This window comes from Streptomyces sp. NPDC048291, from assembly GCF_043201715.1.
In the GTDB taxonomy this organism is placed as follows: domain Bacteria; phylum Actinomycetota; class Actinomycetes; order Streptomycetales; family Streptomycetaceae; genus Streptomyces.
The window spans coordinates 1-56,559 of record NZ_JBICZC010000009.1; the positions used below are offsets into that span (position 1 = coordinate 1).

The window sequence follows — 56,559 nt, forward strand, 5'->3', positions numbered from 1 at the left end:
AGCGTGAGGGAAACGCCCGGTTACATTCCGAACCCGGAAGCTAAGCCTTACAGCGCCGATGGTACTGCAGGGGGGACCCTGTGGGAGAGTAGGACGCCGCCGAACAATCTTTGGAGGACCCCTGGTCCCAGCGTTCAGCTGGGACCAGGGGTCCTTTTGTTTTTACAATGCTTGCGGTACCGAAGACAGGAGTCACCATGTCCACCAACTCTCCCGACGACCGACCGGAGCGCGACCAGCGGCGACGGGACAGTGGTGACCGCAACGACCGTGGGAATCGTGGCGGTTACGGCCGTCGTGATGACAACCGCACTGGTGGCGGCGGCGGTTACGGACGTCGTGACGACAACCGCGGTGGCGGCGGCTATGGCCGTCGGGACGACCGCCGTGATGACAACCGCGGCGGTAGTGGAGGCGGTTACGCCCGTCGTGATGACCGTCGTGACGACAACCGCGGTGGTGGCGGTGGTGGCGGTGGTGGCGGTGGCTACGGCCGGCGTGATGACAATCGTGGTTCTCGTCCGGGGTTCCAGCGTGACGATCGGGGCGGCGATCGGGGTGGCGACCGGGGTGGTTACGGGCGTCGTGACGACCGTGATCGTGGTCCCCGTCGTGATGACCGTGGGGATCGTCCCGCGTTCCGTCGCGACGACCGCCGTGACGACCGCAGGGACGATCGGCGTGATGACCGTGGTGACCGTCCTGCTTTCCGGCGTGATGACCGTGACGACCGCGGCGGCTACGGGCGCCGTGATGACCGTCGTGACGACAACCGCGGTGGCGGCGGTGGTGGCGGTGGCTACGCCCGGCGTGATGACAATCGTGGTTCTCGTCCGGGGTTCCAGCGTGACGATCGGGGTGGCGACCGGGGTGGTTACGGGCGTCGTGACGACCGTGATCGTGGTCCCCGTCGTGATGACCGTGGGGATCGTCCCGCGTTCCGCCGCGACGACCGCAGGGACGACCGCCGTGACGACCGCAGGGACGATCGGCGTGACGACCGTGGTGACCGTCCTGCTTTCCGGCGTGACGACCGCGACGACCGCGGCGGCTACGGGCGCCGTGATGACCGTCGTGACGACAACCGCGGTGGCGGCGCTGGTGGCGGTGGCTACGCCCGGCGCGACGACAACCGCGGCGCCGACCGCGGCGGCGACCGTGACACCCGAGGTGGCTACCGGGGCCGGGACGACCGGCGTGATGACCGCGCGCGCGGTCCCCGTCGCGATGACACCCGTGGCGGTGGCGGTTACGCCCGGCGCGACGACAACCGCGGCGGGGGGTACCGCGGCCGTGACGACCGCAGGGATGACCGGCGCGACGACCGACGTGACGACCGGCGCGGCGGTGGCCGCTTCCGCGACGAGCGGGACCGTGACCGTGAGCCGATCAAGCGCCTGCCGATCCCGGAGGACGTCACCGGCGACGAGATCGACAAGGACGTACGGCAGGAGCTGCTGAGCCTGCCCAAGGGGCTCGCGGAGGACGTCGCCAAGAACCTGGTGATGGTCGCCCGCCTCATCGACGAGGACCCCGAGGGTGCCTACGGCTACTCCAAGGTGGCCCTGAGGCTGGCGTCCCGGGTCGCCGCCGTACGCGAGGCGGCCGGCTTCGCCGCGTACGCGAACCAGAAGTACGCCGAGGCGCTCGCCGAGTTCCGGGCCGCGCGGCGCATGACCGGAAACGTCGACCTGTGGCCGGTGATGGCCGACTGCGAGCGTGGGCTCGGTCGGCCGGAGAAGGCGCTGGACATGGCCGGCGCCCCCGACGTGCACAAGCTCGACAAGGCCGGCCAGGTCGAGATGCGGCTCGTCGCCGCCGGTGCCCGGCGTGACATGGGGCAGCTGGACGCGGCCATCGTGACGCTGCAGAGCCCCGAGCTGGCCTCCAGCTCCGTACAGCCGTGGACCGCGCGGCTGCGGTACGCCTACGCGGACGCGCTGCTCGCCGCCGGGCGTGCCGACGAGGCGCGGGAGTGGTTCGCCAAGGCCGTCGAGGCCGACCGGGACGGCAGCACGGACGCCTCCGACCGGCTGGCCGAGCTGGACGGGGTCGAGTTCGTCGACGCTCTCGACGAGGAGGACTCCGAGGAGGCTCCCGAGGAGACCGCGACCGAGACGGTGACGGTGACGGCGACGGACATCGAGCCCGACGCAGAGCCCGACGCAGAGCCCGAGGGAGAGCCCGAGGCGGCGGCCACGGACGAGCCCGACGTCGAAGCCGACGCCGAGCCCAAGGCCGAGCCCGACGCCGACGGCGAGCGGGACTGAGCTCGGAGACAGGGTGTTCGAGTGACGGACAGAGGGCAGGCCCCGACCGGGGTCTGCCCTTTCTGCGTTCTCGGGGTTCTCGGCGTTCTCTGTGTCTCCGGCAGGCTGTCAGACGTCGAGCGCCCGCAGCACCAGCCCCGATGCCGGCTTCGGGCCGAACGACGTCGACTTGCGGGGCATCGTCACACCCTGGCGGGCCAGGTCGCGGACGACCTCCTCGCGGACCGGGTGCAGGAGCACGGCCGTACCGCCGTCGCGTTCGGCCTTGGCGACCGTCGCCGCCGTGTCGTGGATGTACGCGATGTGCGCGGGGGAGTCCTCGGGGATGCGCCAGACGTGGTCCAGGAGCGTGGCGTGCAGGACGGTGGCGTCCAGGGTGCGCCAGGCGGCCGGGCGCTCGTCGGGGATCGTCCGGGCCAGGAGGTCAGGGTCCGGGCGGTCGATGAGATGGAAGACGCCGTCGCCGGCCAGCAGGAACGCGTTGCCGGCGCAGGCCGCGTCGGCCAGCGCCTCCTGGGCCGCCGGCAGGGGGACGTCGAGCCGTCGTACCCGGAACAGGCCCTTGACGTGCTCCAGGGCCTCCGCCACCGGCAGGCCGTGCAGCAGGCGGTGGATGGCGCGGACGCGCAGCGGGTAGCGGGCGGTGTCGACGAGGAGGACCAGGCCGTAGTCCCAGGGGCTGGGAGAGGGATGCTCCGCGCGTAGACGCAGGTAGGTCGCCCAGCGGTGGTGACCGTCGGCGATCAGGGCCTGGCGGTGGGCCAGGTCGGCCTGGACGAGGGAGACCTCCGCGGGGTCGGTGATCGACCAGAGGCGGTGGTGGAAGCCGTCCTCCGTGGTGGTGGCGAGGAGCGGGGTGCGGTCGGCCACCGTGTCGATGACCTCCGCGGCCGCGCCGTTGCCCCGGTAGGTGAGCAGGAGGGGTTCGAGGTTCGCCGAGGTGGCCCGCATCAGGGCCGCGCGGTCGGCGACCACCGGGGGCATGACCTCCTCGTGCGGCAGGACCACGCCCTCGGACGGTTCCGAGACCCGTAGGGCGCCGATGACACCGCGCTGGAGCAGGCCGTTTCCGTCGTGCTGTTCGTAGACGTACAGGCCCGGTACGGGATCCGTGGCGAGGATGCCCTCGGCCTGCCAGCGGTGCAGGGTGTCGGCCGCCTGTTCGGTACCGGCGCTGGGGGTACCGGCCTGGGGGAGGATGAGGCGGACGATGTTGTGCGGGTCGGCGGACTGGAGATGGTGCACGCCGTCGGGGCGTACGACGACGTCGTACGGCGGGGAGGTGACGGCGGCCAAACTGCCGACCCGGTCCGGGTCGTAGCGAAGGCCTCGGAACGGGGTGAGTTCCAGGCCTCGGCGCTCCGTTGCTTCCGAGTGACCTGCAGTGTTCATCCCGGCATCGTACGTGTGTCAGTGGCGTGCGGGATGATCGACGGTGAAACGCGGACGGACGAAGAGTGACGAGGAGTGACGAGGAGCGATGGGGATGAGCCAGGGCGTCAGGACTGGTCCCGAGGGCAGTGGACAGGCCCTGAGCACGGCGTACGACACGGCGCTGCTGGATCTGGACGGGGTGGTGTACGCGGGCGGCAGTGCGATCGCGCACGCTGTGGAGTCGCTGGAGGTCGCCCGCGCGGGCGGCATGCGTCTGGCGTACGTCACCAACAACGCGCTGCGGACGCCGGACGCGGTGGCCGACCATCTCAGCGAGCTGGGCATCCCGACGGGGCCCGACGAGGTCATCACCTCGGCGCAGGCGGTCGCGCGGCTGATCAGCGAGCAGGTGCCGGCCGGGGCGCGGGTGCTGGTGATCGGCGGGGAGGGGCTGCGGGTCGCGCTGCGGGAGCGGGGTCTCGAGCCGGTGGAGTCCGCCGACGACGATCCGGCGGCCGTGGTGCAGGGGTACGGCGGCCCGGATCTGACCTGGGGGCGGTTCGCCGAGGCGTCGTACGCCGTCGCGCGCGGGGTGCCCTGGTTCGCGTCCAACACCGATCTGACGATCCCGAGCGGGCGCGGGATCGCGCCGGGCAACGGCGCGGCGGTGGCGGTGGTGCGGATCGCGACGGGTGCCGAGCCGCAGGTGGCGGGCAAGCCGCTGCCGCCGATGCACCGGGAGACGATCCTGCGGACGGGCGCGGAGCGGCCGTTGGTGGTCGGGGACCGGCTGGACACCGACATCGAGGGCGCGTTCAACGGCGGGGTGGACTCGCTGCTCGTGCTGACCGGGGTCACCGACGGACGGCAGCTGCTCGCCGCGCCGCCGCAGCACCGGCCGACCTATGTCGACGCCGATCTGCGCGGGCTGCTCACCGGGCAGCCGGAGGTCACGGCGGACGGCGGCGGCTTCCGGTGCGGTGGCTGGACGGCGACGGCGGGTGCCGACCGGCTGGAGCTGGCGGGCGACGGCGGGGCGCTCGACGGGCTGCGGGCGCTGTGCGCGGCGGCCTGGACGGCGGCCGGGGAGGGCGCCTGTGAGCTGGACGGAGGCAAGTCGCTGGCGCGGCTGGGGCTCTGAGGCCCCCGCACCGGACGGGGACCTGTCCGCATGGGCGCCGGGGCTCACGGGGACACGGCATCGAGACGCAATGCGAGGGTAGGCTAACCTAACCTCGTGTTGGTCGACAGTCCCCCCGAACAGCGCGCGGGCGCAGCCCCCGCGCCCCCGACCCGTCGGGCGATCCGGGCCTTCGGGCTCCTCGTCTCCGTCGTGATCCTGTTGCTCGTCGCCTTGGCGAGCATCGCGATCGGGGCGAAACAACTGCCCCTGGACCAGGTCTGGCACGGCCTGTTCCACGACACGGGTACGTACGGCGACGTCGTCGTCGACACGCGGCTGTCGCGGACCGTCCTCGGCCTGCTGGCCGGTGCCGCCCTCGGCCTGTCCGGGGCGGTGCTCCAGGCGCTCACCCGCAACCCGCTCGCCGATCCCGGACTGCTCGGCATCAACGCGGGCGCGTCGGCCGCGGTGGTCACCGCCATCACCTACTTCGGCGTCAGCACCCTCAGCGGCTATGTGTGGTTCGCGTTCCTCGGGGCGGCCGTGGTGGGCGGACTGGTGTGGTTCCTGGGCGGCAGCCGGGGTGCCACGCCGGTCCGGCTGGCACTCGCCGGCACGGCGATCAGCGCCGCGCTCTACGGCTACCTCCAGGCCGTGATGATCACGGACGACGCGGCGCTGAACAAGCTGCGCTTCTGGACGGTGGGTTCGCTGGCCTCGGCGAACAACTCGACGATCCTTCAGGTGCTGCCGTTCCTCGCGGCCGGCAGCCTGCTCGCCCTGGGCCTGGCCCGGCCGCTGAACGCGGTGGCGATGGGCGACGACACCGCCCGTGCCCTCGGCGCCAACCTGGGCCGCACCCGGGCCCTCGCCATGCTCGCCGCCACCGTCCTGTGCGGCGCGGCCACCGCCGCCTGCGGCCCCATCGCCTTCGTCGGCCTGATGGTCCCGCACGTCGTGCGCTCGTTCACCGGCCCCGACCTGCGCTGGATCCTGCCGTACGCGACAGTCCTGTCGCCCGTGCTGCTGCTCGGCGCCGACGTCGTCGGGCGGGTCGTCGCGCGCCCCGCGGAGCTCCAGGTCGGCATCGTCACCGCGGTCATCGGCGGTCCGGTCTTCATTCTTCTCGTACGACGGCGGAGGACGGCCCAGCTGTGAGGAACACGCGTACTCTGCGCACCCCCGGCGGGCTCTCCGTGCGGGCGGACCTGCGCGCGCTGGCCGTCGTGGCCGCGCTGCTGCTGGCCGCGTCCGCGGCGAGCGTCGTGCTGATCGGCACCGGCGACTTCCCGATCTCCTTCGGTGACGTGGTGAAGACCCTGTTCGGGAACGGCACCGCCGGACAGGAGTTCATCGTCAACGACCTGCGGCTGCCCAGGGTCCTGGTCGGTCTGCTGGTCGGTGCCTCGCTGGGCCTCGGCGGCGCGCTGTTCCAGGCGATCTCCCGCAACCCGCTGGGCAGCCCGGACGTCCTGGGCCTCTCCCAGGGCGCCACGTCCGGTGCGCTCGTCGTGATCGTGCTGATGTCCGGGAGCGCCACCCAGGTCACCGTCGGCGCCCTGATCGGCGGCCTGCTGACCGGTCTCGCCATCTATCTGCTCGCCTGGAAGCAGGGCGTGCACGGTTATCGGCTGGTCCTGGTCGGTATCGGCGTCTCCGCGATCGTCACCGCCGTCAACGGCTATCTGCTCACCAAGGCCGACCTGGTGGACGCGGCCCGCGCGGTCGTCTGGATGACCGGCTCCCTCGACGGCCGTGACTGGAGCCAGGTCTGGCCGCTGCTCGCGCTGTGCGCCGTGCTCGTCCCGCTGGTCCTCGCCAACGCGCGGGGCCTGCGGATGATGGAGATGGGCGACGACGTGTCGAACGCCCTCGGGGTACGGGTCGAGCGGGTCCGGATGCTGCTGATGGTGGCCGCCGTCCTGCTGACCGCGGCCGCCACCGCCGCCGCGGGCCCCGTCAGCTTCGTGGCGCTCACCGCGCCCCAGCTGGCCCGTCGCCTCACCCGTTCGCCCGGCCCCAACCTGCTGCCCTCCCTCTGCATGGGCGCCACCCTCCTGGTCACCGCCGACTGGGCCTCGCAGCGCGCCTTCGGCTCCGACCAGCTGCCCGTGGGCGTGGTCACCGGCGTCCTCGGCGGTGTCTATCTGCTGTGGCTGCTCGTCACCGAGCGGAAGGCGGGCCGGATATGAGCGCGATCCCTGCCGGCGAGACGAACAACCCTAGGAGCACCGTGAACCGCCTGTCCGCCGAGAACGTCACCCTCGCCTACGACCAGCGCGTCATCGCCGAGCAGCTGTCGGTGGAGATCCCCGACAGCTCCTTCACGGTGATCGTCGGCCCCAACGCCTGCGGCAAGTCGACGCTCCTGCGCGCGCTCTCCCGGATGCTCAGGCCGAGCCGGGGCCGGGTGCTGCTCGACGGCCAGGTCATCCAGTCGATGCCCGCGAAGAAGGTCGCCCGCACCCTCGGCCTGCTCCCGCAGTCCTCCGTCGCACCCGACGGCATCACCGTCGGCGACCTGGTCGGCCGCGGCCGGTACCCGCACCAGGGCATCCTGCGCCAGTGGTCCGCCGAGGACGAGAGGGTCGTCCAGGAGTCCATGGCGCAGACCGGGGTCGCCGAGCTCGCCGACCGGTACGTCGACGAACTCTCCGGAGGCCAGCGCCAGCGCGTCTGGATCGCCATGGCGCTCGCCCAGCAGACCCCGCTGCTGCTCCTCGACGAGCCGACCACCTACCTGGACATCCAGCACCAGATCGACGTCCTCGACCTGTGCGCCGAACTCCACGAGGAGCAGGGCCGGACGCTGGTCGCCGTGCTGCACGACCTCAACCACGCGGCCCGCTACGCCACCCACCTCATCGCGCTCAGGGACGGCCGGGTCGTCGCCGAGGGCGCCCCGAACGACATCGTCACCGCCGAGCTGGTCGAGGAGGTGTTCGGGCTGCGCTGTCAGATCATCGACGACCCGGAGACGGGGACCCCGCTGGTGGTGCCGGCGGCCCGCAAGGCGCGGGTCACAGCAGCTTCCTGAGCCGGAACAGGTCCAGCAGGTTCGCCTCCAGCTTCACCCGGCCCGAACCCCAGGCGCCGGCGAAGTTCAGCTCGCCGTCGACCAGGGCCACCAGGTCGTCGCCGGCCATGGCGAGCCCGATCTGCGCCTTCTCGCGCGGCGGCCCGGGGAACGTCTCCTCGACGTCGATCCGGCCGCCGGTGAGCCGGCCGGCGAAGGTGACGTCCAGGTCGGTGATGTGGCAGCTCACCGTGCGGTCCATGGCGGCGGCCGCGCGGACGTCGCCCTCGGCGCCGCCCATGCTGTGCGAGAGCTTGTCGAGTGCGGCGCGGCACTCCTCGATCGTGGCCATCGCGATCGACGGTACCCCAGGGCTTCGATGTAGCGTCGGGGCATGACCGACTCTGCGCCCGAAGGCCTGGTGGCGGCCCCGGTGCCGGGGGCCGAGGAAGTGGCCGCCGTCGAACCCGAGTACGACGCCGCCGCGCCCGCCCCGCTGAACGTCCCTCGCACCCCCACCGGCGACGCCGAGGTCGACGCGCAGCTCGACCGGCTGGCCGACGCCGACCACCTCGCCACGGACGGCCACCTGGAGGTGTACGAGGATGTACACCGGGGGCTGCGCGACGCGCTGACCGCGCTCGACACCCGCCCCGGACCCCCGGGACCTTCGGGCCCCCCGGCACCGGCACCGCCGGGCGCCAGCCGGCCGCCCGCACCGTCGTACCACCAGAGCAGGAGCTGAACCCACCGTGGCAGGAGTCGCACGTCGCCGTCTGGACGCGGAGCTGGTCCGCCGGAAGCTGGCGCGCTCGCGCGAGCACGCCAGCCAGCTGATCGCCGCCGGGCGGGTCACCGTCGGCAAGGCCGTCGCGACCAAGCCGGCCACCCAGGTGGAGACCGCCGCCGCCATCGTCGTCCAGTCCGACGACAGCGATCCCGAGTACGTGTCCCGGGGCGGCCACAAGCTCGCCGGCGCGCTGGCGGCGTTCGTCCCGCAGGGCCTGGTGGTCGAGGGGCGGCGGGCGCTGGACGCCGGTGCGTCCACCGGCGGCTTCACCGATGTGCTGCTGCGCGCGGGGGCCGCGCACGTCGTCGCGGTGGACGTCGGATACGGCCAACTCGCGTGGTCTCTGCAGAGCGATGAACGCGTCACCGTCAAGGACCGTACGAACGTACGCGAGTTGACGCTTGAAGCGATCGATGGGGAGCCTGTGGATCTTGTCGTGGGTGATCTGTCCTTCATCCCGCTCGGGCTGGTGCTGCCGGCCCTTGCGCGGTGTGTGAAGCCGGACGCCGACCTGGTGATGATGGTCAAGCCGCAGTTCGAGGTGGGCAAGGAGAGGCTGGGCAGCGGAGGAGTCGTACGGAGTCCGCAGCTGCGGGCGGAGGCCGTGCGGGGGGTTGCCGAGAAGGCGTGGGAGCTGGGGCTCGGGGTGAACGGTGTCACCGCCAGTCCGCTGCCCGGGCCGTCCGGCAACGTCGAGTACTTTCTGTGGCTGCGGGCCGGCGCACCCGAGTTGGATCCGGCCGACGTTGACCGTGCAGTGGCGGAGGGGCCGCGTTGACACAGAACCGAGCTCGTACTGTTTTCCTGCTGGCCCACACCGGGCGGCCCGCTGCGATCCGCAGCGCGGAGCTCGTGGTGAAGGGGCTGCTGGCGGCCGGCGTCGGCGTACGGGTCCTGGATTTCGAGGCCGCGGACCTGCCGCTGCCCGACGAGGTCGAACTCGTCGAGGAGGCCTCGCCGCACAGCCTCGACGGCTGCGAGCTGCTGATCGTCCTCGGCGGTGACGGGACGCTGCTGCGCGGCGCCGAGTTCGCCCGCGCCTCCGGGGTACCGATGCTCGGCGTCAACCTCGGCAGCGTCGGCTTCCTCGCGGAGGCCGAGCGGGACGACCTGGACAAGGTCGTCGACCGGGTGGTGAGCCGGGCGTACGAGGTCGAGGAGCGGATGACCGTCGACGTCGTCGTGCACCGCAACGGGGACATCGTGCACACCGACTGGGCGCTGAACGAGGCGGCCGTGCAGAAGGCGGGCGCCGAGAAGCTCCTCGAAGTGGTGCTGGAGATCGACGGGCGGCCGGTGACCGGGTTCGGCTGCGACGGCATCGTGCTGTCGACGCCGACCGGGTCGACCGCCTACGCGTTCTCCGCCGGCGGGCCGGTGGTGTGGCCGGAGGTGGAGGCGCTGCTGATGGTGCCGATCTCCGCGCACGCGCTGTTCGCGAAGCCGTTGGTGACGTCGCCGGACTCGGTGCTGGCGGTGGAGGTGCTGCCGCACATCCAGCCGGGCGTGCTGTGGTGCGACGGGCGCCGGACGGTGGAGTTGCCGCCGGGGGCGCGGGTCGAGGTGCGACGCGGGGCGGTGCCGGTGCGGCTGGCGCGCCTGCATCACGCGTCGTTCACGGACCGGCTGGTCGCCAAGTTCGCGTTGCCGGTCTCCGGATGGCGGGGGGCGCCGCACTAGCGGTTCGTGGGGGGCCGGGGAGCTTCGGCGGCTGCGGGTGGTTCGTGGCTTGTCGCGCGGTTCCCCGCGCCCCTGGGTGGGTCCACTCGCCGGGGTGGCGAGACGGCCGGTCGCGCCCGCGCGGCGGCAGCCGCACATCGATACGGCCCCGCGCCCCTTCGGGGGCACCTCCACCCGCCCGGGTGACAGGGTGCCTCGCGCTTCTCCCGCCCTACCTCGTAAGGTCTTCCCCGTGCTGGAAGAAATGCGGATACGGTCACTCGGGGTCATCGACGACGCCGTCGTCGAGTTGTCGCCGGGGTTCACCGCCGTCACCGGTGAGACCGGTGCGGGCAAGACCATGGTGGTCACCAGCCTGGGGCTGCTGCTCGGCGGACGGGCCGATCCCGCGCTCGTGCGGATCGGGTCCGAGAAGGCGGTCGTCGAGGGACGGGTCACCGTGCCCGCCGGAGCCTCGGCGGCCGTACGGGCCGAGGAGGCCGGCGCCGAGCTGGACGACGGCGCGCTGCTGATCAGCCGTACCGTTTCCGCCGAGGGGCGCTCGCGGGCGCACCTGGGCGGGCGGAGCGTGCCCGTGGGGCTGCTCGCCGACCTCGCGGACGACCTGGTGGCCGTGCACGGGCAGACCGACCAGCAGGGGCTGCTGAAGCTGTCCCGGCAGCGGCAGGCCCTCGACCGGTACGCGGGCGACGGGGTCGTCGTGCCGCTCGCCAAGTACGGCGAGGCCTACCGGCGGCTGCGGGCCGTGGCCGTCGAGCTGGAGGAGATCGTCACGCGCGCGCGTGAGCGGGCCCAGGAGGCCGACATGCTGCGCTACGGGCTCGACGAGATCGCGGCGGTGGAGCCGAGGGCGGGCGAGGACGTCGAGCTCGCCGAGGAGGCGGAGCGGCTCGGGCACGCCGAGGCGCTGTCGTCCGCCGCGACCGCCGCGCACTCCGCGCTCGCGGGCAACCCCGAGGACCCCGAGGGCATCGACGCGGCCACCCTCGTCGCCGGCGCCCACCGGGCCCTGGAGGCCGTACGGTCGCACGACCCGGCGCTCGCCGTGCTCGCCGACCGGATCGGCGAGGTCGGGATCCTGCTGGGCGACGTGGCGGGCGAACTGGCCGGGTACGCCGACGACCTGGACGCCGACCCGCTGCGGCTCGCGGCCGTGGAGGAGCGGCGTGCCGCGCTCACCGCGCTCACCCGCAAGTACGGCCAGTACGGCGACGGCATCGACGCCGTGCTGGCCTGGGCCGAGCAGGGCGCCGCGCGGCTCACCGAACTCGACGGCGACGACGGGCGGATCGACGAGCTGACCGCCGAGCGGGACGCCCTGCGGACGGAACTGGGCGGTCTCGCCCAGGCCTTGACCGACGCGCGCACGGAGGCGGCCGAACGCTTCGCCGCCGCCGTCACCGCCGAACTGGGCTCGCTCGCGATGCCCCACGCGCGCGTGTCCTTCGCCATCCGGCAGACCGAGGACCCGGAGGGCGTGGAGGTCGGCGGCCGGGCCGTGGCCTACGGCCCGGCGGGCGCGGACGAGGTCGAACTGCTCCTCGCCCCGCACCCGGGCGCCCCGCCCCGCCCCATCGCCAAGGGCGCGTCCGGCGGTGAGCTGTCCCGCGTGATGCTCGCCGTGGAGGTCGTCTTCGCGGGCACCGACCCGGTCCCGACGTACCTCTTCGACGAGGTCGACGCCGGCGTGGGCGGCAAGGCGGCGGTGGAGATCGGACGACGGCTGGCCAAGCTCGCCAAGTCCGCGCAGGTGGTCGTCGTCACCCATCTTCCCCAGGTCGCCGCCTTCGCCGACCGCCAGCTGCTGGTCGAGAAGACCAACGACGGCACGGTCACCCGGTCCGGCGTGAAGGTCCTGGAGGGCGAGGAGCGGGTGCGGGAGCTGTCCCGCATGCTGGCCGGCCAGGAGGACTCGGAGACGGCGCGCGCCCACGCCGAGGAACTGCTGGCGACGGCACGGGCGGACCGCTGACCCGTCGCTGACCGAGGGGGCGGGCGGCGGGGCGCCACCCGCCCCGCGGCCGTTCCCCCGCCCCGCCGTCGTTCGCCCGGCAGGCCGGAAGCCGTCGGCCGCGCTCCCGCTCCTTCGTCCCCGGCGGCGTTTTCGTCACCCTCCCGGGTGATACGGTCCGGCGCATTGCCCCGGCCCGCCTCGGTATGTGCCTTCTCGGAATACCCGGAACACCGTTGTGTGCTGGCATCCTTGAGGGGGACGCGGTGTCCGGGGGAGGCGCGCGCGGTGATGCCCTCGGCCCCGGTACCTTCTGTACGTTCCCCCGTGACCGCCCCACGCCGAACCAGGAGTCCCGGCCGCGTGAGCCCCGTGAGCAGCAACGCACCGCACGGTCAGTCGCCGCTGCGCACCGTGCAGGTGCTGGGCGGTGGCAACGCCGGCAGCAGTGTGCACGTGCGTTCGCTGGCCGCCGGCCTCGTCGCACGGGGCGTGCGGGTCACGGTGTGCGCCCCCGTCGAGGCCGATCACGCCTACGGCTTCTCGGACGTCGGCGCCGACCACGTGCACGTGCCGCGCAGCAGTGACCCGGGGTCGGTGGCGGCGCTCCGCGCGGCCTGCACGGACGCCGACCTGGTGCACGCCCACGGCCTGCACGCCTCCTTCCGCGCGGCCCTGGCGCTGAGCGGCCGCACCACCCCGCTCGTCGTCACCTGGCACAACCGGGCGCACGCCGAGGGCGCCCGGGCGCATCTGCTGCGGATGCTGGAGCGGCGGGTGGTGCGGGCCGCCGCCGTGGTGCTCGGTACCACCTCCGACCTGGTGGACCGGGCCCGGCGTACCGGCGCCCGGGACGCCCGGCTCGCCGCGGTGGCGCTGCCCGGCCCGCAGCGGCCCGCGGACCAGGACGAGACGGAGCTGCTGCGGCCCAAGGTGCGCGCCGAACTCGGCGCCATGGGAAGGCCGTTGCTCATCGCCGTCGGCTCCCTCGACCGGCACCGCGGCTACGACCACCTGCTGGACGCGGCGCGTGCCTGGTGCCGGCTCGACCCTGTACCGCTCCTCGTCATCGCCGGCGAGGGGCCGCTGCGCCCGGCGTTGCAGCGGCGGATCGAGGACGAGGAGCTGCCGGTGCGGCTGATCGGGCGCCGCGACGACGTCACCGAGCTGCTCGCCGCCGCCGATCTGGCGCTGCTGCCCAGCAGTTGGGAGTCCCGTTCGGTCCTCGCCCAGGAGGCCCTGCACGCGCGCGTGCCGCTCGTCGCGACCGCCGTCGGCGGTGTCCCCGACCTGGTGGGGGACGCGGCCGAGCTGGTGGCGTACGGCGACGCACGGGCCCTCGCCGCAGCCGTCGTACGCCTGCTGGACGATCCCGAGCGCTGTGCGGAGCTGCGCGAGCGGGGTTCCCGGCAGGCGGCGAGCTGGCCCACGGAGGACGAGACCGTGGCCCAAGTGCTCAGCGTGTACGACGAGTTGACGCAGCCCCGGCCGCTGCCGTAGCCCCGTCGGGCGCCCTGGGGCCTAGGGCACGTGCCGGCGGGCCCGCAGCGCCAGGCTCAACGCCATGACCACCTGCGGGTCGTCGAGGTCCGTGCCCAGCAACTCCCCGATGCGGGCGAGGCGGTTGTAGAGGGTCTGCCGGTTGAGGTGGAGTTCCCGGGCCGTCTCCGCCTTGCGGCCCGCGTGCGCCAGGTAGGTCTCCAGCGTCGGCAGCAGCGGTGGCCTGGAACGGCGGTCGTGGTCGCGCAGCGGGCCGATCGCGCGGTCGACGAAGGCCGCCAGGTCGGGATGGTCGCGCAGCCGCCACAGCAGGAGGTCGATGTCGAGGCGGCGGGCGTCGTACCAGGGCCGGTCGGAGAGGCCCTGGGCGGCCGTCGCGGTCTCGGCCGCGTGCCGCAGACCCGCCGAGGCCGCCGCCCAGCCGCCGGCCGCGCCGACCACCACGACCGGGGGAGCGGCTCCGGGGCGCTGCATCCCGGCCCGTTCCACCCCCGCCCTGAGCGCCGCCGCGACCCGGTCCGCGACCGTCGTCCGCTCCGCCTCCGAGCGCAGGCCCAGGAGCAGCGGGACGCGGCCCTCGACCGGTCGTACGCCCAGCAGGACGGGCACGCCCACGGCGGCCAGTTCCTCGCCCACCGCGCGGGCCAGCACGGCCCAGCCGCCGCCGGGGGACAGGGAGTCGCCGACCCGCATGACCACCGGCAGCAGCGGGCTGCCGCCGGGCTTGAAGCCGAGGACCCGGGCCTGGGCCGGGGCGTCCTCGGCGGTGATGCGGCCCTCGGCGAGGTCGGTGAGGAAGTCGCCGCGCCCGCGGGCCGCCAGCTCCTCCTCCTGACGGGCCTGCATCAGGACGACGGCCAGGATGCCGGCGGCGCGTTCGGCGGCGATGCGGTGCACGGGCGCGAGCGGGCCGCGTACGGGCAGCAGGACCAGCCGGGCCCGCACCGATCCCGCCCCGGGCCCGCCGCCCGGCACGTCCACCAGCACCGCCCCGGCCGACGGCCGCGTGTCCTTGCGCTGGCCGCGCAGCCCCTCCCACACCTGGAGCGGATCGGCACCCTCGGGGCCCGCTCCGGCGGCGTACAGGAGCTGGCCGTCCGCGGTCTCCAGGAAGACCGGGTTGCCGGCGAAGTCGGCCAGGATGGCCAGCACCTGGGGCACCCCGCCGCCGCCCAGCAGGGCCTCGGTGCAGCGGCGGTGCACCTCCTCGGCGCGCTGGAGGAGGGTGTAGTGGTGGTTGACGATCTCGGTGTGGATCTCCTCCGTCACCGTCACGAACGGCACCTCGCGGTGCAGCACCACCAGCGGCAGCCCGGTCGCCCGGGCGGTGTCGACGAGGGTGGCGGGCAGCTGGGAGAAACGGGCGCCCAGCTCCACCACCAAGGCGGCGATGCCCCGCTCGGCGAGCGTGCGCACGAACGCCCGCTGCTCGGCGGGGCGGGTGCCCAGGCCGTAGCCGGTGGTCAGCAGCAGTTCGCCGCCCTTCAGCAGCGAGGCGATGTTCGGCACCTCGCCCGCGTGCACCCAGCGCACGGTGCGGCTCAGCCGGTCGGCGCCCGCCAGGATCTCCGGCAGCCCGCTGCGCAGCCCGGGCAGCTCCAGTGCCCGCTGCACGGTGATCCCGGCGCCCTGGGTGTCGGGTCCACTGCTCCTACCGCTGTCCATGGAGCGGACGCTACCTGGGCGAACGCCTCCGCGGCACCTCGCCCGCGGCCGGTGACGTCCGCCCGTCCCCGGCGGCTATCCCCCGTACGCCCCGGAAGCCGTGAGGCGAAGCGCCGTGTCGATCAGCGGCACGTGACTGAACGCCTGCGGGAAGTTCCCCACCTGCCGCTTCAGCCGCGGATCCCACTCCTCCGCCAGCAGGCCGAGGTCGTTGCGGAGCGCGAGCAGCTTCTCGAACAGCTTGCGGGCCTCGTCGACGCGCCCGATCATCGCGAGGTCGTCGGCCATCCAGAACGAGCAGGCCAGGAAGGCACCCTCGTCGCCCGGCAGGCCGTCCACGCCCTCCTCGCCGCCCGAGGTCGGGTAGCGCAGGATGAAGCCGTCCGAGGTGGACAGCTCCCGCTGGATCGCCTCGATGGTGCCGATGACCCGCTTGTCGTCCGGGGGCAGGAAGCCCATCTGGGGGATCAGCAGCAGCGACGCGTCCAGCTCCTGCGAGCCGTAGGACTGCGTGAAGGTGTTGCGCTCCTTGTCGTAGCCGCGCTCGCAGACGTCCCGGTGGATGTCGTCGCGCAGCTCCTTCCAGCGCTCCAGCGGGCCGTCCGCGTCCCCGGACTCGATCAGCTTGATGGTGCGGTCGACGGCGACCCAGGCCATCACCTTGGAGTGCACGAAGTGCCGGCGCGGGCCGCGGACCTCCCAGATGCCCTCGTCCGGCTCGTCCCAGTGGTCCTCCAGGTAGCGGATGAGCTTGAGCTGGAGGAGGGAGGCGTAGTCGTTGCGGGCGAGGCCGGTCATGTGGGCCAGGTGCAGGGCCTCGGTGACCTCGCCGTAGACGTCGAGCTGGAGCTGGTGGGCGGCGCCGTTGCCGACCCGGACCGGCGCCGAGTTCTCGTAGCCGGGCAGCCAGTCCAGCTCGGCCTCGCCCAGCTCCCGCTCGCCCGCGATGCCGTACATGATCTGCAGGTTCTCGGGGTCGCCGGCGACCGCGCGCAGCAGCCACTCGCGCCAGGCGCGGGCCTCCTCGCGGTAGCCGGTGCGCAGCAGGGAGGACAGGGTGATGGCCGCGTCGCGGAGCCAGGTGTAGCGGTAGTCCCAGTTGCGGACGCCGCCGATGTCCTCCGGCAGCGAGGTGGTCGGCGCGGCGACGATGCCGCCCGTGGGGGCGTAGGTGAGGGCCTTGAGGGTGATCAGCGAGCGGACCACGGCCTCGCGGTACGGGCCGTGGTACGTGCAGTGCTCGACCCACTCCCGCCAGAAGTCCTCGGTCGCCTGCAGGGACTGCTCCGGCTCCGGCAGCGCGGGCGGCTGCTTGTGCGAAGGCTCCCAGGAGATCGTGAACGCGATCCGGTCGCCCGGGGCCACCGTGAAGTCCGCGTACGTGGTCAGCGCCTTGCCGTAGGTCTCGGCCTCCGTGTCGAACCACACCGAGTCGGGTCCCGCGACGGCGACCGTACGGCCGTCGTGCTTGTGCACCCAGGGGACGACCCGGCCGTAGGAGAACCGCATGCGCAGCACCGAGCGCATCGGCACCCGGCCGGTGACGCCCTCGACGATGCGGATCAGCTGGGGCGCGCCGTCACGCGGGGGCATGAAGTCGGTGACCCGGACCGTGCCGCGCGGGGTGTCCCACTCGGACTCCAGGATCAGCGAGTCGCCCCGGTAGGTGCGGCGCGCCGCGGTCGGCGGCTCGGAGTCGGCCGCGTGCGCCGGGCCGAGCCGCCAGAAGCCGTGTTCCTCGGTGCCGAGCAGACCGGCGAAGATGGCATGCGAGTCGAAGCGGGGCAGGCACAGCCAGTCGACTGTGCCGTCCCGGCAGACCAGGGCAGCGGTCTGCATGTCTCCGATGAGTGCGTAGTCTTCGATGCGCCCGGCCACGTGCAACTCCAGTCGAACGGCCACGTCACCCCCCAGGCAGAAGGGGGCTGTCGCTAGTGCGGTCAAGGGGGGTTGTTGTTGTACGTCGTTGAGCGGTGAAGCAAAGCAGCCCGCCCTGCCCTGAGGCAAAACGACAGTCACAGCTCAACGAACTGCCAAGCTCTCGTTGTTCCGGGAGGTACGGGCGGGGGTGTGCCGTGTATTCCGGCCGGGCTCGGCAGCGAGTGTCCGAGCAGGATACGACGCACGTAGATGATCTGCGTGCCGCTCCGGGCAACCCGTGTGGGCCGAACGGGTGAGCCCTGGGTGAAAAGCGGGTAAGGCAGGCCCCATGTCCGTGCCGACGTGTGTACGGAGCGTGGCCGGAAGCCATCTCTCCGCGGCGCTGATACCCTGGTAGCCCGTGGACCGGTGGGCACGAAACCCCCGAACCGCAGCGACGGCACCACCCCGGAAACTCCAGGACGGGAGCCGTACCGCACGACAGACCGCGACCACGGGAGCCCCCTCTTGGCCATGCCGCCGCATGCTTTTAAGAACAGCGCAGCCACGACGACCAAGCACATCTTCGTCACCGGGGGTGTCGCCTCCTCGCTCGGCAAGGGCCTGACGGCCTCCAGCCTGGGCATGCTGCTCAAGGCCCGGGGCCTGCGCGTCGTGATGCAGAAGCTCGACCCGTACCTGAACGTCGACCCGGGCACGATGAACCCCTTCCAGCACGGTGAGGTGTTCGTCACCAACGACGGTGCCGAGACCGACCTGGACATCGGCCACTACGAGCGTTTCCTTGACCGCGACCTGGACGGCTCCGCCAACGTCACCACGGGTCAGGTCTACTCGACGGTGATCGCCAAGGAGCGGCGCGGCGAGTACCTGGGCGACACGGTCCAGGTCATCCCGCACATCACCAACGAGATCAAGCACCGCATCCGCCGCATGGCCACCGACGAGGTCGACGTGGTCATCACCGAGGTCGGCGGCACGGTCGGCGACATCGAGTCGCTGCCGTTCCTGGAGACCGTCCGCCAGGTCCGGCACGAGGTCGGCCGGGACAACGTCTTCGTGGTGCACATCTCGCTCCTGCCGTACATCGGCCCGTCCGGCGAGCTGAAGACCAAGCCCACCCAGCACTCGGTGGCCGCCCTGCGGAACATCGGTATCCAGCCGGACGCGATCGTGCTGCGCTGCGACCGCGAGGTGCCCACCGCCATCAAGCGCAAGATCTCGCTGATGTGCGACGTGGACGAGGCCGCGGTCGTGGCCTGCCCGGACGCCCGTTCGATCTACGACATCCCGAAGACCGTGCACGGCGAGGGCCTTGACGCCTACGTCGTCCGCAAGCTGGACCTGCCGTTCCGCGATGTGGACTGGCGGACCTGGGACGACCTGCTCGACCGCGTCCACAACCCCGACCACGAGATCACCCTCGCGCTGGTCGGCAAGTACATCGACCTGCCCGACGCCTACCTCTCGGTCACCGAGGCGCTGCGGGCCGGCGGCTTCGCCAACAAGGCCCGCGTGAAGATCAAGTGGGTGACGTCGGACGACTGCCGTACCCCGGCGGGCGCGGCGGCCCAGCTCGCCGACGTCGACGGCATCTGCATCCCCGGCGGCTTCGGCGACCGCGGTGTGCTCGGCAAGGTCGGCGCGATCAAGTACGCCCGCGAGAACCGGATCCCGCTGCTCGGCCTCTGCCTGGGCCTGCAGTGCATCGTGATCGAGGCCGCCCGCAACCTGGCCGGCATCCCGGACGCCAACTCCACCGAGTTCGACTCCGCCACCGGCCACCCGGTCATCTCCACCATGGCCGAGCAGCTGGACATCGTCGCAGGCGAGGGCGACATGGGCGGCACCATGCGCCTGGGCATGTACCCGGCGAAGCTGGCCGAGGGCTCCATCGTGCGCGAGGTCTACGACGGCAAGGAGTACGTCGAGGAGCGGCACCGGCACCGCTACGAGGTCAACAACGCCTACCGCGGGGAGCTGGAGAAGAAGGCCGGTATCCAGTTCTCCGGCACCTCCCCGGACGGCAAGCTCGTCGAGTACGTCGAGTACCCGCGCGACGTCCACCCCTACCTGGTCGCCACCCAGGCCCACCCGGAGCTGCGCTCCCGCCCGACCCGCCCGCACCCGCTCTTCGCGGGCCTGGTGAAGGCGGCGGTCGCGCGTCAGCAGGGCGCCGTCGAGCAGGAGAATTCGAAGTAACACACCAGTTGTACGGTGGCCGGGGTGCATACCTTCGAAGGCGGGCACCCCGGTTTTCTTCTCCGCACGTGGCAGGCACGTGGAAGGGCGGCACGGCATGACGATCAAGGACACCCCCGAGGAGTGGGAGATCCGCGCGACGGAGACCCCCTTCGTGGGCAACAAGACCTCGGTCCGCACGGACGAGGTGGTCATGCCCGACGGCTCGGTGGTCCGCCGCGACTACCAGGTCCACCCCGGCTCGGTCGCCATCCTCGCCCTCGACGAGGCGGACCGGGTGCTGCTCATCCGCCAGTACCGGCACCCGGTCCGGCAGAAGCTCTGGGAGATCCCGGCCGGCCTGCTCGACATCCCCGGCGAGAACCCGCTGCACGCCGCCCAGCGCGAGCTGTACGAGGAGGCGCACGTCAAGGCCGAGGACTGGCGGGTGCTGACCGACCTGTACACCACCCCCGGCGGCTGCGACGAGGCGGTGCGGATCTTCCTCGCCCGCGACCTGTCCGAGGCCGAGGGGGAGCGCTTCGCGACCGAGCACGAGGAGATCGACCTGGAGTACGCGCGCGTGCCGGTCGACGAGCTGGTCCGCCTGGTGCTCGCCGGCGACGTGCACAACAACTGTCTGGTGACGGGCGTCCTGTCGCTGGTCGCCGCCCGCACCGGCGACGGGCTCGACGCGCTGCGCCCGGCCGACGCGCCTTGGCCGGCCCGCCCCTTCGAGGCCTGAACCCGCCCTGCGGGGTCCGGAACCCGCAGGGCGGGGGTACCGGTGTGACCATCGCCTGATCCGATCGGGCGATGCGCCCGCCGCGCTCCGCCGGGAACGTCCGCGCACGTGAACTAGGCTCGACGCGATTGAGCCGAAACGCCCGAACCGGAGCCCCGGCGGGCCTGCGTGTGCGGTGGGACGGGAGTGTGGCCCGTGACGGATCAGGCGGTGGACACAGGCGGCGTACGGCGCTCGGCGCCCGCGGCCACGGACGACCGGTTCCTGGGCCGTACAAGGGAGTTGAAGGAGCTGCGCGCCGACATCGAGCGCGCGGGCCTGGACACCATCGCCGGCCGCAAGGCACCCCGCGCCCGGGTGCTGCTGGTCGCCGGCCGACCCGGCTCCGGCCGCACCGCCCTCGCCGCGGAACTCGTCCGGCAGGTCGCCCCCGGCTACCCCGACGGGGTGCTGCGCGCCCGCCTCACCGAGCCCGACGGCACCCCGGTCCCCGTCGAGCGCACCGCCCGCGACCTCCTCACCGCCCTGCGGCTGCCCACCCCGCCCGGCGCCGCCGCGGACGACCTCACCCACGCCCTGCGCACCGCCCTCGCCCAGCGCCGGATGCTGCTCCTCCTCGACGACGCGCCCGGCGCCGAAGAGGTCGACGTCCTGCTCCCCGAGAGCCCGGACTGCCTGGCCGTCGTCGTCTCCGGCGGCCCGCTCACCGGGATCTCGGACGTCCGCCCCTGCACCCTCGGCGGCCTCGACACCAAGTCGGCGGTGGAACTGCTCAGCCGGCACACCGGTTCGGTCCGCATCACCGTCGACCCCCGGTCCGCCGAGTCGCTGGTCGAGGCGTGCCAGGCGCAGCCCGCCGCGCTCGCCCTGGCCGGCGGCTGGCTCGCCGCCCGACCCCAGGCGGCCGTCTCCGACCTCGCCAAGCGGCTGCACGCGGAGCCGGACGACGGCACCGCGCTGGCCCGGGTCTTCCGGTTCGTGCACGGCCAGCTGGCGGCCCAGTCCGCGCGGATACTGCGCCTCCTGTGCCTGGCCCCGGCCGGCCTGATCGACCCGCACACCGCCTCCGCCCTGGCCGGCTGCTCGGTCGACACCGCCCGCACCACCCTGGACGAGCTGGTCCGCCTCGGCCTGCTGCACCCGGTGGCCTCCCCGCTGCCCCAGTACGAGGTCCCCGGCTGCCTGCACCCGCTGCTCCTGGTGCTCGCCGAGAGCCAGGAGCGGGCCGGCGAGCTCCAGCTGGCCCGCGCCCGGATGCTGGAGCGCACGGTACGGCTGCTGCAGTCCTGCCGGGCGATCACCGAGACCGACAACCCGCAGGCCCGCGAGAAGCTCCAGGCCCTGCCCCGGGAGCTGCGCTTCCCCACCCCCAGGGCCGCCGCCGACTGGCTGCGCGTCCGGCGCCCGGCGCTGCTGGCCGCCGCCCGCGCGGCGGTCGCCGACGGCGAGCTCGACACGCTGGCCCGCCGGCTGATGGCGCAGTTGGTCAAGGCGATGGTGGCGCACCTCGGCACCCAGGCCGCGGCCCCCGACCTGTACGGCATCCACGGGCTCGTCCTCGATGTCGCCCGGCGCCGGGAGCTGCCCCGCGAGCAGGCCGCCGCGCTGCTGAACCTCGGCGACCTGGACGCGCAGACTGGGCGGACGGCGGACGCACTGGTGCGATATCGGTCGGCTTTGGATGCCGGACGCAGCGCAAATGACCCGTACGCGACCGGTCGCGCAATGGAATCCGTAGGTGGCACCTACCAGGAGCTGGGGGACTACGACCGGGCGGCCGACTGGTTCGGCCGCGCCCTGGCCGAGCGACTGGCCCGCGGCGAGCGTGCCGAGGTGGCCCGGCTCTACGGCCGTATCGCCGGCGCGCACACCTACGCGGGCCGGTACGGCGAGGCGCTGCGGGCGTGGCGGGCGGCCGTTTCCGGCCACCGCAAGAACGGTGATGTGCCCGCGCAGGCAAGGGCGTTGAGCGAGCTGGCCCGGGTCCAGGAGTACGCGGGACGGCCCGAGGAGTCGCTGCGCACCTGCCAGGAGGCGGTGGAGTGGGCGCGCCGCGCCGAGGACGTCCGGCTGCAGGCCGCGCTCCAGCTGCGACTCGCCGACACGCTGGAGCGCCTCGGCGACTCCACCGCCGCGAGCCTGCACCGCTCGGCCGCCGAGCGCATGCTGGGGGAGGGGCTGCCGGACCTCTTCGGGCACGCGGAACCCGACTCCGACCCGGAACACGGCGCTAACGCCTGCGAAATCCGTAGTGCATCCGGCGAAGATTGATGCAATGAAAGGCTAGACAGTCGGAACACCTTCATTAAACTGGCTCTGCCGCCGGTTCTTCCGCGGTGTCTCCTGGTATGCCGCCGCATGCCGGGTATGTGCGTCTATGCCCCCACACCCTCTGAGCCAAGGACCGTGATCGACGTGAAGGTCGGCATCCCCCGCGAGGTCAAGAACAACGAGTTCCGGGTGGCCATCACCCCGGCCGGCGTGCACGAGCTGGCGCGCCACGGCCACCAGGTCGTCGTCGAGCGCGGCGCGGGCCTCGGCTCGTCGATCCCGGACGACGAGTACGTCTCCGCCGGCGCCACGATCCTGGACACCGCCGACGAGGTGTGGGCCACCGCCGACCTGCTGCTGAAGGTCAAGGAGCCGATCGCGGAGGAGTACCACCGCCTCCGCAAGGACCAGACCCTCTTCACCTACCTGCACCTGGCCGCGTCCAAGGAGTGCACGGACGCCCTCCTGGAGTCCGGCACCACGGCGATCGCCTACGAGACCGTCGAGCTGCCCAGCCGCGCGCTCCCGCTGCTCGCGCCCATGTCCGAGGTCGCGGGCCGGCTCGCCCCGCAGGTCGGCGCCTACCACCTGATGCGCGCCGCCGGCGGCCGGGGCGTCCTGCCCGGCGGTGTCCCGGGCGTGCTGCCCGCCAAGGCCGTCGTCATCGGCGGCGGCGTCTCCGGCTGGAACGCCGTGCAGATCGCCATCGGCATGGGCTTCGACGTGACCCTGCTCGACCGCGACATCAACAAGCTGCGCGAGGCCGACCGGATCTTCGGCACCAAGGTCAAGGCCGTCATGTCCAACGCCTTCGAGCTGGAGAAGGCCTGCCTGGAGGCCGACCTCGTGGTCGGCGCCGTGCTCATCCCGGGCGCCAAGGCCCCGAAGCTCGTCACCAACGAGCTGGTCTCCCGCATGAAGCCGGGAAGTGTCCTTGTCGACATCGCGATCGACCAGGGCGGCTGCTTCGAGGACTCCCGCCCCACCACGCACGCCGAGCCGACCTTCAAGGTCCACGAGTCGGTCTTCTACTGCGTCGCCAACATGCCCGGCGCGGTGCCCAACACCTCCACCTACGCGCTCACCAACGCCACGCTCCCGTACATCGTGTCGCTCGCGGACAACGGCTGGGCGGAGGCGCTGCGCCGCGACGCCGCGCTCGCCAAGGGCCTCAACACCCATGACGGCAAGGTCGTCTACAAGGAGGTCGCCGAGGCGCACGGCCTGGAGCACGTGGACCTCGACACGCTCATCGGCTGACCCGGCCCGACGGGCAAGTCACCTTTTCGTAAAGGCGATACGTCAACAAGCCGCGTCAAGCGCGCACATCCGGCCGGACCTTGCCCGACAAGGTCCGGCCGGATGTGTGTATGGTCACTTTGCGACTTGCGGTCAACTCGCCTCGAACGTAACCCTTCGACCGATTCGCACACCGGTGAAACCTGCTGTGCGACGGCCGTACGCCCTTGACAGAGGGATGTTTCATTGCCGACACATCCTGCCGGGTCCGGCGGATTGTGTTGCTGCGAACGCCCGACACGCCATAGAGTCGCCAACCGTCGGCATAGTGCCACGCTGACCTGTCTAGAAGTTTCCTGGTCACCAAGGAGGTAAGACGACTTGTGAATGAGTCGACATTTTCTCCCGGGGGTGGTCAACCAGGAATGCCGGTACGGGACCAGGGTCCCGCGGGGTTCGAGGCTGTCGGCTCCGTCGCGGTGCGTACCTTCGCAGCAGCCCGGACTCCGCTGACCACGCGGACAGCACACCAGAGCATGGATGGCCATCACGTGAACGCCATGGCCGGCGACGGAAGTGGCGCGCCCCACAGCCAATTCGCCGACTACGACGAACTGCCCGACGGGCACTTCTACGACCCCGACGCCGAGTACGAGCCGGATCCGGAGTACGCGGCCACGCTCGCGCCCGACGCGGCCCGCCAGCGCCGCGAGCGCGTCGGCCCGACCGGGCGCCCGCTCCCGTACTTCCCGATCCCGGGCCCGGTGACCAGTCACGGCCCCGCGACGATCATCGCGATGTGCAACCAGAAGGGCGGCGTCGGCAAGACCACGTCGACCATCAACCTGGGTGCCGCGCTTGCGGAGTACGGCCGCCGGGTGCTGCTCGTGGACTTCGACCCGCAGGGCGCGCTGTCGGTCGGTCTCGGCGTCAACCCGATGGAGCTCGACCTCACCGTCTACAACCTGCTCATGGAGCGGGGCATGGCGGCCGACGAGGTCCTCCTGAAGACCGCGGTCCCCAACATGGACCTGCTGCCCTCCAACATCGACCTGTCGGCCGCCGAGGTCCAGCTGGTCTCCGAGGTGGCCCGCGAGTCGACGCTGCAGCGTGCCCTGAAGCCGCTGCTGCCCGACTACGACTACATCGTGATCGACTGTCAGCCCTCGCTCGGCCTGCTCACGGTCAACGCGCTGACGGCCGCTCACAAGGTGATCGTGCCGCTGGAGTGCGAGTTCTTCGCGCTGCGTGGTGTCGCCCTGCTGACCGAGACCATCGAGAAGGTCCAGGAGCGGCTCAACCCGGAGCTGGAGCTCGACGGCATCCTCGCCACGATGTACGACTCGCGCACGGTCCACAGCCGTGAGGTGCTGGCCCGTGTGGTCGAGGCGTTCGACGACCACGTCTACCACACGGTCATCGGCCGCACGGTCCGCTTCCCGGAGACCACGGTCGCCGGCGAACCGATCACCACGTACGCCTCCAACTCCGTCGGTGCCGCCGCCTATCGCCAGCTCGCCAGGGAGGTGCTCGCCCGGTGTCACGCCGAGTGAGTCTGCCCGGGGCCGACGAACTGTTCCGTACGACCGGGGGCATGGCGCTGCAGCCGTCCACCCCCAGGCGCCCGGCCAACGGCGAGGCCCGGGTGCCGGCTCCCGCGACTCCTGTGGGGGAGCACCACGACGACGCGGCCGCGGCGGCCGAGGCCGCCGAGGACGCGCCCCAGTCGGTGCCCGTGCAGGGCGGCGACGGGGAGGGCGCGGAGCACGTGGCGGCGGAGGCCGAGCCGGCCGACGCCGGGGAGTCCCGCAACCGCGGGGCGGCGGCCACGGTGGTGCCCTCCGGGCCGCGCCGGCCGGCGGCGCAGGAAGCTTCCGGCGTCGACCCCCAGGCCCAGCCCCGCAAGCGCGGGGGCAGGGCGCCCGCCCGGCGGCCCAGCGGGCGGGAGCGGCACGACGAGAAGATCACCGTGTACGTCTCCGCCGAGGAACTGATGGACCTGGAGCACGCGCGTCTCGTGCTCCGGGGCGAGCACGGGCTGGCCGTGGACCGGGGCCGGATCGTCCGCGAGGCGGTCGCCGTGGTCCTCGCCGACCTGGAGTCCCGCGGGGACGCGAGCATCCTCGTCCGACGGCTGCGCGGGCGGTAGGGGTAGCCTGCGGGGGCTATGACCTCGAACGACGTTCCCGCATCCGGCCCCGGCGCCGGGCGCAGGCGTGCGCTGGGGCGGGGGCCGGGGGTTTCGCCTCCGGCGCCAGAAGCGGTGCCGGAGGTCGACGAGAGGCCGTCGTCGGTTGATGTCGCTGGTCCGGCTGAGGCCGGTGAGGCGTTGTGCCCACCCTCCCCCACTCTCGACTCCGCTCGAGCGGGGGGACCCCCATCGCCCAGCGGAACGCCTGCCCGCAACGGCGGCGCGTCTGCGGAGGAACCCGGCGCTGCCGAAGTCCCCGACGGCGTCTTCAAAGTCCGGCTCGCCAACTTCGAAGGGCCCTTCGATCTCCTGCTCCAGCTGATCTCCAAGCACAAGCTGGATGTCACCGAGGTCGCGCTGTCCAAGGTGACCGACGAGTTCATGGCGCACATCCGGGCCATGGGGCCGGACTGGGACCTGGACCAGACGACCGAGTTCCTCGTCGTGGCCGCCACGCTGCTCGACCTGAAGGCCGCCCGGCTGCTGCCCGCCGCCGAGGTGGAGGACGAGGCCGACCTGGCGTTGCTGGAGGCCCGGGACCTGTTGTTCGCGCGGCTGCTCCAGTACCGGGCGTACAAACAGATCGCCGACATCTTCAACCGGCGCCTGGACGACGAGGCCCGCCGCTGGCCCCGTACGGTCGGTCTGGAACCGCATCTCGCCGAGCTGCTGCCCGAGGTCGTCATCAGCATCGGTCCCGAGGGGTTCGCCAAGCTCGCGGTCAAGGCGATGCAGCCCAGGCCCAAGCCGCAGGTGTACATCGACCACATCCACGCCCCGCTGGTCAGCGTGCAGGAGCAGGCCCAGATCGTGGTGGCGCGGCTGCGGGAGCTGGGAGAGGCCAGCTTCCGGGTGCTCGTCGAGGACACCGACAACACGCTCACCGTCGTGGCCCGTTTCCTCGCGCTCCTGGAGCTGTACCGGGAGAAGGCCGTCGCCCTCGACCAGGAGACCGCCCTGGGGGATCTGATCGTGCGGTGGACCGGTGGCGGCGCGGAGGCCTCGCCGATGGTCACCGACGAGTTCGACCGGCCGCCCGAGCCGCCCAAGGACGAGCGGGCCAAGGACGAGCGGGCCAAGGAGGAGAAGGCGTGAGTGAGGAGACCGCGGAGCTGCCGGCGGGGCTGCGGCCCGTCGCCGAGCTCGACCTCAAGCCGGCCCTGGAGGCGGTGCTGATGGTCGTGGACGAGCCCGCCACCGTCGAGCACCTGTCCAAGCTCCTGGAGCGGCCGAAGCAGACGGTCACGAAGGCGCTGCGGGCGCTGGCCGACGAGTACACCGCACAGGGCCGCGGCTTCGAGCTGCGGTTCGTCGCGGGCGGCTGGCGTTTCTACACCCGCGCCGAGTTCGCGCCCGCCGTCGAGCGGCTGGTCCTGGAGGGCCAGACCGCCCGGCTGACCCAGGCCGCCCTGGAGACCCTCGCGGTCGTCGCGTACCGCCAGCCGGTCAGCCGCAGCCGGGTCTCGGTCGTCCGCGGAGTCAACTGCGACGGTGTGATGCGCACCCTGCTCCAGCGCGGTCTGGTCGAGGAGGCGGGCGCGGAACCCGAAACAGGTGCGATCCTGTACAGGACGACGAACTACTTCCTGGAGCGGATGGGCCTGCGCGGCCTGGACGAGCTCCCGGAGCTCGCGCCCTTCCTCCCCGAGGCGGAGGCGATCGAGGCCGAGACCCAGGAGGGCGTGCCGTCGTTCGATCCGGACGCACCCGATGCGCCGGATTCCGAGGACGCAGACGACTAGACGGAAATTTTGATGCGAAGCAGCAGCGGCAGGAACAGCAGCGGAAACAACGGCGGGAGCCGTGGTGGCAACAGCGGCGGCCGCGGCGGGAGCAGCGGTGGGCGCGGCAACTACCGCGGCGCCGGCAACTCCCGTGACGACAACCAGGGCGCCGGCCGGCCGAAGAAGCCGCGCCCGGAGGAGCGGCGCTACGACGTGGGCCCCGGCGCCACCCAGGACGGCCCGAAGTCGGGCCGCGGCGCCTCGGCGCGCGGCGGCGCCAAGGGCGGCCCCCGGCAGGGGCAGGGCACCGGACGCGGCCGTACGGCTCCGGCCAGCTCCCGTGAGTACGACGCACGGGCCGAGGAGCGCAACCGGGAGCGGTACGCGGGCAAGCCGGACGTGAAGCTCCCCAAGACCTTCCCGGGCGCCGAGCAGGAGGGCGAGCGGCTGCAGAAGGTCCTCGCCCGCGCGGGCTACGGCTCCCGGCGTGCCTGCGAGGAGCTGATCGAGCAGGCCAGGGTCGAGGTCAACGGCGAGATCGTCCTGGAGCAGGGCAAGCGGGTCGACCCGGAGAAGGACGAGGTGCGCGTCGACGGGCTGACCGTCGCCACGCAGTCGTACCAGTTCTTCTCGCTGAACAAGCCGGCCGGTGTGGTCTCCACCATGGAGGACACCGACGGGCGGCAGTGCCTCGGCGACTACGTCACCAACCGGGAGACCCGGCTCTTCCACGTGGGGCGGCTCGACACCGAGACCGAGGGCGTCATCCTGCTCACCAACCACGGCGAGCTGGCGCACCGGCTGACCCACCCCAAGTACGGCGTGAAGAAGACCTACCTCGCGCACATCGTCGGCCCGATCCCGCGCGACCTGGGCAAGAAGCTCAAGGACGGCATCCAGCTGGAGGACGGGTACGCGCGCGCCGACCACTTCCGGGTCGTCGAGCAGACCGGCAAGAACTACCTGGTCGAGGTCACCCTGCACGAGGGCCGCAAGCACATCGTGCGGCGCATGCTGGCGGAGGCCGGCTTCCCGGTCGACAAGCTGGTGCGGGTCGCCTTCGGCCCGATCACCCTCGGCGACCAGAAGTCGGGCTGGCTGCGCCGCCTGTCCAACACCGAGGTCGGGATGCTCATGAAGGAAGTCGACCTCTAGATCCCTCCGGCCCGCGAACCCCGCGAGGGGGCGTGCACGGCCTTCTGGCGGCCGGTCCCGGACACTCCGGGACCGGCCGTCGTCGTATCCGTGAACGGGGCTCCAGCGGCCACTGAGAGCTCGTGCGCTGGGTAGTGAGCACTCCGGAGGGGTTGCCCGACGACCCGCGGGCTCTTTATAGTCGTCTCGACTATTAGTGTTGTCGATCATCGAGGGGGGTGGACGGGCACATGCAGGGCTACGACAAGTACGCCTTCGAACCCTTCGCCGTCACCGTCGACCTCGCCGTCCTCACCCTCCGCGCCGGTGTCCTGCACGTGCTGCTCGTCGAGCGCGGGCAGGAGCCGTACGCCGGACAGTGGGCGCTGCCCGGCGGCTTCCTGCTGCCGCGGGAGTCGGCCGAGACGGCGGCCCGGCGTGAACTCGCCGAGGAGACCGGACTGTCGGACGTGTCCGGACTGCACCTGGAGCAGTTGCGGACCTACAGCGGGCCGGACCGCGACCCGAGGATGCGGGTCGTCTCCGTCGCCTTCACCGCGCTGCTGCCCGACGCCCCCGAGCCGCACGGCGGCGGTGACGCGGCCCAGGCTCGCTGGCTGCCGTACGACCCGGGCAGAGCGCTCGCCTTCGACCACGAGCGGATCCTGGCCGACGCCCACGAACGGGTCGGCGCGAAACTGGAGTACAGCTGCCTCGCCACCGCCTTCTGCCCGCCCGAGTTCACGCTCGGCGAGCTGCAGCACGTCTACGAGACCGTGTGGGGCGTCGCACTGGACCGCCCCAACTTCCGCCGCAAGGTGCTGGCCACCCCCGGCTTCGTCGAACCCGTCCCCGGGGCCGCCCGGCTGACCGGAGGCCGCGGCAAACCGGCCGCCCTCTACCGCGCGGGCACCGCCACCGCACTGCACCCGCCCCTGCTCCGCCCGTCCGCGGAAGGACGCCCCGCATGACCACGAACATCGGCGACAAGCGCGCCGCCACCGGCTCCCTGATCGGCCTCGCCCTCGGCGACGCGCTCGGCTTCCCCACCGAGTTCAACGACGTGCCGTCGATCATCGCCAAGTCCGGACCGTGGCGGGAGATGGGCCTGCCGACGCCGGCCGTCGTCTCGGACGACACCCAGATGACCCTCGCCGTCGGGCGTGCGGTGCGCACCGCCATGGACCGCGGGGTGCTCGCGCCCGAACACCTGGAGCGGCCGCTGCGCGACGAGTTCGTGGCCTGGTACGAGTCGCCGGACAACAACCGGGCGCCGGGCAACACCTGCCTGCGCGCCTGCGCGCTCCTGAAGGACGAGGCCCGGGCCTGGCAGGACGCCAGCCAGATCGACTCCAAGGGCTGCGGGGCCAACATGCGGGTCGCGCCCCTCGGGCTCGCGCCAGGGCTGAGCGACGAACAGCGCGCCGGGGCCGCCCAGTTGCAGGCCGCGCTCACCCACGGCCACCCCACCGCCCTGGCCGCCTCCGACCTCACCGCGCGCGCCGTGCACCTGCTCGCGCAGGGGGCCGAACCGGACGGGCTCGTCGAGCAGTTGCGGTCGTACGCCGGCGAGAACCGCGGCCGCTACCACCAGACCTGGCTCGGCGACCTGTGGACGCGGGGCGGGGACGTGACCGCCGAGGCGTTCATAGCGCGCGGCTGGGACGAGTGCCTGGAGATCCTCGACCGGCTCCAGGAGGCCGTGCGGACCGCCTCGCCGGAGGACGACCCGTGCCTGGCCACCGGCGCCGGCTGGATCGCCGAGGAGGCCCTGGCCACCGGTCTGCTCTGCTTCCTGCTCCTCCCCGACGAGCCGCTGCTCGCGCTGCGCCGGGCCGCCTGTTCCTCCGGCGACTCGGACTCGATCGCCTGCCTCGCCGGGGCCTTCGCGGGCGCCCGGCTGGGCGCGGAGGCCTGGCCGACGGAGTGGGCCGACCGGATCGAGTACGGGGGCGACCTGCTGACCCTGGGCGCGCTCTGGGACGCTTGAGCCCATGATCGACGACCTTGATCCGGACCTCGACCTGGCGCCCGTCGTCGCGGAACAGCCCGACCCCCTGCTGTTCGCGACCGTCTCCGGCGCGCACCTGTACGGCTTCCCGTCCCGCGACTCCGACCTGGACCTGCGGGGCGTCCACCTGCTGCCCGCCGCCGACCTGGTCGGGCTGCGCGAGCCGGAGGAGACCCGCTCGAAGACCTGGGTGCGCTACGGCGTCGAGATGGACCTCGTCACCCACGACCTGCGCAAGTTCGCCCGGCTGATGCTGCGCCGCAACGGCTATGTGCTGGAACAGCTCCTGTCGCCGCTCGTCGTGCACACCGGCGACACGCACCGCGAGCTGGCCGCGCTCGCCCCGGGCGTGCTCACCGGCCACCACGCCCACCACTACCGCGGGTTCGCGGTCACCCAGTGGCGGCTGTTCGAGAAGACCGGCGAACTCAAGCCGCTGCTCTACACGTTCCGGGTGCTGCTCACCGGCATCCACCTGATGCGCAGCGGCGAGGTGCAGGCCCATCTGCCCACGCTCCTCGGCGAGGTCCCCGAGGCCCCCGCCCATCTGCCCGAGCTGATCGCCGCCAAGGCCGAGCAGGAGCACGGCACGGCAGCGGTCGCCCACGCGCGCGTGGAGGCCGACGTGGAGCGGCTGCACGTCCTGCTCGACGAGGCGCAGGACGGCTCAGCGCTGCCCGACGCGCCCAGTGTGTACGACGCCCTGCACGACCTGGTGATCCGCGTGCGTCTGGAGGGCTGAGTCCCGGCGCGCCCGGAAGACGAAGTCGGCCACGCGCGCGTGGTCCGGCTCCGCCGGGAGCGGGCTGCCGGACAGGGCCCGCTCGGTCTCCGCGGCGAGCCGGGCCATCCGGGACTCGACCTCCGCCCAGGAGACCTCGCCCCGCTTCACCGCCAGGAACTCCGCGCGCCGGTCGCCGACGTCGATCGTCAGCTCGCCGGTGCGCAGCAGGTCGCGGGCGCTCGTCAGGAGCCGCAGCAGGTGCATCGCGTGCTTCCAGCGCGGGGCGCCGTGCGTCCGGACGTCGGCGTCGAGCTTGCGGCGCTGGCCGAGGGCGTAGCGGGTGAAGGTGTCGTGGGTGCGCCGGGAGAGGAAGGCGCCGCGCAGGGCGAGCAGTTCGCGGCCGGTGGCGTCGAGGTGCTCGACCAGGGGTGAGTGCAGGCACTCCAGGATGTTCGGGTTCGCCCGCAGCGCCAGCTCGCAGAACCGTTCCAGCTCCCAGGAGAACTGCTCCTCGCCCGGCCCCTCGACATGCGTGGGCGGCTTCTCGAAGCCCCAGAACAGGGGGGTGGGGGCGAGGAACACACCCCGGCGGTCGGTGTCGCTGCCCTCGGTGGCCAGGCCGAAGGCCCGCGACCCCATGACACAGGCGTAGATCGTGTGGTCGCGTACCAGGTCCTCGGGCTGCATGTCCGGGAGCGTACGGGGCCGGTCAGCCCATGGTGATCGAATTTCCGCTCACCGTGATCGACTCGGCCGGCAGCGGTCTCGTCGCCGGGCCGTGGGCGACCGAGCCGTCGGCGATGTGGAACTTGCTGCCGTGGCAGGGGCAGTCGATGGTGCCGTCCGCCACCTGGCTCACGGTGCAGCCCTCGTGCGTGCAGATCGCCGAGAAGGCCTTGAACTCGCCCTTCGCCGGCTGGGTCACCACGATCTTCTGGTCCTTGAAGATCGTGCCGCCGCCCTCGGGGATGTCACTCGTCTGCGCCAGCGCCTGCCCGGTGGCCGCGCTCGCCGACCCGGAGGCGGACGATCCGGCGGTGGGCGACGCGGACGCGGCGGACGTCTCTGACGCGGTGGGGGTCCCGGACGAACTGGAGGAGTTGTTGCTGCCGCAGCCCACGCAGGTCGCGGCGAGCGCCGCGGTACCCGTCGTGAGCACGGTGCGCCGAGTGGAGCCGTCGGTCATGTCGTCACTCCGAATGTTCGGAAGAACCAGAATGCGGACGTCAGCCAGACGAGCGTGAGCACGGCGAACACCAGCCCACCGACGATCGGCAGCAGCCAGCCAGGGAGTCGCTCCCAGCGGAGCAGCAGCATCTTGGCACTGAAAACACCGAAGAAGAAGCAACCCAGGATGGAGTGCCACAAAACGCGTGTTTCGTACGTCTGATAGCCCAACGCGTACAGGCAGTGCACCGCCACGGGGACGGCGACCAGGAAGGAGATCCGCCCCGACCAGCGATGCAGGCCCGAGGCCCAGCGCGGCCCCGGCAGCCTGCCGTACAGCATCAGCGCGGAGACCAGCTGGACGAGCGCGAAGAAGAACGCGATCGAGGCCAGCCACGACTTCCCGGCGAACGTGCTGCTGAAGGCGCCGAGGCCGAAGACGTTCCCGGTCGGGTGGTGGACCCTGCCGTACACGCCGAGGGCGACCGCGACCGCGCCGGCCACCAGGACGGGGACGAGATAGCGGGCGGGGTGCGGGCTGTGGCGGTTCGGCTCCTGCGGCGGCCAGCTCTGGGTGGCGGCGTTCGGGTCGACGGTCATGGTCGGCTCCCTCGGGTCACGGCCGGATGTCAGGGGAGGGCCGGGGTCGCCGTCAGCGGCTGTCCGTCCACCGTCACGGCGCCGGTCTCCGGGTCGATGCGGGGTGCGGACGAAGGCGTGCCCTCGCGGTCGACGATGCCGACCTGGCGGCCGTCGGCGAGCACGATCCAGCCGCCTTCGACCTTCGCCCCGCGCACGGTCGCCGTGGCCCGGTACAGGCCCGACCCCTTGACGGCCCTCGGGGCGGTGAAGGCGTAGTGGCCGCCGTCCAGGTCGACGGTCCCGCGGATGCGGACGCCGTCCCGCAGTGTGCCGTTCAACGCGGCGCCGTGGCCGCCGGTCAGCCTCATGCTGCCGTCGGCCAGTACCGGGCCCTTGAGCCAGGACTCCCTGCTGCGCCCGTCGCAGAAGTACGCGATCGCCCTCCCGCCGCGGACCGAGACGGCGACGGAGGACGAGTCGTCGTCGGTGCGGCCGGCGTAGGAGGCGTCGGCGATCCTCGACGGCGACGGCGACGAGGCCGCCGGGGCCGGGGACGCCGTGCTGCTCGTCGGCGTCGGACTCGGTGGTTTCTCCTGGTACGACGACGAGGCGCGGCTCGTCCCCGCTGTCGCGTCGAGCGTCAGAGTGAGCAGGCCGAGCAGCAGACCCGCGAGCAGGGTCAGCAACGGACCGGGGTGTTTCATGGCGGACCTCCCCCGAGGCGGGACTGCCTGTCATCAGAGCGGACCGGCGGGCCCGGCGTAAAGAGGCGCACGGGTGTGTTTCACCCCAAGTAGCGGAATTGGGTCATACGCGTGACATTGGGCCCATGGCAGGCAACGACCTCGAAAACATACTCGGCAGCCTCCTGGGCGACGACGGCGAGAGCGCCGGGAGGCTGACCACACTGATCGGCGCGATGAGCCACGGCCAGGGCGGAGGCTCGCTCGGCGGGCTTCTGGAGACCCTCGCGAAGTCCGCTCCGGCGGCCCGGAAGGACTAGAAGGGCCGCAGGGTCCGAGGGGCGTCTCAGCGGGCGGGCACGGTGCACCGGCGTGGCGGTGGTCTGACTAGGCTGGACGGACCAAGACGCCGACGTCAGAACAGGAGCAGCGCCGTGGCGGTACGAGCGGTCCGGGGGGCCGTCCAGCTGGAGCGGGACGAAGCCGGCCACATGGACGAGCAGGTCGGAGCGCTGCTCACGGCCATCCTGGAGCGGAACGGCCTGACCGCCGACGACCTGATCAGCATCTGGTTCACGGCCACCCCCGACCTGCACAGCGACTTCCCGGCGGCCGCCGCGCGGGGGCTCGGCATCGTCGACGTGCCGCTGATCTGCGCCCAGGAGCTGGACATCGCGGGCGCCATGCCCCGCGTCGTACGGATACTCGCGCACATCGAGTCCGACCGGCCCCGCGCCGACATCACCCACGTCTACCTCGGCGCCGCGGCCGCCCTGCGCAAGGACATCGCCCAGTGAGAACCGCGCTCGTCATCGGCACCGGTCTCATCGGTACGTCCGCCGCCCTCGCCCTCGCCCAGCGGGGCGTCGTCGTCCACCTCGCCGACCACGACCCCGAGCAGGCCCGCACCGCGGCGGCGCTCGGCGCCGGGACCGACGAGGCGCCCGAGGGCCGGGTCGACCTGGCCCTGGTCGCGGCCCCGCCCGCCCATGTCGCCGCCGTCCTCGCGGACGCGATGAGCAGGGGCGTGGCCCGCGGTTACGCCGACGTGGCCAGCGTCAAGGGCAGCCCGCGCCGGGAGCTGGAGGCTCGCGGCCTCGACCTGTCGTCGTACATCGGCACGCACCCCATGTCCGGCCGGGAGAAGTCCGGGCCGCTGGCGGCCACCGCCGACCTCTTCGAGGGCCGGCCCTGGGTGCTCACCCCCACCCGGGACACCGACACCGAGGTGCTGAACCTCGCCCTGGAGCTGGTCTCGCACTGCCGGGCCCTGCCCGTCGTCATGGACGCCGACGCCCACGACCGCGCGGTGGCCCTGGTCTCCCACATGCCCCACCTGGTCTCCAGCATGGTCGCGGCCCGCCTGGAGCACGCCGACGAGTCGGCCGTCCGGCTGTGCGGACAGGGCATCCGGGACGTCACCCGGATCGCCGCCTCCGACCCCCGGATGTGGATCGACATCCTCTCCGCGAACCCCGGCCCGGTCGCCGACCTGCTCGCCGACGTCTCCGCCGACCTCGACGGAACGGTCCGCGCCCTGCGCGCCCTCCAGTCCGCGGACGAGGAGAAGCGGCGCGAGGGCGGCGCGGGCATCGAGGACATGCTCCGCCGGGGCAACGCCGGCCAGGTGCGGGTGCCCGGCAAGCACGGCTCGGCGCCGCGGGTGTACGAGGTCGTGGCGGTGCTCATCGACGACCAGCCCGGCCAGCTGGCCCGGATCTTCGCCGACGCCGGTGCGGCCGGCGTCAACATCGAGGACGTGCGGATCGAGCACGCGACCGGTCAGCAGGCCGGCCACGTCCAGCTCTGGGTGGAGCCGAAGGCGGTGCCCGTGCTCACGTCGGCCCTGCGGGACCGGGGCTGGGCGCTGCGGCAGTAGCGCTGAGAACGGCGGTCCCGGGGGCCGGTAACCTTGTGCGGGGCGCACCGCCGCCCGCACACCACCCACCACCCTGCACCCGGAAGGTGTCCACCCGTGGAAAACGGCGCCGTAAAGCCCGTGATTGTCGCGATCGACGGCCCCTCGGGCACCGGCAAGTCGAGCACGTCCAAGGCCGTGGCCGAGCAGCTCGGCCTCAGCTACCTGGACACCGGCGCCCAGTACCGGGCGATCACCTGGTGGATGGTGACCAGCGGCATCGACCTCACCGACCCGACCGCGATCGCCGCGGTGGCCGGCAAGCCGGAGATCGTCTCGGGCACCGACCCGGTCAAGCCGACGATCACCGTCGACGGCGTGGACGTCTCCGGCCCGATCCGCACCGAGGAGGTCACCTCCAAGGTCAGCGCGGTCAGCGCGGTGCCGGAGGTGCGCACCCGGATCAGCGACCTGCAGCGGTCGCTGGCCCGCGCCGCGGCGGACGGCATCGTCGTGGAGGGCCGGGACATCGGCACCACCGTGCTGCCCGACGCCGACCTGAAGGTCTTCCTGACCGCCTCCCCGGAGGCCCGCGCGGCCCGCCGCAGCGGTGAGCTGAAGGGTGCCGACGTCAACGCCACCCGCGAGGCCCTGGTCAAGCGGGACGCGGCCGACTCGACCCGCAAGACCTCGCCGCTCGCCAAGGCGGGTGACGCCGTCGAGGTGGACACCACCGAGCTGACGCTGGCCCAGGTCATCGAGTGCGTCGTCACCCTCGTCGAGGAGAAGCGGGCCGGGAAGTGAGCCTTCCTTCGCAGCGCGGCGCCGAGACCGGGCGCCGCATCGGGGTCGGCCTGATGTACGGGCTGTGGAAGCCGCGCGTGCTCGGCGCCTGGAAGGTGCCCGCGCAGGGCCCGGCGATCCTCGCCGTGAACCACTCCCACAACATCGACGGCCCGATGGTCATGGGAGTGGCGCCCCGGCCGACGCACTTCCTCATCAAGAAGGAGGCGTTCGTCGGCCCGCTCGACCCGTTCCTGACCCGGATCGGGCAGCTGAAGGTGGACCGTCAGTCCACCGACCGCCTGGCGGTCACCCGGGCGCTCGGCGTCCTGGAGGCCGGGGGAGTGCTCGGCATATTCCCCGAGGGCAGCCGCGGCGACGGCGACTTCGCCGCGCTCCGCGCGGGCCTCGCCTACTTCGCGGTGCGCTCCGGGGCGCCGATCGTCCCGGTGGCCGTACTGGGAAGCGCCGAGCGGCGCGGACGGCTGGTCAAGGGGCTGCCCCCGCTGCGCGCCCGCGTCGACGTCGTCTTCGGCGACCCCTTCGAGGCGGGCGACGGCACCGGCCGGCGCACCCGCAAGGCCCTGGACGAGGCCACCGAGCGCATCCAGAAGCAGCTCGCCGGCCACCTGGAAAACGCCAGGCGTCTCACCGGACGCTAGGCGACACTTAGTAGTGGATCAGCCCATTTGCGGCTGCTCCACCGATCACCACGATGAACGACGAGGTACGGACTTCATGAACGACCACAGCCAGCCCGGCGACTCGGCTGAGCACGAGTACGACCACGGGGCGCTCGGTGACACCGAGTACGCGGAGTTCATGGAGCTCGCCGCCGAAGAGGGCTTCGACATCGAGGACGTCGAGGGCGCCATCGAGGCGGCCGGGCACGGCCCGCTGCCCGTCCTCGCCGTCGTCGGCCGCCCGAACGTCGGCAAGTCGACCCTGGTCAACCGCATCATCGGCCGCCGCGAGGCCGTCGTCGAGGACAAGCCCGGGGTCACCCGGGACCGCGTGACCTACGAGGCCGAGTGGGCGGGCCGGCGCTTCAAGGTCGTCGACACCGGCGGCTGGGAGCAGGACGTCCTCGGCATCGACGCCTCCGTGGCGGCCCAGGCCGAGTACGCGATCGAGGCGGCCGACGCGGTCGTCTTCGTCGTCGACGCCAAGGTCGGCGCGACCGATACCGACGAGGCGGTCGTACGCCTGCTGCGCAAGGCCGGCAAGCCGGTCGTGCTGGCCGCCAACAAGGTGGACGGCCCCAGCGGCGAGGCCGACGCCTCCTACCTGTGGTCCCTGGGCCTCGGCGAGCCGCACCCGGTCTCCGCCCTGCACGGCCGCGGCACCGGCGACATGCTGGACGCCGTCCTGGAGGCGCTGCCCGAGGCGCCCGAGCAGACCTTCGGCGGCCCCGGCGTCGGCGGTCCCCGCCGGATCGCCCTCATCGGCCGCCCGAACGTCGGCAAGTCCTCCCTCCTCAACAAGGTGGCGGGCGAGGAGCGCGTCGTCGTCAACGAGATCGCCGGCACCACCCGCGACCCGGTCGACGAGCTGATCGAACTCGGCGGCATCACCTGGAAGTTCGTCGACACGGCCGGCATCCGCAAGCGCGTCCACCTCCAGCAGGGCGCCGACTACTACGCCTCGCTGCGCACCGCCGCCGCGGTCGAGAAGGCCGAGCTCGCGGTCATCCTGCTCGACGCCTCCGAGAACATCTCGGTGCAGGACCAGCGGATCGTCACCATGGCCGTCGAGGCGGGCCGCGCGGTCGTCCTCGCCTTCAACAAGTGGGACACCCTCGACGAGGAGCGCCGCTACTACCTGGAGCGCGAGATCGAGACCGAGCTCGGCCAGGTCGCCTGGGCGCCCCGGGTCAACGTCTCGGCGCGCACCGGCCGGCACATGGAGAAGCTGGTCCCCGCGATCGAGACCGCCCTCGCCGGCTGGGAGACCCGGGTCCCCACCGGCCGGCTCAACGCCTTCCTCGGCGAGCTGGTCGCGGCCCACCCGCACCCGGTCCGGGGCGGCAAGCAGCCGCGCATCCTGTTCGGCACCCAGGCCGGCACCAAGCCGCCGCGGTTCGTGCTGTTCGCCTCCGGCTTCATCGAGGCGGGCTACCGCCGCTTCATCGAACGCCGGCTGCGCGAGGAGTTCGGCTTCGAGGGCACGCCGATCCATATCTCCGTACGGGTGCGCGAGAAGCGCGGCGCGAAGAAGAAGTAGGGACACGGGGGAGCAGGACACAGCGGAGAGGGGGGGGGCCCCCCCGCGGGGGGGGCCCCCCCCCCCCCCCCACCCACCCCCCCCCCCGGGGGGGCGCGGGGGCGCCCCCCCCCCCGGCGGGGGGGGCCCCCCCCCCGCCGCCCCCCCCCCCCCCTCTCCGCTGACCTCACATCCCGCGGCGCGGAGCCGGTGGCAGCGCCACCGGGACCGGCGCCATCCCGGTCTCCTGGGCCCGCCCGAGCGTCCCGATCCGCTGCCATTGCGGCGCCTGGGGCTGCCCGCTGCCGTTCCGGGCGTTGTAGGCCCCCGCGCTGTACGCGCTGTACGAGCTCCCTCCGTACGACCCCAGGCCGTGGGTGCCGGTACTGAACGGGGCGCTGCCGAAGGCGACGAACCCCAGCGACTCCTCACCGCTGCGATCACCGGGCAGCGTACGGAAGGCCTTGACCCACTCCGCGTAGAGCGAGTCGTAGATCGGCGTGGCCGAGAGCCCGCCCTGGGCCTCCTGAGCCACCCGGGCGGCGGGAACGGCGGAGAAGGACGGCCGGTGGTGAGGAAGGTCGTATGCGTGCACGTATGTCCAAACGACCGGATTCCTGAAGAGATGCGGTCGATTGGTGCCCCTTTGGGGGCGCGGGGCTGCATTGGATTTGCGGCTATCGCCGCGTGGGCGCGACCAGCCACGAACTACCTGCTGTCGCCTGTATGCAGTAGTCCCCACCCCATTGGACGCCCCTCAGACCCCCGCAAGCGGCAGCGCCGCCGCCACCAGCTGCCCGTTCGCCGCCGCCTTGTCGATCGCGTCGCGCAGCAGGTCCTCCCGGGGCTGCCGCCCGATCGACCCCACCGGCGCCGCGAACATCAGCACCTGCTGGTGCTTGTTGGCCGCCGCCCGCCACCCGTCGGTCACCTGTAGCGGCTGGTGCGCCTGCCACCACGCCACCGGCTGCCCGCCCGTCGGACCGGGCTGCAGCACCGCGTGCAGCTGACCCACCGCCAGCAGCACCGACCACCCGTGCAGCACCGGCGGCACCGCGGTCAGCTCCGGCATCGGCATGAAGCCCTGCTCGATGAGGAGCGGCAGGAAGTCGTCGCCCACTCCGTCCGTGCCGGGCCGCGCGATCGGCGAGGTCGGCTCCACGACCAGCGCGGGGTGCAACTCCCCGGCGATCAGGACGAGTCCGCTGGTCACCCCGAGCACCGCCTGCTCGGGCACGGACTTCCGCGTCCCGCCGGGCGCGCTGTCTCCGCTGATGGAGCGGACCGCGCCCTGCAGCTGTTCCTCGGTGACCTGGACGACCTGCGAGGGCAGGCAGGTGGCATGGGCGAAGGCGAGGACGGCGGTCTCGTCGCCGATGAACAGGACGGTGCTGGTGCGCTCCTGTTCGGAGTCGCCCGGGGTGCGGCAGGACGTGCAGTCGTAGCTGCCGGGGGCGTTGTCTCCGGCGAGCAGCCGGTCGGCTTCTTCGTCGCCGATCTCGGCGCGTACCTCGTCGCTGACGTCGAGCATGCGCGGCACGGTGGCTCCCTCGGGATGCGGTACGTGAAGGCCCGGGTGGCTCCCGGTCCGTGAGCCCCCGGGGTCGCGGGCTCATGAAGAAGACAACGGGCGATCTGTGGTGGGGGTCACGCATCGGGGGGATCGGGATCGAACCATCCGCTGCACAGGGTCACCCGTCGTGCGGAATCCGGCACTCCCCGTCAACTCTTCGCAAGCCAAAGGAGTTTGACGCGGTGAAGTGAATCACAGATCCGTCGAACCCATGGTCGACAAATCATGAAATCCTGGAATGTAGTGGGTGGCTCAAAATCGCCGCTACCCACGGTAACACCGAACTGGCCTGGCCCGACGGGGAGTTGGTTGATTTCGGGCGTTCCCGATCTCTAGATTCCTCCGCCGTGTGCAGCGAGCACCGCTCGGGTACGTCCGCCGGCCGGCACAGGCAGAGCACCACCGCAGTACCGGCCGCGGCGGACGGGGCGAGCGCGAGGAACCGCGTCCATTGCGCGGGGACCGCGTCCCGCCTGGGGGACCCCGGGTATGTGGAGAGGGAAATACATGTCCGAGTGTGCCGATACCACCCGTGAGACCGCCGCGAACAAGAACGGCTCCCGCAAGGGCCGTACGACGGCCGCCCTGGCCGGAGCGGCACTGCTCGCCCCGCTGGGCCTGCTGGCGGCCACCGGCAACGCCGCGGCGGCGGACAGCGGAGTGTGGGACCGCATCGCCCAGTGCGAGAGCGGCGGCAACTGGCACATCAACACCGGCAACGGCTACTACGGCGGACTCCAGTTCTCCGCCTCCACCTGGCGCGCGTACGGCGGCACCGCCTACGCGGCGACGGCCGACCAGGCCTCCAGGGAAGCGCAGATAGCCGTCGCCACCAAGGTCCAGCACGCCCAGGGCTGGGGCGCGTGGCCGGTCTGCTCGGGGCGGGCAGGGGCGACCGGCTCGGCGCCGGAGAACGCCTCCGCGACCACCAGGAGCGGCACGGAATCGGCGACGAGGTCGTCGGAGTCCTCGAAGTCCTCGAAGTCCTCCACGTCGACCACCCGGAAGTCGGCCCCCGCGGCGAAGACGCCGCAGCGCTCGACGGCCGGCACCGGCCACACCTCCGCCAAGGGCGACTACACCGTCCGCAAGGGCGACACCCTGAGCGAGATCGCCGAGCGGCACGGCACCACCTGGCAGCGCCTCTATGCCGCCAACAAGGCCGTCATCGGCGGCGACCCGAACCTGATCGTGCCCGGGCAGCGCCTCGCGTTCTGACGCGAGCCCCCGCCCCGCACGACCCCGCCCCGCCCGGTCCGACCGGGCGGGGCACGGTGCGTTTCGTGGGGACATGTACATGCTCCGAATGGGGGCGCGCCCGTATGTGAGGGCGATTCATGCGCGGACGGCACGGCCCGAGTTCACGTTGCCGCAACCTCGCGCCTACCCGTGCGGTACGGGGGTTCTGTGCCGAACCGGTGAATCTCTTATGCGGTGTCAGCTTCGCCGCGTCCCGCCGTAATCGGAATGGAATGCGGGCGCCGGAGCGTCCCGGATCCGGGCTTCGGGTTCTTTCCGGAGGCTTTTCGGAAGACCCTACCGGCATCGGGGAATTACGCTCGAATGCGCCAGGAAGACGCATGGAACCGCTCGTACGTGTGACGGAGTTCGATCGAAACGCGTGTCGTGATTCTGTGACAGAAGTGTGACCGGAGGCGGACCGGGGACTTCGGCTTCCGTCTCCGCCGGAAGCGGCCTAGCGTGGGCCGCATGGCACCGGACACCGCTCCGCCGACGGAGCCCCAGGACAGCCCGCAAGGGTACGTAGGCCGCGACGCGGGCGACGCGGAACGGCTCGCCCGGCAGCGCGGGTGGACCACGGTGCGCTCGCTGCCGCCGGGCGCGATCATCACCATGGAGTACCGGACGGGGCGGCTCAACTTCGAGGTACGGGACGGCGTCGTGGCGCGCGCCTGGAAGGGCTGACCCTACGACGGCGAAGGCCCCGGTTCCCGCAGTCGGGAACCGGGGCCTTCGCCGTGCCGGGGCCGGCTGTGCGTACCTCACCCCGCTGTCGCGTCGTACGGCCGTCAGCCGCCCGTGAGCGGGCGGGCCGGGGCGGCGGTGCCGCGCGGCTGCCGCTCGGGGTGCTGCGGGCGGCGGCTGCCCGCCGGGGTCACCGGGGTGCGCTCCGAGCGGGCCGTGTGCGGGCCGGGCGCCAGGTGGATCGGGGCCCTGGGCGGGCGGGACAGGGAGACCGGCTCGGGTTCCGGCGCCGCCTGCTCGACGGGCGCCGGGCGCGGCTTGAGGACCACGGGCACCGGGACGGGCGCGGGCACCGTGCTGCCGCTGCGGGCGCGCCAGCGGTCGCGCAGGTCGAAGAGCCAGGCCTCGGCGCGCGCGATGAACGGCTCGCACCAGGGCAGCGCCAGCAGGATCAGCAGCCCCGCCGCCCAGCCCAGCAACACGTCGCTCAGCCAGTGCGTACCGAGGTAGACGGTGGACATGCCGACGCCGAGGGAGGTGACCGCGGAGGCTGCGGAGAGCCAGCGGCGGGCTCTCGGGGTGGAGGCCAGATACGCCAGAATTCCCCAGGTCACCACCGCGTTGGCGGTGTGTCCGCTGGGGAATATATCGCCGCCCAGGCCCATCTCGTTCGAGCCGATCACGGTCGCGTAGTGCGGACCGAGGCGCCCCATGCCGAGCTTGGCGGCGCCGACCGTGATGTTGAGCAGCAGCAGCGAGGCGCCGAGCGTGAGCATGGGGCGCAGGGTGTGCTGCCGCCAGGAGCGCCAGCCCAGCCAGGCCGCGACCATCACGGCGGTCGGGCCGCGCTGGCCGAGGACCACGTAGTAGTCGACGAACCAGTGGATTCCCGACCACTGCTGGTACGGCCGGAAGAACATGACCTGCCAGTCGAGCCGGACCAGCCAGGACGTGATCACGACGGCCCACACGATCGCCAGGTAGAAGGCGAGGGTCGCGGTGAACAACACGACCCGGTGCCGGCTCATCCTCGGCACATCAATGTGGGCCGGCCGTTCCGGCTCACGGTCCAGCCTGGCGAACACCCGGTCCAGACGGGTGAGGTTTCGTTCGGTACGCACCCAATCGACGTTACAGCGAGTGAGCTCTGTTCCCGGTCGAAACTGCGGCTTTGTGATGACGATGTGATGTGGGAAACCTCTCAGGAGGTCTCCGAATTCTAAGGATTCCGTAATCCGCGGCCGGTCCGCCCTTCAATTCCTTTGATCATGCCGGGTCGCCGTTTTATGGCACTTATGAATTCGTTAACCAAAGAGTGGGGTGGAATTCTCCCGCTGCTCATCGAGCCCACCGAAACGATCATGGAGGTCCGGAGCCGTTCAGCCAGAACGCGCCATAGACCGCCGAGGCCACCGCCACACCGGCCGTGACCAGCGCCGATCTACCGACACGCAGCCGGGCGAGGGCCCGGGCGAGCGGCAGCAGCACCGGGAAGGCCGGCATCAGCAGCCGCGGCTTGGACCCGAAGTAGCTCGACGCGCAGAGCGCGAGCGCGAAGACGACACCCGTGTAGACCAGCAGGGGGAGCGGCTGCCGCTGGCGGACGCCGGTCACGTAGAGCCACAGCAGCAGTCCGACGCCGAGGATCAAACCCGCTCCGGCGAGAGCGGACGGAAATGACGTGAACTTGTCGGCGACGAAGCGTGCGAACGCATAGCCGCCGTCGAAGCCGTTACGCCAGCCCGCCTGGACGTCCAGATAGCCGAGCGGGCCGCGGCCGGTGCGGTGGCCGACCCACAGGACATAGGCGGCGGCGCCGACCGGGGCGAGAAGCATGCCCAGTGCGCGGCGCCAGGCGGGGGCCCCGGGGGCGGTGACGTGGGGGGCGCGTGGTGCGTGGGGTGCGCCGGTTGCCTCCGGGGCGCGCCGGGCGCGGGCGGCGCCGGACGCCTCGGGGGCGCGTTCGCCGTGGTGCGCTCCGTCCGGCTGATCCGCACCACGGTCCTGCGCGCCCCTGCCCCGATCCCGCACGAACGAGATCACCCCCGCCGCCCACACCGCCGCCACCACGGCGAGCCCCACCGGCCGGGTCAGCCCCGCCAGCGCGGCCAGGGTCCCGGCGGTCACCCAGCGGCCGGTCAGCACGGCGTACAGCGACCACGCGGCCAGCGCCGTGAACAGCGACTCGCTGTACGCCATCGACTGCACGATCCCGACCGGCAGCACGGCCCACACCAGCACCGCGCAGACCCCCACCCGGCGGCCGTACACGACGTCCGTGACCGCGAAGACACCCCAGGCCGCGGCGAGCGAGGCGAGCAGGCTCACCGTGAAGCCGGCGTCGGCGTACGACAGCGGGGCGAGCGCGTGCAGCAGCCGCTCCAGCCAGGGCAGCAGCGGGAAGAAGGCCAGGTTGGAGTGGACGTCGCCGTTCGGCAGCCGCACCTGGTAGCCGTAGCCAAGTTCGGCGACCCGCGTGTACCACAGCGAGTCCCAGCGCGCCGTCAACAAGGTGTACGCGCTCTTGCCCCGCGCCGCGCTCCACCCGGCCAGCACGACCAGGCCGAGGGCGCGGACGGCCGCGTACCCGAGCAGGGCCGGCGCCGCCCGGCGCAGGGCGGGGGCGCGCGGTGCCGCCAAGGGCGTTTCAAGATCGGTCACGGGCTCGATTATCGACGGGACGCGGAACCGCGGGGTCGGCGCGGGCGTGGTGCGGTGCGGGGGCAGTGGCGTACGCCACATGAGTTCTCCGGAGCGTGTGAGAGGTCCGCCACGTGCCCCCGCAACGAACTCGCGTACGCTGACATGTCACTCGCGTTCGTATGCGCGGGCCGGAGACCCCGCTCCTCTCCGGCCGTACGACGGGGAGTCCCCACCCCGCCCGTCCGCCGCACGTGAGGGACCATCTGGGAGGTACGTACATGTCCGGGACGACCACGGCCGCCGTACGACCGCGCCGTCGGACGGTGTCCAGGGCCGGTGCCGGTGCCAACCGCTGGGTCGTCCTCGTCGTCCTCTGCGTCAGCCTGCTGCTGGTCGCCCTCGACGCCACCGTGCTGCACGTCGCCGTGCCGGCCGTCACCGAGGACCTCAAACCCGGCGCCATGGAGCTGCTCTGGATCGTCGACGTCTACCCGCTGGTCTGCGCCTCGCTGCTGATCCTGTTCGGCACGCTCGGCGACCGGGTGGGCCGGCGGCGGGTCCTGCTCCTCGGCTACACCCTGTTCGGCATCGCCTCCGCGGCGGCGGCCCTCGCGCCGAGTGCGGCGGCGCTGATCGGGGCCCGGGCACTGCTCGGCGTCGGCGGCGCGATGATCATGCCCGCGACCCTCTCCATCCTCCGGCAGGTCTTCCCCGACCGGCGCGAACGGGCCCTCGCCATCGGTATCTGGAGCGCGGTCGCCGCCGTCGGCGCGGCCGTCGGCCCCCTCCTGGGCGGCTTCCTCCTCGAACACTTCTGGTGGGGCTCCGTCTTCCTGGTCAACATCCCGCTGATGCTGATCAGCCTCCCGGTGGGGCGCCTGCTCCTGCCCGAGTCCCGCGGCGACCGCGACGGCCCCTGGGACGTGGTCGGCGCGCTGATGGCGGCGGTCGGCCTGTTCGGCGTCGTGTTCGCGGTGAAGCGCCTCGGCGGCGGCGAACCGGCGGGCAGCGCGCTGACGTTGGCACCGCTGCTGCTGGGCGCGCTGCTGCTGGCGCTGTTCGTACGACGGCAACGGCGGCGCGCGTTCCCGCTGGTGGACCTGAAGATGTTCGCGCGGCCCGCGTTCAGTACGGCGGTGGGCTGCATCGTGCTGGCCATGCTGGCGCTCGTGGGCCTCGAACTGATCGCCGCACAGTACCTGCAACTGGTGCTCGGCCTCTCGCCGTTGCAGACGGGGCTACGACTGCTGCCGCTGACGCTCGCCGCGATGGCGGCGGGGCTGGCCGGGGCGCGGCTGCTGCGGCGCTTCGGGCCGCGCCGGATGGTGTGCTTCGGCTTCTGCCTGACCGCGGTGGCGGTGCTGGTGCTGACCGCGATGGGCGGGACGGACAACCCGGTCCTGCTGCTCGTCGGTTTCCTGCTGCTCGGGTTCGGCCTGGAGACCACGCTGTTCGGGGCGTACGAGTCGATGCTGAGCGAGGCGCCTGCGGCGCAGGCCGGCGGGGCGGCGGCGATCGGCGAGACGTCGTACCAGCTGGGTGCCGGGATCGGGATCGCGCTCCTCGGCAGTGTGATGAACGCGGCGTACGCGCCGGGGCTGGCCGGGGTGCCGGGGGTGCCGGCGTCGGCGTCTACCGCGGCGGGGCATTCGCTGGGGGAGGCGTACGCGGTCGCCGGGCGGCTGGGCGGGGCGGCGGGGGCGGCGTTGCGGCGGGCGGCGCGGGATTCCTTCGTGCACGGGTTGCATGTGACGTTGCTGGTGAGTGCGGGGTTGCTGTTGCTGGGGGCCGTGATGGCGCTGCGGTTGCCGCGCGCGATGCAGTGCGAGGACGCGGCCGCGTCGGTGGAACTCCCCGCCCCTCGCGAACCCGAACGCTCCCGCGTGTCGGCGTAGCCGCGCCTTGCCCACCCACGCACCGCCCGTGCGGGTGGGCACGAAGGTGGGCCGACCTGTGGGGGTGGTGCGCCGTTGGCGGCTGCCTTTCCTTGCCCACCCACGCACCGCCCGTGCGGGTGGGTATGAAGGTGGGGCGACCTGTGGGGGTGGTGCGCCGTTGGCGGGTGCGGGTCAGGGTCTTCCCCACCCGCGCACCGCCCGTGCGGGTGGGGGGAGAGGCGGAGCGACCTGTGGGGGTAGTTCGCCGTTGGCGGGTGCGGGTGCGGGTGCGGGTGCGGGTGCGGGTGCGGGTGCGGGTGCGGGGGGACTGGGGACTGGGTTTGTGGGGGATGGCTGCGCGCGGGCGCCGACGGTGAAGGTGCCCCGCGGGAGAGGTCTGGTTCTCGGGGGACTCGCACGGGTGGTGCGTGGGTGGGGGAACGGGGGAGACTGTAACTAGCGCTGCTAGTTTTGGGAGGGTTCTGAATGTCCGCGTCCGTGAAGTTGCCCCCGTTCGATGCCGGTGACCCGCTCGGGATCGACGATCTTCTGGAGCCGGAGGATCTCGCCGTACGGGAGACCGTCCGGAGCTGGGCGGCGGACCGGGTGCTGCCGTTCGTCGCCGAGTGGTACGAGAGCGGGGAACTGCCCGGCATCAGGGAGCTCGCCAAGGAACTCGGGTCGATCGGGGCGCTCGGGATGTCCCTCGACGGGTACGGATGCGCCGGGGCGTCGGCCGTACAGTACGGGCTCGCCTGCCTGGAGCTGGAGGCCGCCGACTCGGGTATCCGGTCGCTCGTGTCCGTGCAGGGATCGCTCGCCATGTACGCGATTCACCGGTTCGGGAGCGAGGAGCAGAAGCAGCGGTGGCTGCCGGGCATGGCCGCCGGCGACGTCATCGGGTGCTTCGGGCTCACCGAGCCGGACCACGGGTCCGACCCCGCCGCCATGCGGACCCACGCCCGGCGCGACGCCGGCGGCGACTGGGTGCTGAGCGGGCGGAAGATGTGGATCACCAACGGGTCGGTGGCCGGCGTCGCCGTGGTGTGGGCGCAGACGGAGAACGGCATCCGGGGGTTCGTCGTCCCCACCGACACGCCGGGGTTCGCGGCGCCCGAGATCAGGCACAAGTGGTCGCTGCGGGCGAGCGTCACCAGTGAGCTGGTGATGGATGATGTGCGGCTGCCCGCCGATGCCGTGCTGCCCGAGGTCGTCGGGCTCAAGGGGCCGCTCAGCTGTCTCTCGCACGCCCGGTACGGGATCGTGTGGGGTGCCATGGGCGCGGCCCGCACCTGCTTCGAGACCGCCGTCGACTACGCGAAGTCGCGGGAGCAGTTCGGTCGGCCCATCGGGGGCTTCCAGCTCACCCAGGCCAAACTCGCCGACATGGCGGTCGAACTGCACAAGGGAATCCTGCTCGCCCATCATCTGGGGCGGCGGATGGATGCCGGTCGCCTGCGTCCCGAGCAGGTCAGCTTCGGCAAGCTCAACAACGTACGGGAGGCGATCGAGATCTGCCGTACGGCGCGGACGATCCTCGGCGCCAACGGGATCTCCCTGGAGTACCCCGTGATGCGGCACGCGACCAATCTTGAATCGGTGCTCACCTACGAGGGCACCGTCGAGATGCACCAGCTGGTGCTGGGCAAGGCACTCACCGGGCTCGACGCCTTCCGGTGACCCCGCGCGGGGGCAGGGCCGGTGAGCGGCCCTGCCTCAGCTCTGGTTGAAGAAGCCGTCCTCGCGGCGCCTGGCCGGCTCACCGCTGACGATCTCGGTGTTCGAGGGGGTCAGCAGGAAGACCCGGTTGGCCACCCGCTCGATGGTGCCGCGCAGGCCGAAGGTCAGCCCGGCCGCGAAGTCGACCACGCGCTTGGCGTCGCCCGGCTCCATGGCCGTGAGGTTCACGATGACCGGCACGCCCTCGCGGAACAGCTCGCCGATCGCGCGGGCGTCCCGGAAGCTGTCCGGGGTGACCGTGCCGATCCGGCGGCCCTTCTCCTCGGCGGTGTCCGTGGCCACCTTGACCCGGGGGTCGGTGACCCAGGCATCCCCGGGCTGCTCGGTCCCTTCGGAGTAGTCGTCGTCGTAGTAGCGCTCGTCATCGTTGTCGTCGACGAGGCCAAGCCAGGCACTCGCCTTGCGTACCGATCCCATGGACGCCTCCTCTCACAGCGGTCCTTCTTGCTTCCGCATCCCTATGGTCGTCCATGATGCGGATGTCGCGCCAAGTGGATAGACGCCGCACGGGGGGTTTGTGACGGTACTGGTGCAGAGCCAAAACGTCGAGAGCCCAGGTACCCCAAGGGCGGTAGCTCACACGGCTGCTGACTGAGAGTGAAATATGATTGTTTCCGGCGTACGGGTGATGAACGGTGCGTCAGGGTGAACGGACCGAGGCGGTTCGGGGGGCTTTGACACGGGCTCGGGGGTGCGTCGGCCGGCCCGGGTGCGTCGCGGAGGCCGTCAACCCGCGTGCATGTCCGTCACCGTATACGGACGGGTGGCGCCGGGACGCTCGCCTCGGGGTTCACCTTGATCCTGTTTCCGTGACGTAAAACAAAAACATGATCGGGTGACCGCTGCCCGGAGAGGTTCGTTGGCCGAAGCGCAGAACCATTTCTCCCCCCGGTTCCGCATATCCATCAACTCGCCTCATGATTAAGGCACTTCTGTGCAAGCAGCCACCATTCGCACCAGGCTCCTGCGGATCCTGGTCCTGGCCCTCGCCGTCCTGCTGACGCTGCTGGGCGTCGCGGCCGCCGAGCAGGTCTCCGTCTACCGCAACGCCTCCGCCACCGCGGACAACGCCCGGCTGGAGATCACGCTGCAGGGCCTCATCCACGAACTCCAGAAGGAGCGCGGTCTCACCACCGGATACGTCGGCGGCGTCAAGGAGTTCGCGGGCAAGCTGCCCGCGCAGCGCAAGGCCACCGACACCGCCCGCGCCCGGCTCGACCAGGCGCTCCGGGGCCGTGGCGACAGCGCCGCCGGCTCGGTGCGCGAGTCCCTCGGCCGGCTCGACGGCCTCGCCGGGATCCGCAAGCACGCGGACGACCACACCGGCGTGGTGAAGGACACCTTCGACTACTTCACCACCACCATCACCGTCCTCGACCGGCTCGACCTGGGCCTGAGCGACGTCCACGACGCCACCCTGCGCGACGCCTACCAGACGCTGCAGATCCTCGGCAACGCCAAGGAGTTCACCGGCGAGGAGCGCGCCATCGTGCTCGGCTCGGTGCGCGCCGGCCAGTTCCAGGGCGACGACTACAGCAGGTTCATGGAGATCCGGGCCGGCCGCCTCGCCGCCCTCGACGCCTTCCCGCGCTCGGCCGCCGACGCCCAGCAGCGCCGCCTGGACGCGGCCATGACCACCCCGGACGCCGAGCGCGCGCTGGCGTACGAGGACACCGCCGTCGAGGGCGGCGGGAAGCTGAAGTGGAACGACATCCCGCCCATGCAGTGGTGGGACGCGATGACCGCCACCATCAACGGGCTGCGGGACGTCCAGGTCTCGCTCGGCACCGACGTCGAGAACCGGGCCTCGGCCCTGGAGGGCACCGCCCAGCGTGACCTGCTGCTCTTCCTGCTGCTCGCGCTCGGCACCGTCGCCGCGCTCGGCGCGCTCGCCCTGGACTGTGTACGGTCCGTCTCCGCGCCGCTCGCCGAACTCGCCCAGCAGGCCCGCGAGGTCGCCGGAGAGCGGCTGCCGAAGGCCGTCGCCGCCGTCCAGGACGGTTCCTACGGCGAGCACCCCGAGCCGCCCGCCCCGCTTGCCGTCTCCGGCCGGGCCGGTGCCGAGGTCAAGGAGGTCGCCGAGGCCTTCGACCGGGTGCAGCGGGCCGCCTACGACCTGGCCACCGAGCAGGCCGTGCTGCGCCGCAACGCCACCGACTCGCTGGTCAGCCTCGGCCGCCGCAACCAGAACCTGGTGCGCCGCCAGATCAGCTTCATCAACAAGCTGGAGCACGAGGACGCCGACCCCGCGACCCTCGCCAACCTCTTCGAACTGGACCACCTCGCCACCCGCATGCGCCGCAACGCCGAGAGCCTGCTCGTCCTCGCCGGGGAGTCCAGCCCGCGACCCTGGTCCACCCCGCTGTCCATCACGGACGTCCTGCGCGCCTCCCTCGCCGAGGTCGAGGAGTACCGCCGGGTCACCCTGCGCCGGGTCGAGCCGGCCCACCTCACCGGCGCGGTCGTCGCCGAGATCGCCCACCTGCTCGCCGAGCTGATCGAGAACGCGCTGAGCTTCTCCCCGCCGGACTCGGACGTCGAGATCGAGGGCCGCCGCACCAGCGCCGGCTACCTGGTCGCCATCGTCGACCACGGCTTCGGCATGGACGCCAAGGCGATCGCCGAGGCGAACGTACGGCTCTCCGGCACCGCCAGCTTCATGGCCGAGCCGACCCGGTTCCTCGGCCACTTCGTGGTCGGCGCGCTCGCCCGCAAGTGCGGGATCGAGGTGCGTCTCGGGGAGGCGCCGGCCGCCGGGGTGGTGGCCCGGGTGCTCGTCCCGGACAGCCTGCTCACCGAGGCCACGGCGACCCCGAAGCAGCCCGTCGCCGCCGTACCCGCCCCGGCCGTGCCGGCCCCGCGCAAGGAGCCGGACGAGACGCAGCTGGTCTCCGTCGCCGCCGAGGCCAGGCCCGAACAGCCGCAGAAGAAGGGGGCCTCGGCCGCCCGGACCCGCAACGGGCTCGTGAAGCGGCCGCAGCGCAGCGCGATCTCGGAGGCCGTCAGCGAGACGGACCGGCCCAGCCGCCCGGCACCCGCCGAACGCACCCCCGACCGCAGCCCCGAGGAGGTCTCCGGAATGCTCGCCACCCTGCGCAGCGCACACATGCGGGGCGGGATCAGCGTGGAGAAGGAGAAGGAGAAGGAAAAAGAGAAGGAAAAGGCGAAAGGGAAAGAGCAGGCGCCTGTGCAGGCGCAGGCCCAGGTGTCCGAGACGCGTACCGAGGAGGACGGCGAGTGACCACCGTCGACACCCCCAACGACTCGCGGACCTTCAACTGGCTGCTCGCGAACTTCGTCAGGTCCACGGACGGGGTACGGGACGCGGTCGCCGTCTCCTCCGACGGGCTGCTGATCGCCGTCTCGGACGGGCTCGGCCGCACCGAGGCCGACCATCTCGCGGCGATCGTGTCGGGGCTCTCGTCGCTCGCGCGCAGCGCCTCGAAGCGGTACAGCTTCGACGGGGTCAAACTCATCATGATCGAGATGGGGCGCGGCTTCCTGCTGGTCTCCGCCATCCGGGACGGCAGCTGTCTCGGTGTCCTCGCGGACTCCAGCGGCGAACTGGGCCTCGTCGGCTACGAGATGGCGGTGCTCGCGGAACGGGCCGGTGACCTGCTGACCCCGACGCTCATCGCCGATCTGCGGCAGGCGTTGCCCCGATGAGTGCGCGGGAGCCCGCCGAACCCGTCGAGGACACGGCGTTCGTACGGCCGTTCATCATCACCGGCGGGCGGGCCGAGCCGCTCCAGACCGACCTGCGGCTGGAGACGTTGGTCATGGCCGTGGGTGCGCCGGACGAGTCGCTCACGTTCGAACGCCGGCACATCGTGGCGGTGTGCGCGCAGCCGACGACGGTCGCCGAGGTGGCGCACCGGGTCGGCGTACCCCTCGGAGTCGCCAAGGTGCTGATCTCCGATCTCGTCGTCGCCGGACAGCTCGCCTGCCGGCAACCCGCGGAGCTGCCGCTCCAGTTGCTCGAAAGGATCAGGGACCATGTCCGGGCGCTCTGAGAAGGTCGTGCCGCTCGCCGTGAAGATCGTGGTGAGCGGGGGACTGGGGGTCGGCAAGACGACGTTCATCGGGGCGATCTCGGAGATCGAGCCGCTGGACACGGAGGCGGCGATCACCCAGGTGTCGGTCGGCGTCGACTCGCTCGCCGGGGTCGAGTCCAAGACCACGACGACCGTGGCGCTCGACTTCGGCCGGATCACGCTGGATCCGGCGGTCGCGCTGTACCTGTTCGGGACGCCCGGGCAGGACCGGTTCTCGTTCCTGTGGGACGACCTGGTGGAGGGAGCGCTGGGAACGGTGGTCCTCGCGGACACGCGCCGGATCGAGGACTGCTTTCCCGCCGTCGACTACTTCGAGTCCCATGGGGCGCCTTTCGTCCTCGCCGTGAACCGCTTCGACGGTGCCGAGCGGTTCGATCTGGAGGAGGTACGGGAGGCGTTGGGGCTCGGGGCGGACGTGCCGGTGCTGGAGTGCGACGCGCGGGAGCGGGGGTCTGTGCGGGATGTGCTGGGGGCGTTGATGGACCGGGTGATCGGGGTGAGGTCCGTACCCAGGAGGAGGGCGATGGCGGTGCGCTAGTCGCCGTGGGGGCGCGGGGCATGTGGCGGCCGCGGGATTCGTCGTGGTTGCTCGCGCAGTTCCCCGCGCCCCTTTGGGGCGCGTGAATCCGGCGTCTGTTCTTGAGGGGAGGGGGTGCGTGTGAAGGCGAAGGGAGAACGCGAAGGGTCCCCGCCGGTCGCGGGGCGTGCAGGGGGTCAGCTCAACAGGAACAGGACCACACTCGACCGAAGTCGATGTGGGAGCGCTTGACCAGCCACTGCTGCGGATGCATGGGCCAAGTGGAACAGGTCTCCGGTTCTCCGTCAACCGACCTGAGACGCGCCGCCCACACTCTGGACACCCTTGACAGCGAGGGGAAACGGCACCGTAGAGTCGACGGACGGCCCTGCTGAGGGGCTCGGCCGTAAGAGCGCCGTACGCCGGCGTTCCGTGTGAAGGCACCCGCACCCCGTGTGCGCGTCCACCGTGTTCGATTGATCCGCCACGGAGCCTTCGCATGTCTTCCGAGACCCTTGCCAGAACCGCCGTCTCTTCCGTCCCCGGCATACCCGGGCCCGAGGCCGTCCGATGAGGCCCCAGCTGGTGATCGTGGGAGCCGGGCCGCGGGGGACCGGACTCCTGGAGCGGATCGCCGCCAACGCCCCGGAGCTGTACGCCGGTTCGGGTCTCGACATCCATCTGGTCGACCCGCATCCGCCGGGCGCCGGGCGGATCTGGCGGGCCGCCCAGTCGCCGCTGCTGTGGATGAACTCGCACGCCGAGGACGTCACCATGTTCACGGACGAGTCGGTGCGGATGGCCGGGCCGGTGCGGGAGGGCCCTACCCTGCACGAGTGGGCGGGCCTGGACGGCCGTACCTTCGCCGACCGGCCGATCCAGGGCCGCTACCTGCGCCACGTCTACGACCGCGCCCTCGCCGACCTCCCGGACGGCATCACCGTCCACCACCACCCGCGCCGGGCGCTGCGGGTCAGCGGGCCGCGCGAGGGCCGCCAGCAGGTCTGGCTGGAGGGCCGGCCACGCCCGCTCCTCGCCGACCTCGTCGTCCTCGCCCTCGGCCACCTGGACGCCGAACTCGAACCGGAACAGGCCGCGTTGGCCGAGTACGCCGAGGCACACGGCCTGGTCCACCTGCCGCCCGACTTCACCGCCGACAGCGACCTGTCCGCGCTGCGGCCCGGCGAACCGGTGCTGGTGCGGGGGTTCGGGCTCGCCTTCGTCGACCTGATGGTGCTGCTCACCGAGGGGCGCGGCGGCCGGTACGACGGTGACACCTACGTGCCGTCCGGGCAGGAGCCGGTGCTGTACGTCGGGTCGCGGCGCGGCGTGCCGTACCACTCGAAGATCGGGTACGACTGGACCGGCGAGCGCCCGCCGCTGCCCCGCTTCCTCGGCCCCGCCGAGATCGACGCACTGCTCGCCCGCCCGGACGGCTTCGACTTCCGGCGGGACGTGTGGCCGCTGGTCGAGAAGGAGCTGGGCTTCGCCCACTACCACCGGCTGTTCACCGTCCATCCCGAGCGGACGGCCGTCGCCTGGCGGGACTTCGAGGAGAAGTACGCCGCCGCCGAGGGCGAGGCGGAGGTGCGGGCGCTGGTGGCCGCCGCCGTACCGGATCCGGCCGACCGGCTCGATCTCGCGGTGCTGGACCACCCGCTGGCCGGGGTGCGGTACGGATCGCACGAGGAGTTCCAGGACGGCCTGCGCGGCTACATCGAGGCCGACCTGGACCGCCGGCACGATCCCGCGTACAGCGCCGACCTGGCGGTGTTCCTCGGACTGCTCTCCGTCTACGGGCAGTTGGTGCGGCTCGGCGACATCGGGTCCTGGTGGCACGGGTTCTTCAGCTACCTCGCCTCCGGGCCGCCCGGCCCCCGGCTGCGGCAGCTGCTCGCGCTGTCCCGGGCCGGGGTGCTGCGGTTCGTCGGCGCCGGGATGACGGTGACGGCCGAGGACGGGGTGTTCCGGGCGGCCGCCGACACCGTGCCCGGGTTCTCCGTCGCGGCGCGGGCCCTGGTCGAGGCGCGGCTGCCCGAACCCACCGTGGGGCGGGCCCGGGACGCGTTGCTGCGCGGGCTGCCCGCGGACGAGGCCGCCGAGACGGCCGACGGGCTGCTCCGGGTGGACCCGGCCGACGGGCGGATCCTCGACGGGCGCGGGCGGCCGCATCCCCGGCGGTTCGCGCTCGGGCCGTTCACGAACGGCCGTACGCCCGGCGCTTTCACCCGTCCGCGCACCGGAGGGCCCGCGTTCCGGCAGAACGACGCCACGGCGCGCGCGGCGCTGGCCTTCCTGGCCGACCTGGCCGGGGTCGTGTCATGAGCGGGCGTCACGGCCGGTGTCCGGCCGTTTCGCAGGCTGTCTCACGGGCTGTCTTACAGGGAGGTTCGTGGTGATGACCGGCTCGTACGGCCGGGGGCTGCTGCATCTGGCCGCCGCCGTGGATCAGGTCGGCGTGTTCGACGCGGAGCGCTACGTCGAGCTGGTGCGGCTGGCCGAGAGCGGCGGACTGGACTTCGTGACGCTCGACGACCGGTTCGGGTGGCCGGAGACCGACGCGCTCACCGTACTGGCGCAGGTGGCTTCGGCCACCCGGCGGATCGGGCTGGTGCCGGTGACGACCGGCCCCGAGGCCGCCGTCGCCCACCTCGACCGGGTCAGCCGGGGCCGGGCCGGCCGGTGGAGCGAGGCCCCGGGGCCCGCGCCGGAGCAGCCCGTCCGGGTGGCCGACGCCACCGAGCCCGCCGCCCGGCAGGCCGCCGGCCGGTACGCCGACGTCGCCCTGGTGCGGGCCGCGAGCTCCGCGCAGGCCGCCGCCGTACGGGACGAACTGCGACAGCGGGCGGCGGAGTTCGGGCGGGAGCCGGATGCCCTGCGGGTGCTGGTGAGTCTCGTGGTGGATCTGGGCGACGGGGAGCGCGCGGCCGAGCCGGGGCACGGCGGCGGCGGGCCCCGGCAGACCGTGCAGGGGCCGCTGTACCGGGGCGGTCCGGTGGATCTGGCGGAGCTGGTCGCCGGCTGGCACGGTGAGGGTGCCACCGACGGCTTCCACCTGGTCCCCGCCGAGCCGCGCCGCGACCTGGAGCGGCTGGTCAACGGCACGGTGGCGCTCCTCCAGCACCGCGGTCTGTTCCGCACCTTCTACCCGGGCAGCACCCTGCGCGAGCACCTCGGCCTCGCCCGGCCCGCCGGGCAACTCGCGGCGCCGTGAAATACCTTGCGCGTAGGAGAGACCTGACATGGGTGACGACGAGGACCAGGGAAGGGCTGATCGGATGAACGCGGACGCGGCCGGAGACTGGAAGCGCCGGCACGAGCACCGCGAGGAGACGGTGTCGGCGCCGTACGGGCCGCTCGCGCTGGTCGGCAGCCTCCCCAGTGCCTGAACGGCCTGGGGGGACCCCCAGATCGAGGACCGTCCGGACGGCCGGCTCCCCGCCCTGCCCGGCATATGGGCGGCCGACGGGGACGGCGTCGTGC

At 72.4% G+C, this 56,559-nt stretch carries 52 protein-coding genes, 1 rRNA gene and 1 pseudogene (1 of these 54 only partly in view); 41 read left to right on the forward strand and 13 right to left on the reverse strand.

Annotated elements, in window-relative coordinates:
• From rrf to ACGF5O_RS24075, 3 genes are all read left to right on the forward strand, one after another.
• Positions 1–105: ribosomal RNA gene (gene rrf, locus ACGF5O_RS24065) — 5S ribosomal RNA — on the forward strand; the annotation flags it as partial.
• 150 nt (positions 106–255) lie between these two features.
• Positions 256–1,461 (forward strand): hypothetical protein, encoded by a 1,206-nt coding sequence (locus tag ACGF5O_RS24070; protein WP_393812347.1) that lies wholly within the window; start codon positions 256–258, stop codon positions 1,459–1,461.
• Positions 1,398–2,270 carry a tetratricopeptide repeat protein gene (locus ACGF5O_RS24075; protein WP_393812329.1) on the forward strand — a complete coding sequence of 291 codons (873 nt, stop codon included), beginning with the start codon at positions 1,398–1,400 and terminating at the stop codon, positions 2,268–2,270. Before ACGF5O_RS24070 ends, ACGF5O_RS24075 begins: the two co-directional genes overlap by 64 nt.
• Positions 2,271–2,378: 108 nt before the next feature.
• On the opposite strand, the gene ACGF5O_RS24080 is transcribed toward ACGF5O_RS24075, so the two are convergent.
• Positions 2,379–3,662, reverse strand: a complete 1,284-nt coding sequence (locus ACGF5O_RS24080; RefSeq protein WP_393811944.1) for a DUF1015 family protein — start codon at positions 3,660–3,662, stop codon at positions 2,379–2,381.
• Between the two features lie 94 nt (positions 3,663–3,756).
• On the opposite strand from ACGF5O_RS24080, the gene ACGF5O_RS24085 reads away from it, so the two are divergent.
• From ACGF5O_RS24085 to ACGF5O_RS24100, 4 genes are all read left to right on the forward strand, one after another.
• On the forward strand, positions 3,757–4,785 hold the full coding sequence (locus ACGF5O_RS24085; RefSeq protein ID WP_393811945.1) for an HAD-IIA family hydrolase: 1,029 nt from the start codon (positions 3,757–3,759) through the stop codon (positions 4,783–4,785).
• Positions 4,786–4,881: 96 nt separating this feature from the next.
• Positions 4,882–5,925, forward strand: coding sequence for a FecCD family ABC transporter permease (locus tag ACGF5O_RS24090; RefSeq protein ID WP_393811946.1), 1,044 nt, complete (start codon positions 4,882–4,884; stop codon positions 5,923–5,925).
• Positions 5,922–6,959 carry a FecCD family ABC transporter permease gene (locus ACGF5O_RS24095; protein ID WP_393811947.1) on the forward strand — a complete coding sequence of 346 codons (1,038 nt, stop codon included), beginning with the start codon at positions 5,922–5,924 and terminating at the stop codon, positions 6,957–6,959. Before ACGF5O_RS24090 ends, ACGF5O_RS24095 begins: the two co-directional genes overlap by 4 nt.
• A complete protein-coding gene (locus ACGF5O_RS24100; RefSeq protein WP_393811948.1) occupies positions 6,956–7,804 on the forward strand; it encodes an ABC transporter ATP-binding protein in 849 nt (282 codons plus the stop codon). Before ACGF5O_RS24095 ends, ACGF5O_RS24100 begins: the two co-directional genes overlap by 4 nt.
• Here the strand turns inward: ACGF5O_RS24100 and ACGF5O_RS24105 are convergent.
• Positions 7,788–8,135, reverse strand: coding sequence for a sterol-binding protein (locus ACGF5O_RS24105; protein ID WP_393811949.1), 348 nt, complete (start codon positions 8,133–8,135; stop codon positions 7,788–7,790). The genes ACGF5O_RS24100 and ACGF5O_RS24105 overlap by 17 nt on opposite strands.
• Before the next feature lie 42 nt (positions 8,136–8,177).
• Here ACGF5O_RS24105 and ACGF5O_RS24110 point away from each other — a divergent pair, with 42 nt between their 5' ends.
• From ACGF5O_RS24110 to ACGF5O_RS24130, 5 genes are all read left to right on the forward strand, one after another.
• Positions 8,178–8,528 (forward strand): hypothetical protein, encoded by a 351-nt coding sequence (locus ACGF5O_RS24110; RefSeq protein ID WP_393811950.1) that lies wholly within the window; start codon positions 8,178–8,180, stop codon positions 8,526–8,528.
• A gap of 7 nt (positions 8,529–8,535) precedes the next feature.
• Positions 8,536–9,351, forward strand: coding sequence for a TlyA family RNA methyltransferase (locus ACGF5O_RS24115; RefSeq protein WP_393811951.1), 816 nt, complete (start codon positions 8,536–8,538; stop codon positions 9,349–9,351).
• The gene (locus ACGF5O_RS24120; protein WP_189269084.1) at positions 9,348–10,253 is read left to right on the forward strand and encodes an NAD kinase; all 906 of its coding nucleotides are present in this window, start codon (positions 9,348–9,350) and stop codon (positions 10,251–10,253) included. The genes ACGF5O_RS24115 and ACGF5O_RS24120 overlap by 4 nt, the downstream gene beginning before the upstream one ends.
• A 244-nt stretch (positions 10,254–10,497) precedes the next feature.
• Complete coding sequence (gene recN, locus ACGF5O_RS24125; protein ID WP_393812330.1) at positions 10,498–12,225, forward strand: DNA repair protein RecN; 1,728 nt, start codon at positions 10,498–10,500, stop codon at positions 12,223–12,225.
• 342 nt (positions 12,226–12,567) lie between these two features.
• Positions 12,568–13,704 carry a glycosyltransferase family 4 protein gene (locus ACGF5O_RS24130; RefSeq protein WP_393811952.1) on the forward strand — a complete coding sequence of 379 codons (1,137 nt, stop codon included), beginning with the start codon at positions 12,568–12,570 and terminating at the stop codon, positions 13,702–13,704.
• 21 nt (positions 13,705–13,725) lie between these two features.
• Here the strand turns inward: ACGF5O_RS24130 and ACGF5O_RS24135 are convergent, their stop codons facing one another.
• Positions 13,726–15,369, reverse strand: a complete 1,644-nt coding sequence (locus ACGF5O_RS24135) for a PucR family transcriptional regulator (RefSeq protein WP_393811953.1) — start codon at positions 15,367–15,369, stop codon at positions 13,726–13,728.
• Between the two features lie 75 nt (positions 15,370–15,444).
• Positions 15,445–17,247: a glycoside hydrolase family 15 protein gene (locus tag ACGF5O_RS24140; RefSeq protein ID WP_393812331.1), complete on the reverse strand. Its 1,803-nt coding sequence runs from the start codon at positions 17,245–17,247 to the stop codon at positions 15,445–15,447.
• Between the two features lie 516 nt (positions 17,248–17,763).
• Between ACGF5O_RS24140 and ACGF5O_RS24145 the strand changes: the two genes are divergently transcribed.
• The 12 genes from ACGF5O_RS24145 to ACGF5O_RS24200 all read left to right on the forward strand — a co-directional run bounded on the left by ACGF5O_RS24145 (position 17,764) and on the right by ACGF5O_RS24200 (position 31,488).
• Positions 17,764–19,452 carry a CTP synthase gene (locus tag ACGF5O_RS24145; RefSeq protein WP_393812332.1) on the forward strand — a complete coding sequence of 563 codons (1,689 nt, stop codon included), beginning with the start codon at positions 17,764–17,766 and terminating at the stop codon, positions 19,450–19,452.
• Positions 19,453–19,549: 97 nt separating this feature from the next.
• A complete protein-coding gene (locus ACGF5O_RS24150) occupies positions 19,550–20,176 on the forward strand; it encodes an NUDIX domain-containing protein (protein WP_393811954.1) in 627 nt (208 codons plus the stop codon).
• 195 nt (positions 20,177–20,371) lie between these two features.
• Positions 20,372–22,447, forward strand: coding sequence for a tetratricopeptide repeat protein (locus ACGF5O_RS24155; RefSeq protein ID WP_393811955.1), 2,076 nt, complete (start codon positions 20,372–20,374; stop codon positions 22,445–22,447).
• Between the two features lie 135 nt (positions 22,448–22,582).
• Positions 22,583–23,707, forward strand: coding sequence for an alanine dehydrogenase (ald, locus tag ACGF5O_RS24160; protein WP_393811956.1), 1,125 nt, complete (start codon positions 22,583–22,585; stop codon positions 23,705–23,707).
• A gap of 404 nt (positions 23,708–24,111) precedes the next feature.
• A complete protein-coding gene (locus tag ACGF5O_RS24165) occupies positions 24,112–25,239 on the forward strand; it encodes a ParA family protein (RefSeq protein WP_393668249.1) in 1,128 nt (375 codons plus the stop codon).
• Entirely contained in the window at positions 25,224–25,835 is a 612-nt protein-coding gene (locus tag ACGF5O_RS24170; RefSeq protein ID WP_393811957.1) for a hypothetical protein, read from the forward strand. The genes ACGF5O_RS24165 and ACGF5O_RS24170 overlap by 16 nt, the downstream gene beginning before the upstream one ends.
• 18 nt (positions 25,836–25,853) lie before the next feature.
• Positions 25,854–26,972, forward strand: a complete 1,119-nt coding sequence (locus ACGF5O_RS24175) for a segregation/condensation protein A (protein ID WP_393811958.1) — start codon at positions 25,854–25,856, stop codon at positions 26,970–26,972.
• Entirely contained in the window at positions 26,969–27,619 is a 651-nt protein-coding gene (gene scpB, locus ACGF5O_RS24180; protein WP_393811959.1) for an SMC-Scp complex subunit ScpB, read from the forward strand. Before ACGF5O_RS24175 ends, scpB begins: the two co-directional genes overlap by 4 nt.
• A gap of 12 nt (positions 27,620–27,631) precedes the next feature.
• Positions 27,632–28,756 (forward strand): pseudouridine synthase, encoded by a 1,125-nt coding sequence (locus tag ACGF5O_RS24185; protein ID WP_393811960.1) that lies wholly within the window; start codon positions 27,632–27,634, stop codon positions 28,754–28,756.
• A gap of 230 nt (positions 28,757–28,986) precedes the next feature.
• A complete protein-coding gene (locus ACGF5O_RS24190; protein WP_393812333.1) occupies positions 28,987–29,706 on the forward strand; it encodes an NUDIX domain-containing protein in 720 nt (239 codons plus the stop codon).
• Positions 29,703–30,725: an ADP-ribosylglycohydrolase family protein gene (locus ACGF5O_RS24195; RefSeq protein WP_393811961.1), complete on the forward strand. Its 1,023-nt coding sequence runs from the start codon at positions 29,703–29,705 to the stop codon at positions 30,723–30,725. The genes ACGF5O_RS24190 and ACGF5O_RS24195 overlap by 4 nt, the downstream gene beginning before the upstream one ends.
• Positions 30,726–30,729: 4 nt before the next feature.
• Positions 30,730–31,488 carry a DNA polymerase beta superfamily protein gene (locus ACGF5O_RS24200; RefSeq protein ID WP_393811962.1) on the forward strand — a complete coding sequence of 253 codons (759 nt, stop codon included), beginning with the start codon at positions 30,730–30,732 and terminating at the stop codon, positions 31,486–31,488.
• Here ACGF5O_RS24200 and ACGF5O_RS24205 read toward each other — a convergent pair.
• The 4 genes from ACGF5O_RS24205 to ACGF5O_RS24220 are packed head-to-tail and all read right to left on the reverse strand — an operon-like array spanning position 31,414 to position 33,923.
• Entirely contained in the window at positions 31,414–32,157 is a 744-nt protein-coding gene (locus ACGF5O_RS24205; protein ID WP_393811963.1) for a DNA polymerase beta superfamily protein, read from the reverse strand. The two genes, ACGF5O_RS24200 and ACGF5O_RS24205, sit on opposite strands and share 75 nt — an antisense overlap.
• A 22-nt stretch (positions 32,158–32,179) precedes the next feature.
• Positions 32,180–32,656 carry a Rieske (2Fe-2S) protein gene (locus tag ACGF5O_RS24210; protein ID WP_393811964.1) on the reverse strand — a complete coding sequence of 159 codons (477 nt, stop codon included), beginning with the start codon at positions 32,654–32,656 and terminating at the stop codon, positions 32,180–32,182.
• Positions 32,653–33,237, reverse strand: a complete 585-nt coding sequence (locus ACGF5O_RS24215) for a DUF6529 family protein (RefSeq protein WP_393811965.1) — start codon at positions 33,235–33,237, stop codon at positions 32,653–32,655. The genes ACGF5O_RS24210 and ACGF5O_RS24215 overlap by 4 nt, the downstream gene beginning before the upstream one ends.
• Before the next feature lie 29 nt (positions 33,238–33,266).
• A complete protein-coding gene (locus tag ACGF5O_RS24220) occupies positions 33,267–33,923 on the reverse strand; it encodes a hypothetical protein (RefSeq protein ID WP_393811966.1) in 657 nt (218 codons plus the stop codon).
• A gap of 125 nt (positions 33,924–34,048) precedes the next feature.
• On the opposite strand from ACGF5O_RS24220, the gene ACGF5O_RS24225 reads away from it, so the two are divergent.
• From ACGF5O_RS24225 to der, 6 genes are all read left to right on the forward strand, one after another.
• Positions 34,049–34,222 (forward strand): hypothetical protein, encoded by a 174-nt coding sequence (locus ACGF5O_RS24225; RefSeq protein ID WP_393811967.1) that lies wholly within the window; start codon positions 34,049–34,051, stop codon positions 34,220–34,222.
• 114 nt (positions 34,223–34,336) lie between these two features.
• Entirely contained in the window at positions 34,337–34,699 is a 363-nt protein-coding gene (gene aroH / locus ACGF5O_RS24230; protein WP_393811968.1) for a chorismate mutase, read from the forward strand.
• Positions 34,696–35,781, forward strand: a complete 1,086-nt coding sequence (locus tag ACGF5O_RS24235; protein ID WP_393811969.1) for a prephenate dehydrogenase — start codon at positions 34,696–34,698, stop codon at positions 35,779–35,781. The genes aroH and ACGF5O_RS24235 overlap by 4 nt, the downstream gene beginning before the upstream one ends.
• 96 nt (positions 35,782–35,877) lie before the next feature.
• Entirely contained in the window at positions 35,878–36,564 is a 687-nt protein-coding gene (gene cmk / locus ACGF5O_RS24240) for a (d)CMP kinase (RefSeq protein WP_393811970.1), read from the forward strand.
• Positions 36,565–36,617: 53 nt separating this feature from the next.
• Complete coding sequence (locus ACGF5O_RS24245) at positions 36,618–37,205, forward strand: lysophospholipid acyltransferase family protein (protein ID WP_393812334.1); 588 nt, start codon at positions 36,618–36,620, stop codon at positions 37,203–37,205.
• A 76-nt stretch (positions 37,206–37,281) separates the two neighbouring features.
• Positions 37,282–38,766 (forward strand): ribosome biogenesis GTPase Der, encoded by a 1,485-nt coding sequence (gene der, locus ACGF5O_RS24250; protein WP_393811971.1) that lies wholly within the window; start codon positions 37,282–37,284, stop codon positions 38,764–38,766.
• Between the two features lie 166 nt (positions 38,767–38,932).
• Here der and ACGF5O_RS24255 read toward each other — a convergent pair whose 3' ends face one another.
• Entirely contained in the window at positions 38,933–39,340 is a 408-nt protein-coding gene (locus ACGF5O_RS24255) for a hypothetical protein (protein ID WP_393811972.1), read from the reverse strand.
• Positions 39,341–39,502: 162 nt separating this feature from the next.
• Positions 39,503–40,285, reverse strand: coding sequence for a hypothetical protein (locus ACGF5O_RS24260; RefSeq protein ID WP_393811973.1), 783 nt, complete (start codon positions 40,283–40,285; stop codon positions 39,503–39,505).
• A gap of 540 nt (positions 40,286–40,825) precedes the next feature.
• Here ACGF5O_RS24260 and ACGF5O_RS24265 point away from each other — a divergent pair.
• On the forward strand, positions 40,826–41,536 hold the full coding sequence (locus tag ACGF5O_RS24265; protein WP_393811974.1) for a transglycosylase family protein: 711 nt from the start codon (positions 40,826–40,828) through the stop codon (positions 41,534–41,536).
• Positions 41,537–42,028: 492 nt separating this feature from the next.
• The gene (locus ACGF5O_RS24270) at positions 42,029–42,244 is read left to right on the forward strand and encodes an I78 family peptidase inhibitor (protein ID WP_362594483.1); all 216 of its coding nucleotides are present in this window, start codon (positions 42,029–42,031) and stop codon (positions 42,242–42,244) included.
• Positions 42,245–42,348: 104 nt separating this feature from the next.
• Here the strand turns inward: ACGF5O_RS24270 and ACGF5O_RS24275 are convergent, their stop codons facing one another.
• Both ACGF5O_RS24275 and ACGF5O_RS24280 read right to left on the reverse strand, forming a co-directional pair.
• The gene (locus ACGF5O_RS24275; RefSeq protein ID WP_393811975.1) at positions 42,349–43,365 is read right to left on the reverse strand and encodes a phosphatase PAP2 family protein; all 1,017 of its coding nucleotides are present in this window, start codon (positions 43,363–43,365) and stop codon (positions 42,349–42,351) included.
• A 238-nt stretch (positions 43,366–43,603) separates the two neighbouring features.
• Positions 43,604–44,905 carry a mannosyltransferase family protein gene (locus tag ACGF5O_RS24280; RefSeq protein WP_393811976.1) on the reverse strand — a complete coding sequence of 434 codons (1,302 nt, stop codon included), beginning with the start codon at positions 44,903–44,905 and terminating at the stop codon, positions 43,604–43,606.
• Positions 44,906–45,165: 260 nt separating this feature from the next.
• On the opposite strand from ACGF5O_RS24280, the gene ACGF5O_RS24285 reads away from it, so the two are divergent.
• Together ACGF5O_RS24285 and ACGF5O_RS24290 are read left to right on the forward strand one after the other, a co-directional pair.
• Entirely contained in the window at positions 45,166–46,782 is a 1,617-nt protein-coding gene (locus ACGF5O_RS24285) for an MFS transporter (RefSeq protein ID WP_393811977.1), read from the forward strand.
• Positions 46,783–47,250: 468 nt separating this feature from the next.
• Positions 47,251–48,444 carry an acyl-CoA dehydrogenase family protein gene (locus ACGF5O_RS24290; RefSeq protein ID WP_393811978.1) on the forward strand — a complete coding sequence of 398 codons (1,194 nt, stop codon included), beginning with the start codon at positions 47,251–47,253 and terminating at the stop codon, positions 48,442–48,444.
• A gap of 36 nt (positions 48,445–48,480) precedes the next feature.
• Here the strand turns inward: ACGF5O_RS24290 and ACGF5O_RS24295 are convergent, their stop codons facing one another.
• Positions 48,481–48,921: a cell division protein SepF gene (locus tag ACGF5O_RS24295; RefSeq protein WP_362594471.1), complete on the reverse strand. Its 441-nt coding sequence runs from the start codon at positions 48,919–48,921 to the stop codon at positions 48,481–48,483.
• A gap of 517 nt (positions 48,922–49,438) precedes the next feature.
• On the opposite strand from ACGF5O_RS24295, the gene ACGF5O_RS24300 reads away from it, so the two are divergent.
• The 7 genes and pseudogenes from ACGF5O_RS24300 to ACGF5O_RS24330 all read left to right on the forward strand — a co-directional run.
• On the forward strand, positions 49,439–51,745 hold the full coding sequence (locus ACGF5O_RS24300) for a nitrate- and nitrite sensing domain-containing protein (protein WP_393811979.1): 2,307 nt from the start codon (positions 49,439–49,441) through the stop codon (positions 51,743–51,745).
• Positions 51,742–52,170, forward strand: a complete 429-nt coding sequence (locus ACGF5O_RS24305; RefSeq protein WP_362594467.1) for a roadblock/LC7 domain-containing protein — start codon at positions 51,742–51,744, stop codon at positions 52,168–52,170. The genes ACGF5O_RS24300 and ACGF5O_RS24305 overlap by 4 nt, the downstream gene beginning before the upstream one ends.
• The gene (locus ACGF5O_RS24310) at positions 52,167–52,517 is read left to right on the forward strand and encodes a DUF742 domain-containing protein (RefSeq protein WP_393811980.1); all 351 of its coding nucleotides are present in this window, start codon (positions 52,167–52,169) and stop codon (positions 52,515–52,517) included. Before ACGF5O_RS24305 ends, ACGF5O_RS24310 begins: the two co-directional genes overlap by 4 nt.
• The gene (locus ACGF5O_RS24315; RefSeq protein WP_393811981.1) at positions 52,501–53,097 is read left to right on the forward strand and encodes an ATP/GTP-binding protein; all 597 of its coding nucleotides are present in this window, start codon (positions 52,501–52,503) and stop codon (positions 53,095–53,097) included. The genes ACGF5O_RS24310 and ACGF5O_RS24315 overlap by 17 nt, the downstream gene beginning before the upstream one ends.
• Before the next feature lie 549 nt (positions 53,098–53,646).
• Positions 53,647–55,401: an FAD/NAD(P)-binding protein gene (locus ACGF5O_RS24320; protein WP_393811982.1), complete on the forward strand. Its 1,755-nt coding sequence runs from the start codon at positions 53,647–53,649 to the stop codon at positions 55,399–55,401.
• Between the two features lie 73 nt (positions 55,402–55,474).
• Entirely contained in the window at positions 55,475–56,290 is an 816-nt protein-coding gene (locus ACGF5O_RS24325; RefSeq protein ID WP_393811983.1) for an LLM class flavin-dependent oxidoreductase, read from the forward strand.
• A 64-nt stretch (positions 56,291–56,354) separates the two neighbouring features.
• Positions 56,355–56,559 (forward strand): annotated as a pseudogene (locus tag ACGF5O_RS24330) (DUF1684 domain-containing protein); it runs 605 nt beyond the window's last position.

What these genes read in the sequence shown, in the direction of transcription:
- ACGF5O_RS24105 (WP_393811949.1), bottom strand. Translation starts at nt 8,135, where the DNA reads ATGGCCACGATCGAGGAGTGCCGCGCCGCACTCGACAAGCTCTCGCAC.
- ACGF5O_RS24210 (WP_393811964.1), bottom strand. Translation starts at nt 32,656, where the DNA reads ATGACCGACGGCTCCACTCGGCGCACCGTGCTCACGACGGGTACCGCG.
- ACGF5O_RS24165 (WP_393668249.1), top strand. Translation starts at nt 24,112, where the DNA reads ATGCCGGTACGGGACCAGGGTCCCGCGGGGTTCGAGGCTGTCGGCTCC.
- ACGF5O_RS24265 (WP_393811974.1), top strand. Translation starts at nt 40,826, where the DNA reads ATGTCCGAGTGTGCCGATACCACCCGTGAGACCGCCGCGAACAAGAAC.
- ACGF5O_RS24175 (WP_393811958.1), top strand. Translation starts at nt 25,854, where the DNA reads ATGACCTCGAACGACGTTCCCGCATCCGGCCCCGGCGCCGGGCGCAGG.
- ACGF5O_RS24290 (WP_393811978.1), top strand. Translation starts at nt 47,251, where the DNA reads ATGTCCGCGTCCGTGAAGTTGCCCCCGTTCGATGCCGGTGACCCGCTC.
- ACGF5O_RS24295 (WP_362594471.1), bottom strand. Translation starts at nt 48,921, where the DNA reads ATGGGATCGGTACGCAAGGCGAGTGCCTGGCTTGGCCTCGTCGACGAC.
- ACGF5O_RS24110 (WP_393811950.1), top strand. Translation starts at nt 8,178, where the DNA reads ATGACCGACTCTGCGCCCGAAGGCCTGGTGGCGGCCCCGGTGCCGGGG.
- ACGF5O_RS24085 (WP_393811945.1), top strand. Translation starts at nt 3,757, where the DNA reads ATGAGCCAGGGCGTCAGGACTGGTCCCGAGGGCAGTGGACAGGCCCTG.
- ACGF5O_RS24185 (WP_393811960.1), top strand. Translation starts at nt 27,632, where the DNA reads ATGCGAAGCAGCAGCGGCAGGAACAGCAGCGGAAACAACGGCGGGAGC.
- ACGF5O_RS24215 (WP_393811965.1), bottom strand. Translation starts at nt 33,237, where the DNA reads ATGACCGTCGACCCGAACGCCGCCACCCAGAGCTGGCCGCCGCAGGAG.
- der (WP_393811971.1), top strand. Translation starts at nt 37,282, where the DNA reads ATGAACGACCACAGCCAGCCCGGCGACTCGGCTGAGCACGAGTACGAC.
- ACGF5O_RS24145 (WP_393812332.1), top strand. Translation starts at nt 17,764, where the DNA reads ATGCCGCCGCATGCTTTTAAGAACAGCGCAGCCACGACGACCAAGCAC.
- ACGF5O_RS24200 (WP_393811962.1), top strand. Translation starts at nt 30,730, where the DNA reads ATGATCGACGACCTTGATCCGGACCTCGACCTGGCGCCCGTCGTCGCG.
- ACGF5O_RS24190 (WP_393812333.1), top strand. Translation starts at nt 28,987, where the DNA reads ATGCAGGGCTACGACAAGTACGCCTTCGAACCCTTCGCCGTCACCGTC.
- recN (WP_393812330.1), top strand. Translation starts at nt 10,498, where the DNA reads ATGCGGATACGGTCACTCGGGGTCATCGACGACGCCGTCGTCGAGTTG.
- ACGF5O_RS24080 (WP_393811944.1), bottom strand. Translation starts at nt 3,662, where the DNA reads ATGAACACTGCAGGTCACTCGGAAGCAACGGAGCGCCGAGGCCTGGAA.
- ACGF5O_RS24205 (WP_393811963.1), bottom strand. Translation starts at nt 32,157, where the DNA reads ATGCAGCCCGAGGACCTGGTACGCGACCACACGATCTACGCCTGTGTC.
- ACGF5O_RS24310 (WP_393811980.1), top strand. Translation starts at nt 52,167, where the DNA reads ATGAGTGCGCGGGAGCCCGCCGAACCCGTCGAGGACACGGCGTTCGTA.
- ACGF5O_RS24315 (WP_393811981.1), top strand. Translation starts at nt 52,501, where the DNA reads ATGTCCGGGCGCTCTGAGAAGGTCGTGCCGCTCGCCGTGAAGATCGTG.
- ACGF5O_RS24195 (WP_393811961.1), top strand. Translation starts at nt 29,703, where the DNA reads ATGACCACGAACATCGGCGACAAGCGCGCCGCCACCGGCTCCCTGATC.
- ACGF5O_RS24220 (WP_393811966.1), bottom strand. Translation starts at nt 33,923, where the DNA reads ATGAAACACCCCGGTCCGTTGCTGACCCTGCTCGCGGGTCTGCTGCTC.
- ACGF5O_RS24325 (WP_393811983.1), top strand. Translation starts at nt 55,475, where the DNA reads ATGACCGGCTCGTACGGCCGGGGGCTGCTGCATCTGGCCGCCGCCGTG.
- ACGF5O_RS24245 (WP_393812334.1), top strand. Translation starts at nt 36,618, where the DNA reads ATGTACGGGCTGTGGAAGCCGCGCGTGCTCGGCGCCTGGAAGGTGCCC.
- ACGF5O_RS24135 (WP_393811953.1), bottom strand. Translation starts at nt 15,369, where the DNA reads ATGGACAGCGGTAGGAGCAGTGGACCCGACACCCAGGGCGCCGGGATC.
- ACGF5O_RS24270 (WP_362594483.1), top strand. Translation starts at nt 42,029, where the DNA reads ATGGCACCGGACACCGCTCCGCCGACGGAGCCCCAGGACAGCCCGCAA.
- ACGF5O_RS24320 (WP_393811982.1), top strand. Translation starts at nt 53,647, where the DNA reads ATGAGGCCCCAGCTGGTGATCGTGGGAGCCGGGCCGCGGGGGACCGGA.
- ACGF5O_RS24100 (WP_393811948.1), top strand. Translation starts at nt 6,956, where the DNA reads ATGAGCGCGATCCCTGCCGGCGAGACGAACAACCCTAGGAGCACCGTG.
- ACGF5O_RS24150 (WP_393811954.1), top strand. Translation starts at nt 19,550, where the DNA reads ATGACGATCAAGGACACCCCCGAGGAGTGGGAGATCCGCGCGACGGAG.
- ACGF5O_RS24285 (WP_393811977.1), top strand. Translation starts at nt 45,166, where the DNA reads ATGTCCGGGACGACCACGGCCGCCGTACGACCGCGCCGTCGGACGGTG.
- ACGF5O_RS24225 (WP_393811967.1), top strand. Translation starts at nt 34,049, where the DNA reads ATGGCAGGCAACGACCTCGAAAACATACTCGGCAGCCTCCTGGGCGAC.